Genomic DNA, 56,459 nt, shown 5'->3' on the forward strand with positions numbered 1-56,459 from the left:
GCGTCGTCACTCCTCCGCTCATCATCGGCCAGGCCGTCGGCCTCGACATCGAGGGCCGCACCCGGCTGATCGCGGCGAGCCTGCTCATCGCGGGCATCGCCACCCTGATCCAGACCATCGGCGTCAAGGGCTTCGTCGGCAACCGCCTGCCCTTCGTCAACGCCGCCTCCTCGGCCGGCATCGCGCCCATCCTCGCGATCGCCGAGACCAACAGCCCGGGCAGCCAACTCCCCGCCATCTACGGCGCGGTGATGGTCGCCGGTGTCTTCTGCCTCGCCGTCGGCCCGTTCTTCGGGCGGCTGCTGCGCTTCTTCCCGCCCCTGGTCACCGGTGTGGTCATCACCCTCATCGGCGTCACGCTGATGCCGGTCCCGGTCGGCTGGGCCCAGGGCGGCGACAAGGCCGCCGCCGACTTCGGCTCGATGCGCAACCTCGCGCTCGCCGCCTTCACCCTCGGCGTCATCCTCGTCATCCAACGCTTCGGCAAGGGCTTCCTCAAGCAAGTCGCCCTGCTCCTCGGGCTGTTGGTCGGCACCCTGGCCGCCATCCCCTTCGGCATGGCCGACTTCAGCGGCATCGAGTCCGCGCCGGTCGCCGCGCTGCCCACGCCCTTCGCCTTCGGCGCCCCCGAGTTCCAGCCCGCCGCCATCCTGTCGCTGTGCATCGTGATGCTGGTCCTGATGACCGAGTCGTCCGCCGGCATGCTCGCCCTCGGCGAGATCTGCGACCGCCGCGCCGACTCCAAGGTCATCACCCGCGGCCTGCGCACCGACGGCCTCGCCACCCTGGTCGGCCCCGTCTTCGGCGGCTTCCCGACCTCCGCCTTCGCGCAGAACGTCGGCGTCGTCTCCCTCACCCGGGTCCGCAGCCGCTACGTCGTCGCCGTCGCCGGCGCCACCCTGCTGGTCCTCGGCGCCTTCCCCGTCCTCGGCGCCGTGGTCTCCCTGGTGCCGATGCCGGTCCTGGGTGGCGCGGGCATCGTCCTCTTCGGCTCGATCGCGGTCAGCGGCATCCGTACGCTGTCCGAGGCCGGGCTCGACGACAGCTCCAACATCATCCTGGTCGCCGTGGCGCTCGGCGCGGGCATCATCCCGCTGGCCGCCCCGACCTTCTACGCCGAGTTCCCCGCCTGGGCGCAGACCGTGCTCGGCTCCGGCATCAGCGCCGGCGCGCTCGTCGCGGTCACGCTCAACCTGTTCTTCCACCATCTCGGCACCCGCGGCCGCCCCACGGCCGCGGCACTCAAATCCTCCTAGGGTCCTGCCGTGCCCTCCCCGTGGGTACTCGACTCCCCGCCCACGGGCCGCACCGAAAGAGAAGGAAGCAGCATGGCAGCATCAGCGGCAGCCGATCGCGTCGCCGCCACCACGGCACCCGATCGCATCGTCATCGAGAACTGCGCCATCGCGACCGTCGACGCGGACGACACCGAGTACGCCTCGGGCCACGTCGTCCTCGCCGGCAACCGGATCGAGGCGGTCGGCGCGGGGCGGGCACCCGAGGACCTGGAGAACGTCGTACGCCGGATCGACGCGACCGGACACCTGGTCACGCCCGGCCTGGTCAACACCCACCACCACTTCTACCAGTGGCTCACGCGAGGCCTGGCGACCGACCACAACCTGTTCGACTGGCTGGTCGCGCTCTACCCGACCTGGGCGCGCATCGACGAGCCGATGGCGTACGCGGCGGCCCAGGGGTCGCTCGCGATGATGGCCCGGGGCGGTGTCACCACGGCCGCGGACCACCACTACATCCACCCCCGGGGCGCCGGTGACCTGTCCGGCGCGATCATCCGCGCCGCCCGCGAGACGGGCGTCCGCTTCACCCTCGCCCGGGGCTCCATGGACCGCGGCGAGTCCGACGGCGGGCTGCCGCCGGACTTCGCGGTGGAGAGCCTGGACGACGCGCTCGCCGCCACCGAGGCCACGGTCCGGGAGCACCACGACGCCTCCTTCGACGCGATGACGCAGATCGCCGTGGCGCCCTGCTCGCCGTTCTCCGTCTCCACCGAACTGATGCGCCAGGGGGCCGAGTTGGCGCGTCGGCTGGGCGTGCGGCTGCACACCCACGGGTCGGAGACCGTGGAGGAGGAGAAGTTCTGCCACGAGCTGTTCGGCATGGGCCCGACCGACTACTTCGAGTCCACCGGCTGGCTCGGCGAGGACGTGTGGATGGCGCACTGCGTCCACATGACCGACTCCGACATCGCCGCCTTCGCCCGCACGAGGACCGGCGTCGCCCACTGCCCGTCCTCCAACGCCCGCCTGGCCGCGGGCATCGCCCGGGTCCCCGACATGCTCGCCGCCGGCGTCCCGGTCGGCCTCGGCGTCGACGGCACCGCCTCCAACGAGTCGGGCGAACTCCACACCGAACTGCGAGGCGCCCTGCTGGTCAACCGCCTCGGCGCCCACCGCGAGGCCGCGCTGAACGCCCGCAAGGCGCTGCGGCTGGGCACGTACGGCGGGGCCCAGGTGCTGGGCCGCGCCGCCGAGACCGGCTCGCTGGAGGCCGGCAAGCTCGCGGACCTGGTGCTGTGGCGGATGGACACGCTCGCCCACTCCTCGATCGCCGACCCGGTGACCGCCCTGGTCTTCGGCGCTCCGGCGCCGGTCACCGCCTCGTTCGTCAACGGCCGCCGGATCGTCGAGGACGGCCGGCTGCTCACGGTCGACGAGGACGCCGTGGCCCGCTCCACCCGGGACGAGGCGCGACGGCTGGCGACGATCGCCGCACAGACCTGAGCACCGCAGACCTGAGCACCGCAGACCTGAAGACCTGAAGACCTGAACACCAGAACACCGAAGAACCGAACACCACTTGATCTCCGGCCGGGAGGGACGGCTCCCGGCCGGTAGCCATGGACCCGAGCGGGGCCCATGGCGGCCGTCTCCGGGGCGTGCGTCCCATACGCACGCCCCCGGAGCGGTTCCCGTTTCCCCGAACGGGGTCCGTCCCGGTCCCGCACGACCGCCCGCACCACCTCCCTGACACCCGCGTCAATGCCGACGTGTAACCGACCGGAGGAACGCCGCCGTGGCCGACCACCCTGTTGACGAGAAACTCCCGCCACTGAAAATGGCGACGACCGGCCTGCAGCACGTGGCCGCCATGTACGCCGGAGTCGTCGCTCCACCCCTGATCGTCGGTGCGGCCATCGGCCTGACCGCGACCGAACTGACCTTCCTCACCGGCGCCTGCCTGTTCACCGCGGGCCTCGCCACCTTCCTGCAGACGCTCGGCATCTGGAAGATCGGTGCCCGGCTGCCCTTCGTCAACGGCGTCACCTTCGCCGGTGTCGCCCCCATGACCGCGATCGTCGCCTCCACCGAGGACAAGTCCGACGCGCTGCCGATCATCTTCGGCGCCGTCATCGTCGCCGGACTCCTAGGCTTCTTCGCGGCGCCCTTCTTCAGCAAGGCGATCCGCTTCTTCCCGCCGGTCGTCACCGGCACCGTCATCACCCTCATAGGCGTGTCCCTGCTGCCCGTCGCCTTCGGCTGGGCACAGGGACCGAGCCCCGAGGCCGACGACTTCGGCTCCTCGACCAACCTGGGCCTGGCCGCCATCACCCTGGTCATCGTCCTCGTCCTGCGCCGCTTCACCCGGGGCTTCGTCAAGCAGATCGCCGTGCTGCTCGGCCTGGTCGCGGGCACGCTCATCGCGATCCCGTTCGGCGTCACGGACTTCGGGCCGGTCGCGGACGCGAGCGTCGTGGGCTTCCCGACCCCGTTCCACTTCGGCGCCCCGCAGTTCCAGCTCGCCGCGATCCTGTCGATGTGCGTGGTGATGGTGGTCTCGATGACCGAGTCCACCGCCGACATGCTCGCCCTCGGTGAGATCGTGGACCGCAAGGCCGACGAGAAGACCATCGCGGCCGGCCTGCGCGCCGACACCCTCGGCTCGGCGATCAGCCCGCTCTTCAACGGCTTCATGTGCAGCGCCTTCGCCCAGAACATCGGCCTGGTCGCGATGACCAAGATCCGCAGCCGCTACGTCGTCGCCGCGGGCGGCGGGTTCCTGGTGCTGATGGGTCTGTGTCCGATGGCCGCCTCGCTCATCGCCGTGGTACCCCGTCCCGTACTCGGCGGCGCGGGCATCGTCCTCTTCGGCTCCGTCGCGGCCAGCGGCATCCAGACCCTGGTCCGGGCGAGCCTGGACAAGGACAACAACGTCCTGATCGTGGCGGTCTCCCTGGCCGTCGGCATCATCCCGATCGCGGAGCCGGAGTTCTACCACGCGTTCCCGGAGAACGCGAAGATCATCCTGGACTCGGGCATCTCGACCGGCTGCGTCGTCGCCGTCCTGCTCAACCTGGTCTTCAACCACATCGGCGGACGCAAGCGCGAGGCGGAGGACGTGACCCACCCCATGGAGGCGGGCGAGGAGATCACCGAGGCCACCCGGGCCCCGGCCACCCCGTGAGGCGGGCACCGGGCGAACCCCGGGCGTTAACCGGGCCGGCGCCTCGACCAGAGGCGCCGGCCAGCACACGTCCCGGGGACCGGTCCGGAGTCCGCACGAAGGCCGGCTCAGTCCGTCCACATGGCACGCACGTAGGAGTCCAGGTCTTCCAGCAGACCGTCCTCACTCTCGGGGGTCCGGGTGATCGAGCCGTCGCCCTTCTCGAGCATGACGACCGAGGGCAGCAGGAGCCCGCGCAGGAGATCGTGCAGGACGAAGTTGTTCGTGGAGCAGTATCTGTCGTACAGCCCCTGGGTGAACTGCTGGAACACCGGGAGGTCCACGACACTCCCACCGAGTCGCTCGCTCTCGGTCAAGCCCGTGGAAATGCCGTGCAGTTCACCGGCTTCCCGGGCGAGGGCCACGTAGGCCTGCCCCACCTTGAGCGCCGGATCCCAGAGCAACCTCGACCCGTCGGCAGCTTGGAACGGATAACCCATCAGAACCTCTCCGTCGCGAGTCGCACCGTCCGGGATCAGAGCTCGAACAGCCCTGGATCCGTCGCCAAGTCCTTGAACCGGCGCCCCGGTTCCGGCAGCAGTCTGCGCTCCCGCAGGTCCATCAGCCCGCCGACCCCCTCGACCTCGGCGGCCACCGTGCCGTCCGTCTTGCGGATGACCTGGACGATCCGGAACGTCTTGCCCTCGCCCCACTCGAAGGCGCAGGTCACCTCGACCTCGTCACCCGCGAGCAACTCCCGCCGGAAGCGGATCGTCGTCTCCAGGGCCACCGGGCCCACGCCCCGGGCCACGAGGTCGGCCTGGCGGATTCCCGCGGCCTGGAGCAGCGACCAGCGGGCGTGCTCCGCGTAGTTCAGGTACACGGACTGGTTCAGATGGCCCTGTGTGTCGGTCTCGTACCCGCGGACGGTCACGGGCACGGAGAACGGTTCGCTCACGGCTGCTGCCTCTCCTCACACACGAACTGCACGAACTGACCGGCCGATCCTGACACGCGGGCCTCACACCTTTCGCGGGGAGGCCAGCAGGTAACGGGCCCTCGTGCGCGGCTCGGTGTGCTCCCCGACCTGCCAGCCCGCCCGCTCCAGCGTCGCCGCGCAGGCCCGCAGCGCGGTGCCGTCGGGCTCGTACACGGCGACGGCCTCGGGCTGCGGCGTCGCGCGCACCCGGTAACCGTCACCGCCGTCGGGCCCGGCCGGACGACACCCGGCGGCCTCCAGGGCGAGCGCGGCGGCCGGCACGAGATGCGTACGCTCCCACCCGCACGGCCGGTCCGTCGCCCCGTCGGAATGCGTCATCCGGCGCAGCTCCAGCAGCCCCTGCCAGGCGCTGAGCACCTCCCGCAGCCGCGCCGGACCGCCCGCCGGAGCGGGGTCCTCGCCGCCGACCCGCGCGGCGAACACCCCGCCGGCGTCCGACGAGGGCGGCTCGTCGCCCGAAGGCGCCTCTTCCCTGGCCGGGTCCTCCCGTATCCGGTGCCCCGCCGGGGTGAGGAAGTGATCGTGCGGCGGACGCGGATGCCGGAAGGCCAGCCCCCGCTTGACCAGCGCCGCGAGCTGCGCCTCCGTGCCCTTCAGCCGCCCGGTCACGGGGTCGGCGGCGGCGATGACACGCCGCTGCGCGGCGGTCGGCGACAGTGCCACGGCGTCCTCCTCCCCTGGGGCCCACACCTCAGAAGGCTACGACGGGGGTCTGACATTCCAGGCGGCGATCACCGGACGCGCGTGCTCCGTGCCCAGCCGGCACAGCGTCCCCGTGCCCAGCTGGAACAGGGCGCCGTCGGACGGCGGCAGCCCCAGGTACCGCGCGGTCAGCACCCGCAGGAAGTGCCCGTGCGCCACGAGCACCACGCACCCCTCGGTGTTGGCGAACGCGGCCTCCGCCCTGGCCAGCACCCGGTCGGCCCGCTCGCCGACCTGCTCGGGTGTCTCCCCTGGATGCTCCGGCGGCCCGGGGGCGACCCCGTCCGTGAACAGGAACCAGTCCGGCCGGCTCCGGTGGATCTCGACCGTCGTGATCCCCTCGTACCCGCCGTAGTCCCACTCGTGCAGGTCCGGATCGACACGCACCTCGCCCCGCAGCCCGATCAGCTCGGCGGTCTCCCGGGCCCGCTGGAAGGGGCTGACGAACGCGGCCCCGACGCGGTGCGACCGGATCAACGGCACCAGACTCCGCGCCTGCTCCCGCCCGTGCTCGGTCAGCGGGACGTCCGTCAGCCCGGTGTGCCGCCCGGACCGCGACCACTCGGTCTCACCGTGCCGGACCAGAAAGAGATCACCCATGGCCCCAGGCTACGGCGGGGGTCGCTCCTCCTACTGCCGGTACCCGCCCAGGAACCGCCCGATCCGCCCGATGGCCGCCTCCAGGTCCTCCGCGTGGGGCAGCGTCAGGATGCGGAAGTGGTCGGGGCTCGGCCAGTTGAAGCCCGTGCCCTGGACGACCTGGATCTTCTCGCGCAGCAGCAGGTCCAGGACGAAGCGCTCGTCGTCGTGGATCGCGTGCACCTTCGGGTCGATGCGCGGGAAGGCGTACAGCGCGCCCTTCGGCTTCACGCAGGACACGCCCGGGATCTCGTTCAGCTTCTCCCAGGCGACGTCCCGCTGTTCGCGCAGGCGCCCGCCAGGCGCGGTCAGTTCGCGGATGGACTGCCGGCCGCCGAGTGCCGCCTGGATGGCGTACTGGGCGGGCGCGTTGGCGCACAGCCGCATGGAGGCCAGCATGGTCAGGCCCTCCAGGTAGTCCTTCGCGTGCTGCTTCGGGCCCGTGACCACCAGCCAGCCGGAGCGGAAGCCCGCCACCCGGTACGTCTTGGACAGGCCGCAGAAGGTGAGGACCACCAGGTCGGGGGCGAGGGCGGCGGCCGAGTGGTGGACGGCGTCGTCGTAGAGGATCTGGTCGTAGATCTCGTCGGCGAAGACCATCAGACCGTGCCGGCGGGCGAGGTCGAGGATGCCCTCGACGATCTCCTTGGGGTAGACCGCGCCGGTGGGGTTGTTGGGGTTGATGATGACGACCGCCTTGGTGCGGTCGGTGATCTTCGACTCCATGTCGGCCAGGTCCGGGTACCACTCCGCCTGCTCGTCGCACAGGTAGTGGACCGCCTTGCCGCCCGCGAGGGTGGTCACCGCCGTCCAGAGGGGGAAGTCGGGGGCGGGGATCAGTACCTCGTCGCCGTCCTCCAGCAGCGCCTGTACGGCCATGGAGACCAGCTCGGACACGCCGTTGCCGAGGAAGACGTCGTCCACGTCCACCTCCAGGCCGAGCGCCTGGTAGCGCTGGGCGACGGCCCGGCGGGCGGAGAGGATGCCCCGGGAGTCGGTGTAGCCGTGCGCTTGCGGCAGCATCCGGATCATGTCCTGGAGGATCTCCTCCGGCGCCTCGAAGCCGAAGACCGCCGGGTTGCCGGTGTTCAGGCGCAGCACGCTGTGTCCGGCCTCCTCCAGCGCGTCGGCGTGCTCGATGACCGGGCCGCGGATCTCGTAACAGACCTCGCTGAGCTTGTTCGACTGCCGGAACTCCATGCGCCGCTACCCCTCCGGAATCTGGTGTTGCTTGGTTTTACCAAGTAGGAGCTTGGAAAGTCCAACAACTTGTCTACACTGCGTCGCATGTCACCTCGTCCTCGCCGAAGCTACGACCAGTACTGTTCCGCCGCCCGCGCCCTCGACGCCGTCGGCGACCGCTGGACCCTGCTGATCGTCCGCGAGCTGCTGGCCGGTCCGCGGCGCTACACCGACCTGCACGCCGACCTGCCCGGCGTCAGCACGGACGTACTCGCCTCACGGCTGAAGGACATGGAGCGCGAGGGTCTGACGACCCGGCGCCGGCTGCCCCCGCCGGGAGCCGCCTACGTCTACGAACTCACCGAGCGCGGCAGCGAGTTGCTGCCGGTGCTGGAGGCCCTCGGCGCTTGGGGCGCTCGTGAACTGGGGGAGCGGCGGCCCACGGACGCCGTACGGGCGCACTGGTCCGCGCTGCCCCTGCGGCGGGCGCTGCGGGAGGCCGGGGCGGGGGAGGGGGTCGTCGAAGTCCGGCTGGAGGAGGGGACCTTCCACCTCTGCGCCGGGGACGGGGCGGACGGGCCCGTGTACGGCGACGGTCCCGCGCCCGGGGAGCCCGACGCACGGCTCGTCATGGACGCCGGAACCTGCGCGTCCGTGTGTCGCGGGGAGTTGAGCCTGCGGGACGCGGTGCACGAGGGCCGTGTCGATGTGGCCGGTGAGGGAACGGCGGCGAAGGCGCTCAGGGAGGCGTGAGACGGCGGAAGGCCCGCTTTCCGGCGGGCCTTCCGTATCGTTCAGGGGTCGTTCAGGCCCCCGGCGGCACCCGCGACGGCCGCCCCGACCCGCGGGTCAGCGCGTACCCGCCGACGCCCGCGAGCGCGGCCAGCACACCACCGATCCCGGTCCACACCCACCGGTCGGACCACCAGCCGGAGGACCAGCCGTCCTCGGGCTCGATCGCGGACAGCACCGCGCCGCGGTCCTCCTCGCCCTCGTCCGCACCGGACTTCATCGCGACGCCCGGCACCAGCGGCTCGGACAGCGAACCGTCCACCGCCGCCGCGCCGCCCATGTCCTTCGAGCCGACCTCGATCTCGGCGCCCACCCGGGCACCGAGGTCGGCGGTGGGCAGGTCCACGGCCGTCAGCCGGACGTAGTACGTGCCCGGCAGCGGGTCGTTCGCCCACGGCTCGGACCAGGCGCGGACGGTGCGCAGCACGCAGGCCAGCTCCACGGAGGAGGCGTCCGCCGCCGCGGTGCGGGTCTGGGCGCCCCACTGGCAGGCCTGGCGCCGGCGCAGACCGTCGTACACGTCGACCCGCCAGGTCTGGGCCGCGTGCGTCTCCGGCAGCTTCACCGTGGCCCGCACCGTGGGACGCTGGCCGGCGTCGGCCGGGAACGACCAGTACAGGTAGTCACCGGCGGCACCGTTCGCGGTCGCCCGCTGCCCCTGCTCGATCTCGGTCGCCGTCCGGAAGGAGGTGCCCGCCGTCGTCGGCGCGTCACCGTCCCCGGAGGGGCTCGCGGAGGGCGAGGAGTCGGCCGCCGCCGGCGACGCGGCGAGGCCCAGCAGCAGGACCGCGGCACTCAAAGTTCGTACAGCACTCATCAGTTGGCCCTCCAGACCGCGAACCGCCAGCGCGACAGCCAGCCCCACAGCAGACCGGCGAGGAAGCCGACGAGCACCAGCACGCCGAGCAGCCACCAGCCGCGCCCGAGACCGAAAGAGGCCACGTCGTCGGCGTCGCCCGGACCGTCCACGACGTCGACGGTCAGCTCCAGCGGCAGCCCCGGCGTCGTCTTCACACCGGAGGCGACGGAGAAGGAGTTGGTGACCTGGAGGCACACGGCCTCGGCCGCCGGCTTGTCCCCGTCCGCCTCGTCGCTCTCCGCCTTCGGATACCGCAGACCGGTCGAGATCACGTCCGTACGGCCGTTGCCCGCCGCCTCACCGCGCACGATCTCCCGGCCGTGCACCGTCACCGCCCGCAGCAGCACGCCGTGGGACGGATTGACGGCACGGTCCGCGCCGACGCTCACCGAGGCGCGCAGCTCCTGTCCGGGCAGCACGTCCACCCGGTACCAGCGCTGCTGACCGAACTCCTCGCGGTCGGTGTACAGCCCCGACACCAGCGTCGGCGCCTTCGCGCACGAGTCGCCGCCCTCGGTGGCCACCGGCGTCACCACGGGGTCGGCCGCCCGGTCCACCAACTGGTTGACCCGGTCGGTGAGTTCGTCGGTGTGCTCGACGGAGGTGTACGTCCCGCCGGTCGCCTCCGCGATGCAGCTGAGCTGCTGCCGCATCTTGGCGTTGGGGACCAGACCGAGCGTGTCGATGGTCAGCCCGATGCCCTTGGCGGCGATCTCGCGCGCCACCTCGCACGGGTCGAGCGGGGCGCAGGTGTCCTCGCCGTCACTGATCAGCACGATCCGCTTGGAACCGTCGCCGCCCTCGAGATCGTCGGCCGCCGCGAGCAGCGCGGGACCGATCGGCGTCCAGCCGGTGGGCGACAGGGTCGCGACCGCCGTCTTGGCCTCGGTGCGGTCCAGCGGGCCCACCGGGTAGAGCTGCGCGGTGTCCTTGCAGCCCCGCTTGCGGTCGTCGCCCGGGTAGTCGGCGCCCAGCGTCCGGATGCCCAGTTGCACCTCCTCGGGCGTGGCGTCGAGCACCTCGTTGAACGCCTGCTTGGCCGCGGCCATCCGCGTCCCGCCGTCGATGTCCCGGGTCCGCATCGAACCACTGACGTCGAGCACCAGATTTACCTTCGGCGCGTCCTCGCCCGTGGGTTCACCGGCGGCCGCGCCGGACGGGAACGCGAGCCCCGCCGTCAGCGCGGCGAGCAGGGCACAGGCACCCGCCGCCAGCCGTGTTCTTGTGATCATCGGCGGATCTTATTGATCAGTGGTGCCGGGTTCCAAAACGAGACCGCTCGGACGCCCCGACTTCACCCCCAGTGCAGCGGATTGGGCAGCCGGGCCCAGCGGTCCCCGCCGTTCTCCGGCGAAGTGCGCATCAGCGTCAGCGCCTTGACCGGCAGCGGCTCCTCGCACAGCGCCACGACGTCCGGTGTGCGCGGCAGTTCGCGCACGGCCCCCGCCAGCGCCTCCCGCAGCGCCGGACCCGAGCCCACGGTCGCCGCCAGCGCACCACCCACCAGCGAACCGAACAGCTTGCGGCGCAGCACCACCGGGTCGTCCGTGACCATGCGCGGCGGCAGTTCGGGGACCGGGACGCCGTGCCGGGCCAGGCGTGCCGGACTCACCCTGATGTCGGCGAGGTCGCGATAGACCAGCCGCAGGGGCTCGCCCGCCCGGTCCAGCACCACCAGCAGATTCTGGCCGTGAGCCTCCAGGGCCACGCCCAGCTCCAGGGCGCGCAGTCCGACGGTGAGCGCGAGCCGGGCGAAGGCGGCCGGCCAGCCGGGGCGGCGGGGCAGCCCGGTGGTGGCGAGGGCGGCCACCGGAACGACGCGCTCGCCACCGCTCGCGTACACCTCCGGCGACTCACGCAGTACGGCGGCCAGGTCGGGGGAGTGGGCGGTGGCCGCCCCCAGGGTGCGGGTCATGTGGAGCAGGCCGTCCGTACGCGCCGCCAGATCCTCCCCGAAGGCCGACAGGGTCGCCGACGCGGCGATCGATGCGACCGAGATGTCCCGCACGGAGGAGGTGAGCCGGGCACTGAGCGCCGTCTTGACGTGGGGCCCGCCGGGCACGGCGAGCGTACGCAGGGACATCAGCGGATGCGCGGCGATCCGTTCCTCGCACGGCCGCTTCAGCACGTGCGCCGCCTGCCACGGATGCACCGGGATCAGCACCTCCGCCCCGTCCCGCAGGTGCGCCGGCCACATCCCCGTCACCAGGCACGCGGAGGCCGGCACGGGCACCAGACCCAGCCCCACCACCGGCCGGTGCTCGGGCCCGTACGCGAGCTGGTCCGCCACCGAGAAACCCGGACGGGAACGGCAGTTGGGGTGATAGGGATGCCCGTCCACCACTCGCTGCTCCCAGGACCAGTCACACTCCGGCCACTCGTCCGGGTGATTCTCCGGGGCCGTCCGCGACAGCGCCAACGACGCCACACTGTGCCCGAGTTCCGCCGCGAACCCCGCCGAGTGCGGCACGGCGAGGTTCGTCGTCAGCCGCGCCGGATCGTCGTAGGGCACGTCGTCGAGGTGTACGCCGCGGACGTACGCGTCGGTCCGGTACGGGTCGGCGGCCGGACCGGCCAGCCGGCGGCCGTCCCGCAGGCGCAGGACGAGCCCGTCGCGCACGGCGTCCCGGCCCGCGACCCACGGCAGCGGTTCATGGGCGAACGCGCGCCACAGCCGGGTCAGCACGGCCGCGCGGGCGCCGGGCAGCCCGGCCGTGAACTCGGGCAGGAGACCGGGACGGACGACGGCCAGCTCGTCGGCGACCTCGGTCTCCGCGGTGGGGGGACGATGCACGGGCGGGCTCCTCGGGTACGAACCGGGTACGAGTCGGGCACGAGTAGGAGGTCACGGCACAGGGACGACGACGGACATCACGACAGACATACTGATCGTCTCCGCCTCTCCGCCATGGACAGACCGTAGGGAACGAGTGGAACGCGTGGATTTCCTGCCCCCGCCCACCGGCGTCGACGCCGCCGCCCGCCCGGGCGTTGCCGAATCGGCCGACGCCTACGCGATGGTGCCGCTGCTCAACTGCCTGCTGCGCGAGGTGGCCGAACCCCTGCCGAACCCCGGCCCCCGGCCGGTGTACCGGCTGCCCGGCGGCCGACTGCTGCGGGTGCGCGCGGGCCGCCGCCCCGCCGAGCCGGAGGTCGGCACGGCGGCGGGCGGCTGGCAACGGCTCGGCCATCCCGAACTGGTCAAACTCGTCGCCGAGGAACTGCGCCACCACACCGGCCTGCCCAACCACGAACTGCCCACCGAGATCACCGACAGCCGCGACACGGTGGCCGCCCTGCTCACGGCCCGCGCCCGCGCCACCCCGCCCCAGGACCCCTACCTCCGCTCCGAACAGGCCCTTCTCACCGGCCACACCCACCACCCGGCCCCCAAGGCGCGCGGCGGGGGCCCGCGCGCCGGCTGGCTGCCGTACGCGCCCGAGGCGCACGCCCGCTTCCCGCTGACCCTGCTCGCCGTGCGCGAGGACACGGTCGTCGAGGAGGGCGACACCGCCGCCCTCGATGCCCTGGCCGAGGCCCCGCCCGGCTACCGGCTGCTCCCGGCCCACCCCTGGCAACTCGACCTGACCGCGGGCACCCTCGCCCCCGCCTTCGCCGACGGCCGCCTGATCCGCCTCGGCACGACCGGCGGCTTCGTCTGGCCGACGGCCGCGATCCGCACGGTGTACGCCCCCGACCCAGACCTCTTCCTCAAGTTCAGCCTCGACGTACGCATCACCAACGACATCCGCCGCCTGTGGCGCCACGACCTGCTGAAACTGCGCCGCACCGACACCGCCGTCACCGAGGCCTTCGACGCCATCGGCCCACCGGCCGTCTGGCTCGCCGACCGCGGCTACCGCACGGCGGGCTTCGCCTTCGAGGAACTGGCCGTCGTCGTCCGCGACGGACTGCGGGGCCGCGTCCTGCCGGGCGCCACCCCGTTGCTCGCCGCCGCGCTCGTGGAGGGCTTCGAGGGCAGCCCCCTGGCGGCCGCCGGCGACCCGGCGGCCTGGTGGGAGGCGTACCTCGCGGCCGTCGTCCCGCCCGTCCTGACGGCCTTCGCCGAGGACGGCGTCGTCCTGGAGGCGCACCTGCAGAACACCCTGGTCGCCGTGGACGACGCCACGGGCACACCGGTGCAGGCCCTCTTCCGCGACGCCGAGGGCGTCAAGCTGCGGCCGGACACCTCGCGGGCGGCCGGCTGGGAACGGCTGGTGTACTGCCTCGTCGTCAACCACCTCGTGGAGATCGCCGCCGCCCTGGCCGAGCACCACCCCGGCCTCGACCCCTGGCCCGCCGCCCGCCGGGCCCTGGCCCGCCACACCGACCTGCCGGAGATCCCGGCCCTCCTCACCTCGCCCACCCTCCCGGCGAAGACGAACCTCCTGCTCCGTTGGACGGGCGCGGACGGGGCCGACGCGCGGTACCGGCCGCTGGCCAACCCGCTGCGGGGGGCGTGAGCGCTGGGCCCCTCACTACTTGGTGGCTCCTTGTGCGAAGCCGTTGTAGATGTACCGCTGGAGGAACAGGAAGATCACCAAGGTCGGCACGATGACGAGCACGGCACCGGCGGAGATGTACTCCCAGTGCGCCCCGAACGGCCCCTTGAACCGGAACAGGGCCGTTGACATGGTCCCGAGATCCTCCTTGGGCATGTAGAGGAACGGGATGTAGAAGTCGTTGTACGTGGTGATGCCCTTGATGATGACCACCGTGGCGATGGCCGGCTTCAGCAAAGGGAAGATGATCTTCCGGTAGATGGTGAAGGAGTTGGCGCCGTCGAGCCGCGCGGCCTCGTCGAGGGACCTGGGGATTCCGCGGATGAACTGCAGGAAGATGTAGATGGCCACGATGTCGGTGCCCATGTACAGGAGGATCGGCGCCCACCGGGTGTTGAACAGCCCGAAGCTGTTGACGACCTGGAAGGTGGCGACCTGTGTCGTCACGGCCGGCACCAGCGTGGCGATCAGGAACGAGGCCATGACGAGCTTCTTGAAGCGGAAGTCGAAGCGGTCGATGGCGTAGGCGGTCATCGAGCCGATGATCACGGTGCCGGTGATGGAGAACAGCAGGATGAAGGCCGTGTTGCCGAAGGCCTGCAGCATGTGGCCGTCGTTGAAGGCCGTGGCGTAGTTGGAGAAGTTGAGCCAGTCGTCCGGCAGCGCCAGGGCGCCCTGGCCGTCGGAGATCTCCCCGTAGGACTTCAGCGAGGTCAGGAAGATCACGGCGAGTGGCAGCAGCACCACGAGTGAGGCTACGACCAGCGACAGGTACGTCAGGGCGGTGCTGATGCGCGGCCGGCGGCGGGACCGGCCCCGGGCAGGGGCGGTGATGGTCATACGAGGTCCACCTTCTCGTCGGGCACGAGGCGGCGCTGGATCCAGGTGATCAGCAGAATGATCACCAGCAGCACCACGGCGCAGGCCGATGCCAGGCCGGTCTTGTTGAACTGGAAGGCGAACTTCACCGTCTGGATGACGAACGTCGAGGTCTCCGTCGCACCGCCGGTCATGATGTACGGGATTTCGAAGACGGAGAGGGAGCCGGAGATCGCCAGGATGACGCTCAGGCCCAGCACCGGCCGGATGCTCGGCGCGATGATGTGCCGGAACTGCTTCCAGCGGCCGGCGCCGTCCAGTTGGGCGGCCTCGTAGAGCTCGCCGGGGATCGACTGGATCGCGCCGAGGAACAGCACGAAGTTCAGGCCGGTGAAGCGCCACACGGACACGCCGGCCATGGAGGTGTTGGCCGACTCGGGACTGCCCAGCCAGGCGTGGTCGGTGCCGACGCCGAACCAGGACAGGACCGAGTCGAGCGTGCCGCCGTCCTGGAAGAAGTACAGGAAGACGAAGCCGATCGCGACGCCGTTGATCAGGTACGGGAAGAACAGGATGCCCTTGAACAGGTTCCTGAAGCGCAGGTCGAAGCTGAGGACGGCGGCGAAGTACAGGGCGATGACGATCTGCACGACGGACGCCGCAAGGTAGTAGAGGCTCACCGCGAACACCCGGAACAGCTCGGGGCGGGTGAAGATCTCGGTGTAGTTGTCCGCACCGACGTAGTTGCGGTCGGGGCTGATGCCGTCCCAGTCGGTGAAGCTGTAGTAGATCATGTTGCCCACCGGCACGTACGTGAACGTGATCAGCAGGGCGAGGGGAGCCAGCAGGAACAGCCACGGCGTGATCTTGCGCATCGGCAGGTCGCGCCACGAGGCGCCGGCACCCGCGCGATGCCGGGAACGTTGCTTGCCGGTGGGGCCCGGCCCGGCGGCCGGGGCGGGTGGTGAAGCGGTGGAAGCGGTTCGGGTCATTGCGGAGCCAGGGCCTTTCGTCGTCCGCTGAGGGCACTGGGTGCCGGGTCCCGTTCTCCGGGGAAGCGGGGAGGGGACCCGGCGGGTGCTGGGTTCAGGCGGGGCCGGGGTCAGGAGCCGACGGTCTGCCTGGCCTCGGACCAGCGCTTGTTCAGGTCGTCGAAGTAGCCCTCGAGTGATCCGTCGACGGCGCCGCGGGCGATGTCGATGAGCTTCTTGCGGTAGTCGGGCTTGTTGAGTCCGATCTCGGAGGCGTTGTCTATGGCGTCCACCTCGGCCGTCCGTGCCGCGGAGCGCTCAATCATCTTGACATCGTTGTCAACGTAGTCCTTGAGCGTCTCCGGCATCCCCTGGGACTTCAGGGCGGAGACGGCGCCCTCCTTGGCCGCGTACCCGGACTTCTCGGTGAACCAGTCGATCCACGCCCGTGCGGCTTCCTTGTGGTCGGAGTGGATGTTGACGGCCTGCTGGTAGTCCGAGACCAGGGTGGAGCAGAACGTGCCGTCCTTCTGGAACGGGAGGGGCATGAAGCCGATGTCGTCGGGGTTCTGGCCGGCCTTCTCGGCCGCGTCCCGCATCTGGTTGACGGCCCAGGAACCGAGCACCATGCTGCCCACCTCGCCCTTGGCCAGGAGGGTCTTGGAGCTCTCCCAGTTGGTGGTGGCCGGGTCCTTCTCCGACAGCTTCTCGTGGACGATGTCGTGGAGCAGGGTGTCGAGGGCGTTGAGGTCGTTGCCCTCGGCCCACGGCTTGTCCATGTCGGCGAGCTTGTTGTGGCCCTGGGTGTCGCAGCTGACGGAGCCGACACTGTTGGTCCAGGGGCTCTCGAGCGGCCAGCCGTCCTTGAAGTTCGTGTAGTACGGGGTCGCCCCGGTCTTGTCCTTGATCGCCTCGAGGTCGTCGAGGAACTGCTCGGGGGTCGTCGGCCAGTCGGTGACCCCGGCCTTCTTCCACAGTGCCTTGTTGTAGACCAGGCCGTTGGCGGTGCCGAAGGTGGCGATGCCGTACGTCTTGCCGCCGACGTCGGTCTTGTCGGTGAAGCGGTAGGTGGGCTTCATCGCCGAGGTCTCACCGAGCGGTGCGAAGAACTTGGGGTAGTCGCCCTTGGCGACCGCCGACGGGATCAGCAGGACGTCACCGTAGTCCTCCGTGTTCATGCGGATCTTCACCTCCCCCTCGTAGTCGGTGAGGCCCTCGAACTCGACCTTCACGTCGGGGTAGGTCTTGTTGAACTCGGCGGCGTACTTCTTCATCGTCCCGTCCTCGACGAGGTCGGTGCGATTGGTGAGCACGGTGATGTCCCCCGAGACGCCGTCCGGGTTCACCGGCGCGGCGGCGGTCTCGCCGGCGTCCGCGCTTCCCCCTCCGCTGCACCCCGCAACGGTCAGCATCGCGGTGGCAAGCAGTGCGACGCTCAGCGTCCTCTTCCCCATGTGCCCAGCTCCTTTCCAAGGATCACGGCTCGGGCTCCGGTGGTGGTTGACGGCGACTATGTCAGTCACACGTGAACCGGTAAAGCTTCCCAAACGCTCGCGATACTTAATCGTTACCTGAGGTGAGAGGCAGGATCGAGTAATCCTTGTCCCAACTGTGGCGCAGTGAGGGCTCCCGTCAGGGATTGAGGGCTAGACCGGTTCACTTCTGTGGGGTTAGGTTGAACCGCGTTGCATACGACACCGGGCCCGTCCCGCCGAAGGAGCCGTACATGAAGGAAGTCTTCCCGCTCGCCGAGGGCTGGAGCCTGAGCCACAGCGACAACCTGCTGCCCGCCCAGGTCCCCGGCTGCGTCCACACCGATCTGCTCACGGCCGGCCTGATCCCGGACCCCTTCCTCGGCGCCAACGAACTCGACGTGGCCTGGGTCGGACAGCGGGCCTGGACCTACGTCCGCGACCTGTCGGCCACCGACACCACCGGGGAGGAGCACGAGCGGACCGACCTGGTCTTCGACGGGCTCGACACCGCCGCGACCATCACCCTGGCCGGGCGGGAACTGGGCCGCACCAGGAACATGCACCGGCGTTACCGCTTCGACGTCACCGGTCGCCACGGGCGCCTGGAGGTGGACTTCGCCTCCGCCTACGACGAGGCGGCCTCGGTGCGGGCACTGACGGGGGAGCGCCCCAACGTCTACCCGGAGCCGTTCCAGTACATCCGCAAGATGGCCTGCAGCTTCGGCTGGGACTGGGGTCCGACCCTGGTGACCGCCGGCATGTGGCGCCCGGCCCGGCTGGAGCGCTGGTCGACGGCCCGGCTGGCCGAGGTGCGCCCTTTGGTGTCCGTGCACGACGGCACGGGCCGCGTCGAGGTACGCGTCGATGTCGAGCGGACCGCGCAGGGGACGGCCCGCCCGCTCGCCGTGCGTGCCGCCGTCGGGGACGGCCTCGCCGAGGCGCGCGGCACGGTGGAGGGGACCCACGCCGTGCTGACGCTGGAGGTGCCCGACGCCGCCCTGTGGTGGCCCCGCGGCTACGGCGACCAGCCGCTTCACGACCTGGAAGTCGTACTCGTCGAGGAAGCCACCGGTCCCGGCGCCGAAGAGCGGCCCCTCGACTCCTGGCACCGACGCATCGGCTTCCGGACCGTGGAACTGGACCGCTCCGCGGACGAGCACGGCACCCGGTTCACCCTCGTCGTCAATGGCGTACGGATATTCGCACGAGGGGTCAACTGGATCCCCGACGACGTCTTCCCCTCCCGCATCACACCCGAGCGCTACCGCACCCGGTTGCGTCAGACGGCCGACGCCGGCGTGGACCTGGTGCGGATCTGGGGCGGCGGAATCTACGAGGACGACGCCTTCTACGACGCCTGCGACGAACTGGGCCTCATGGTCTGGCAGGACTTCCTCTTCGCCTGCGCCGCCTACCCCGAGGAGCAGCCGCTGCGCGGGGAGGTCGAGGCCGAGGCGCGCGACAACGTTGTCCGGCTGATGCCCCACGCCTCGCTCGTGCTGTGGAACGGCAACAACGAGAACCTCTGGGGCTTCCGCGACTGGGACTGGGAGCCCGAGCTGCGCGGCGACTCCTGGGGCGGCGGCTACTACCTGGACCTGCTCCCGCGCATCGTCGCCGAACTCGACCCCACCCGCCCCTACTCCGCCGGCAGCCCCTGGTCGGGCTCCTGGGACCACCACCCCAACGACCCGGCCCACGGCACGTATCACTCCTGGGAGGTCTGGAACCGCCGGGACTACGCCGAGTACCGCGACTCGGTGCCCCGCTTCGTGTCGGAGTTCGGCTGGCAGGCGCCGCCCGCGATGGCGACCCTGCGGCGCGCGCTGCCCGGCGAGCGCCTCGCGCCCGACTCTCCCGGCATGCTGCACCACCAGAAGGCGGAGGACGGCAACGGCAAACTGAACCGGGGAGTGGAACGCCACTTCGGGCTCCCCGAGGACGACTTCGACCGCTGGCACTACCTCACCCAGGTCGTGCAGGCCCGCGCGATCGCCGCCGGCATCGAGCACTGGCGCTCCCACTGGCCCGTGTGCGCCGGCACCGTCGTCTGGCAGATCAACGACTGCTGGCCGGTCAGCTCCTGGGCGGCCATCGACGGCGACGGACGGCTCAAGCCCCTGTACCACGAGCTGCGCCGGGTCTACGCGGACCGCCTCCTCACCCTCCAGCCGGGCGACGGCGACGGCGACGGCGCCCCCGTGCTCGCCGTCGTCAACCAGTCCGCCGAGCCCTGGCAGGCACGCGTGATCCTGCGCCGCCTGCGGGCGGACGGCACCGAGGTGGCCCAGCACGTGCTCGACGTGACCGTCGCCGCCCGCACGGTGCACCGGCACACCGTGCCGCAGGACCTGGTCCCCGACCCGCGGTCGGCCAAGGAATTCCTGGTCGCCGACATCGACGACCTGCGCAGCGTGCACCTGCCCGTCACGGACCGCGAGTTCGCCTACCCGGTCCCGCACTACGACGTGGTCGTGGAGTCCCCGCTGGGTGCCGGGACGGGTAGTGTCGAGGTCGTGGTAACCGCACACACCCTCGTACGCGACCTCCTGTTGCAGGCCGACCGGCTCGGACCGGACGCGGTCTGCGACACCGGACTGCGCACTCTGCTCCCCGGCGAGCAGCTCCGCCTGCGGGTCACGGGTGCGACCGACACCAGGGCCAACGCCGTGCGAGCGGCACTGTTCTGCGTGGAACCGGCGTGAGCGCACCGTCCGTACGCGTCACGATCAAGGACGTCGCCGCGGCCGCCGGCGTGTCCAAGGGAGCCGTGTCCCTGGCGTTCAACGACAAGCCGGGGGTCTCCGACGCCACCCGGGAGCGGATCTTCGCGGCGGCCCGCCGGCTGGGCTGGGCCCCGAACAGCTCGGCCCGCAGCCTGTCGCGCCAGTCCGTCGACACCGTGGGCCTGGCGATCTGCCGGCCCGCCCGGCTGCTCGGCCTGGAGCCGTTCTACATGGAGTTCGTCTCCGGCATCGAGAGCGTGCTGGCCGAGCGCGACTGCTCGTTGCTGCTGCGCCTGGTCGGCTCGCTGGAGGAGGAGATCGGGCTCCAGGAACGCTGGTGGCGGGCGCGGCAGGTAGGAGGCTCGATCCTCGTCGACTTCCATGGCGAGGACCCACGGATCGCCCCGCTGCGGCGCATCGGCCTCCCGGCCGTGGCGGTCGGCCACCCGTCCCTCACCGGCGGGTTCCCGTCGGTGTGGACCGATGACGCCGCCGCCGTCGCCGAGGCGGTGCGCTATCTGGCGGTGCTGGGGCACCGGCGCATCGCGCACGTGGGCGGTCCCCGGGGGCTCGGGCACAGCGCCATCCGTACGACCGCGTTCGAGCAGACCATGACCGAACTCGGCCTGGAGCGCGGGCCGCACGTCGAGACGGGCTTCTCGGGGGAGGACGGCGCGCGCGCCACCCGTTCCCTGCTGCTGTCCGCCGAGCGGCCCACGGCGATCCTCTACGACAACGACATCATGGCGGTCGCCGGACTGGGCGTCGCCGCCGAGATGGGCGTCTCCGTGCCGGACGACGTGTCACTGCTGGCGTGGGACGACTCCCAGCTCTGCCGGCTGACGCATCCGACCCTCTCGGCGATGAGCCACGACGTGCACGGCTTCGGCGCACAGGTCGCACGGGTGCTGTTCGAGGTGCTGGCGGGCCATGACGTGACGTCCCTGCCGGTCGCGACACCGTCACTAGTACCACGGGCGTCCACCGCCCCGCCTCCCGCGTAGAGGTGGCGGGCACGGACGGCTGAGGGGCGCGGCGCCATGCCGCGCCCCTACGGACACGAGGTTGCCTGCCCGTGCCCGTGGTACCGCACCGGAATCGACGTCAGTGGGCGACCGACGAAGCCGCTTCGCCCCATTCGAGGAGTCGCTGCCGGGCGGCCGCCGCGGCACCGATGAGTCCGGCGTCCCGCGCCAGAGCGGCGGGACGCACTTCGAGGTCACGTACGAAGTCGAGCACCGCGAAGGCGCGCAGGTGGCGGCGCAGCGGGGTGAACAGCGTCTCGCCCGCCTGTGCGACACCGCCGCCGATGACCGCGACCTCGATCTCCAGCAGGGTCGCGCTGCCGGCGATCGCGGCGGCCAGCGCTCGGGCCGAACGGTCGTAGGCGGCCAGGGCCCGTTCGTCGCCCTCGCGTGCGGAGGCGGCGACCGCGGCGGCGGTGACTGACGAGTCCGGCCCAGGTGACCAGCCCGTCCGTGCGGCGTAGCGGGCGATGGCCGTCCCGCTGGCGTACCCCTCGACGCAGCCGCGCGCCCCGCAGGCGCAGGGCGGTCCGTCGATGCCGACGGAGATGTGTCCTATGTGCCCGGCGTTCCCCGAGGGGCCGGGGTGGAGCCGGCCGTTCAGGATGTATCCGCCGCCGACGCCGGTGGAGACCACCATGCACAGGGCGTTGGCGACGCCCCGCGCGGCACCGAGCCAGTGCTCGGCGGCGGCCATGGCCACCGCGTCCCCGAGCAGGACCGGCTCGAGGCCGGCGAAGAGCATCGGATGGTCGCGCACGCTCGCGACGAGCGGGAAGTCCCGCCAGGCGGGGATGTTCACCGGGCTCACCGTGCCGGCCGCCGTGTCGACGGGGCCCGCGCTGGCGATCCCCACACCACGCACCGTGCCCCAGGCCGGAGCGGTCGACAGGGCATCGATCACGGCGTCGACGGTCCGTGCCATGCGTGGGGCGGACTCCCGGGCGGGCGTGGGGAGCTCGGCGCGGTGGACGACGGTTCCCCGTTCGTCCACCAGGGCTCCCGCGATCTTGGTCCCTCCGATGTCCAGGGCGGCGTACACCGATACGGTCCTTTCTCCAGTCGCCCCCGTTGAGGCGACCACGGGTGCGACAACGTTGTCAAAGAATGGAAATGGACTGGAGGCCCTAGGCGGCCGCGCCGCGCCTGTTGGCAATCGAGCCCACGGCGGCCACGAACAGGGTGCCGCTGCCCTCGACCCGGACGTCCTCGTCCGAGGCGGAGAGGAAGCAGGAGTCGCCGGGGCCGATGCGCAGCGGCTCGGTGCCGCCCGTCCCGGTGCGCAGCCGGACCGATCCGTCCACGCAGAAGGCGATGCGAGGGCCGGCCGTGGGCGCGACGGGCCCGCCGGAGCCGTCGAGCTCGGTGCGGTAGAGGGCGAACTCCGCCACCGGGCAGTCGTACAGCCAGGTGGGCCCCGGCCCCGGGACGCTTCTCGGGGTGACCACCGGCACCCGCACCGCCGGGTCGGTGACCCGCAGCAGCTCGGGCACGTTCACCTCCTTGGCGGTCAGCCCCGCGCGCAGCACGTTGTCCGAGTTGGCGAGCCCCATGCGTACGGCTTGATGATCGGTTGAAGTAGGTCCACGGTCGTACGTTAACTGCGGCCGAACGGCTTTCGCGGACACTCGGCCTCCTGTTATTGAACCGGTATAGTTGACGCCCCGAAGTTCGCATGTACCGGTTAATCAGAGTGGGACCGTAGAGCCGCCTGGCGCGACTGTCAACCAGTTGCGCGGGACGCTCTTCCGCTCGTTGACAGCCCTGGAGTCAGACCTTGTTGGTGCTGCCCAGCGGGTTTAGCGGTTTAGATTTTTCGGAGTGTTCGGCTCGCTGAAGCGAATCTTGAATCGTCTATTGACATGGATGGAACATTCGGTGCCTCATGGTGGCGCTGAGCGGCGCGGTCCTCTTCCGGCCGCCTCACCGTCAGTCGGCATTACTCGTCCGGTGTGCTCCCTGCAACCCGACGCCCTTCAAGGCGGACTCGCCGCGGGTGGCGTCCGCCGTCGCCCGACATCGTTGTCATTCCGTCTGACCCATCCGAGGAGACACATGCGAAAGCCAAGAAGCACGCTGCTCACCACCGCGGGGGCGGCCTTCGCCGCCGTTCTCGGGCTGCTGCTCTCGCTCGCCGGGCCGTTCGTCGGGCGGGCGGAGGCGGCGGCCGCGGGCATCCACGTCAGCGACGGACGCGTCGTCGAGGGCGACGGCAGCGCGTTCGTCATGCGCGGGGTCAACCACGCCTACACCTGGTACCCCGAGCAGACCGGCTCCATCGCCGACATCGCGGCCAAGGGCGCCAACACCGTCCGCGTCGTGCTGGGCAGCGGCGGCCGCTGGACGAAGACGAGCGCGTCCGAGGTGTCCACGCTCATCGGCCAGTGCAAGGCCAACAAGGTCATCTGCGTCCTGGAGGTGCACGACACCACCGGCTACGGCGAGGACGGCGCCGCGACCAGCCTGGACCAGGCGGCCGACTACTGGATCAGCGTGAAGAGCGCGCTGGAGGGCCAGGAGGACTACGTCGTCGTCAACATCGGCAACGAGCCCTTCGGCAACACGAATTACACGGCGTGGACCGACGCGACCAAGGCGGCCATCGCCAAGCTCCGCGGCGCCGGCATCGGCCACGCCCTGATGGTCGACGCCCCCAACTGGGGCCAGGACTGGTCCGGCACGATGCGGAACAACGCGGCTTCGGTCTTCGCGTCCGATCCTGACCGCAACACCATCTTCTCGATCCACATGTACGGGGTCTACGACACCGCGACCGAGGTGCGGGACTACCTCAACGCCTTTGTCGGCAACGGACTGCCCATCGTCGTCGGCGAGTTCGGCGACCAGCACAGCGACGGCAACCCCGACGAGGACGCCATCATGGCGACGGCCCAGTCCCTCGGCGTCGGCTACATCGGCTGGTCCTGGAGCGGCAACGGCAGCGGGGTCGAGTACCTCGACATGGTCAACGGCTTCGACCCGAACTCGCTGACCAGCTGGGGCGACCGCTTCTTCAACGGGAGCAACGGCATCGTCGAAACGTCCGAGACCGCCACGGTGTACGGCGGCGGTGACGACGGCAGCACGGGCGGTACGGCTCCCAACGGTTACCCGTACTGCGTGAACGGCAGCGCCTCGGACCCGGACGGTGACGGGTGGGGCTGGGAGAACGACCGCTCGTGTGTGGTGCCCGGCGGCGCCGCGGACAGTGGTGGCGACGGCAGCACGGGCGGTACGGCTCCCAACGGTTACCCGTACTGCGTGAACGGCAGCGCCTCCGATCCGGACGGTGACGGGTGGGGCTGGGAGAACAGCAGGTCCTGCGTCGTTCGGGGGAGTGCCGCGGATCGCTGACCGGGCCAGCCTGTACCGTGATGCTCCGCCGAGGGAGGGTTACCTGGGCGGAGCGTTCGGTCGTACGGCGGCGTCAGTGGGCGGTCGTGTACGCGAGGAAGCGGGTCCAGGCCGCCGGGGAGACGGCGAGCTGGTCGCTCTGACGTACCTTCGAGTCGCGGACGTGCACCGTCTCGGGGCAGGAGGCCACCTCGACGCAGTCGCCGTCGCCGCTGCTGCTGTAGCTGGACTTGTGCCAGGCCAGGGCAACCTCGACGCAGTCGCCGTCGCAACCGCTGCTGTACGAGCTTTTGAACCAGGCCAGTTCCGTCGTGCTCATGAGGCTCCTCGCATCTGCTGCAACAGGCCCAGGGAGTCGTCGAGGGAGAGAGCCTGTGACCGCATCCTGGCATACCTCATCTGGAGGACGCTGACCTCCTTCCGATCGGCGACGAACATGCCTCCCCGCTGCCCCTCGTTGTAGGCGAACCAGCGTGCCTCGGGTGTCTCCAGGAGCTGCATCGGGCCGGCCAGCCCTGCATGGGCGTTCCGCACCAAGGGCATCACTTGAACCTCCACGTTCCGCAGCTCGGCCAGTCCCAGCACGTGGTCGATCAGCTCCCGCGTCACCTGCGGCCCACCTGTGCGCCGCAGGAACACATGCTCCTCCAGAATAAAGCTGAACGCCGTGTTCGGCCGCTCCCTCAGCAGCCGCTGGCGTTCCGCCCGTGCCACCCACTGAGCCTCGATCTGGTCGTCGCCCAGTGGTGGCAGTTGGTTCGTGAACAGCGTGCGCGCGTACGCCTCGGTCTGCAACAGCCCCGGAAGCAACCGGCATTCATACGTGTACAGACTCACCGCCTCCGCCTCGAACCGAGCCCACTGCCGGAACCAACTCGCAAGCCCCGGCTGCCGCGACAGATGCCGTGCCGCACCCCGCAGCGCCCCGAACCCGTCGAGGATCTCCTCCGCGCGCTCCACGAAGTCCACCGGCGGAAACCGCCGCCCCTGCTCGATCGACGCCACCGTCGGTACCGAGTACCGCACCTGCGGCGCGAACTCCTCCTGCGTCAGCCCCGCCCGCTTGCGGAACGCCTTGACGACCTCCCCGAAGGTCCTGAGACTGTCCGACCTCTCCGGCTCCCCGCCCCCGCAGAGCGCTTCCGCGCTACCCGCGCTACCCGCGCTACCCGTACCGTCCGACATCCAGGACACCTCCCGCACGTACACTCACCCGGGTCAACCCGCCCAACGGGCCCATGGTCACGGATGGTTACCTCTACCGTCCACCGTCCGTACCCGTACGCTAACCCTGCGTACCGGTCGCCGAGCTGGTGGGAGAACGTAGCCGCAGGTGGGATGGCGGCATGAGACCAGCCTCCACCTCCCGACCTCCGGTCACCGCGCGTGTGTTCGTCCAGCGGTTCAGCTCCACCCCGCGTGGTGCCAGACTGGCCCGCCACCTCGCCCTGCACCGCCTGGACGCGTGGGGTGTCCCGTACGGCTCGGTGTTCTCCGACACGGCCGCGCTGCTCGTCGCGGAGCTGGCGGCGAACGCCGTGACGCACGGCCGGGTGCCGGGGCGGGACATCGAGGTGCTGCTGCGGCTGGACGCATACACGCTGCGGATCGACGTGTCCGACAGCCGGGGGGAGCGCCGCCCGCGCGGGCCGGGAGGCGCTGACGCGGTGGCGCCGGATGATGCCGAGGGCGGCCGGGGCCTGCTGCTCGTGTCCGCGCTCGCCGACCGGTGGGGTGTGCTCGACCGCGTCCCCGTCGGTAAGACGGTCCGCGCGGAGCTGGACCTGCAGCCTCAGTGAGCGACGGCGGCGGCCCGTCCCCGTGTGATTGTCGTGCATGTGCTCGCCCCGTGCTCGGTCGAGCTTGGATGCGCGCCCCAGGTGGGGCATCCACTACGCGGACTTGCTCTGTGCGTGCTCGTCTGCGTGCTGCAGTCCGTCGCGAAGGGGCACGGGGTCCGACTGCGGGCGCCATTGGACGTAGTAGACCCAGCGCCGCCGCAGGTGCCCGAGGCGTATTACTCGTACCACCGTGCCAACGTTGCCCGGTTCACGAAAGTGGGTGACAAGGTCGCCCGTGTTGAACTTGGGTGGACGCATGGTCACGCCTGCGTGCCAGTGAGTTCGGCGGCCGTGCAGGTGGCCCGGCCGTGGCTCCCGGTGGCTGTACGCGTCCGACTACGTCACGACCAACGTGTACGACGAGATCTACCAGCTCGTAGAGGTCGTCAACGCCAAGAACGGCAAGGTCCGATACCTCTACGACGAGGTCGGCAACGTGGCCCGCGTCATCGACCCGAAGAAGAACGCCTCGGCGGACCCGGACGACTGCACAACCAAGACCGACTACGACATGAACCACCGGGTCGTCGCGGTCACGGACGCGGCCGGACGCACGGTCAAGCAGTCCTAAGACAAGGACTCCCTGGCCGTCTCCACGACCGACCAGGAGATCAACACCACTCGCAACCACTACGACGAGCGGGGCAAGCTCGCCGTCATCCAGGTCCCGCACGACAAAGACACCATCCGCGACGAAGTCGTCGTCGGCTCCCGTGTTCACGCCGCGCGCGGTCAGGAGTCGTACAACGCCTACCGCTACAACTCAAAGCGGTGGGACGCGGCCTCCGGCACCTACGACATGGGCTTCCGCGACTACAGTCCCGGCCTCAACCGGTTCACGACTCGGGACATGCGGCAACCCGGTCAGCAACGTAGAGGTTGACGGACACTTCGCAATCCCGCTCATCTCCGTGGCAGTGGCAGGCTTCGCAACGGCGCTCTACGCCGCTACACCTGACGGGCAGGCGGACCTGGCGGAGATGGCGAGGTCCATAGACCAACTGCTTCCTCGCGCCGGAGATCTGCGTTCCACAACTTGGTTGCTCTACATGGTAGGGCAAATGCAAGGATGGCCAGCAAGGTGGAATCCAACGGTTGGAAGGCCCTCAATGCGGGAAACGAGCTGTTTATGTCGGTCGTACCCGTGTACGGAGACCCCCACTCGGCCGTCCCTACGACGATTCAGGTCGGAATGACTGTGTATGGGCCTCAAGGCTCGCGGAGCAGTTTCTCATGTACTGTGATCAACTCCAGGACGGGCAAGGGGTCCACATGCTAGGAGGGGATTGACATTGGCAACGCTCTCAGAGATAAGGGCCCTACTGGGTGAACCGCAATTCCTCTGGTCGGATCCGGCTCCTTGGGTCGAATTGCGACGGGAATTTGGAATACACTTTCCTGCGGATTTTCGCGAGATCGCGGACGCCTACGGTTCTGTCGTGATCAACGGGCAATTGTATCTGAAGCATCCTGCCGGCCATCTTCTGCACAGCCTGAAGGAGAACATCAGAGATGATCTCGAATTCTGGCGCGAGGAGGACATGGCGGAATTTCTTCCCAGCGAGGTGGGTGGGCGTCCAGGTGAGTTGATTCCGGCGCTACCGGCTACGACCGGGGAGATGGTCTTCCTTCGCGTCCCTGGTGAACCCTCATCGCCGTGGCGTGTTCTGGTTCATGAGTTCGACAGTCCGGCCTGGGCTCTCCACGAGATGACGTTCAGCGATTGGTTGCTGGCTTATCTCGGAGGTGAGGATGTGACTGTCTGCTCTCGCAACCTTGCGCCGGACGGTCCGTTCTACGAACCTCTCCCCTGAAGAGGAAGTGAAGGCCTCCCTTGTCTCGGGGCCCATTCCAGAGGTAGAGGCAACGCAGTGGGCAACTGGCTGTCGCCAGGAACTTGGCGAGACGCTCGGCTGGGGCTTCCCAGCCGAGCGTTTCGCATGGGCGGCCGTGAGTTTGGCAGCGACAGTGTCCCTACTGCTCGCGGGTTTGGGCGGCAAGTTTCGCTTCTCTGGAACGTGCTGCCAGGCGCTGGACGGGTCGCAAAAGTAGGCGGGGGCGTCGGCCTGAAGGAACGCGGCCTCGACTATGCGGTGGGCGTCTCGTCCACGACCACCGCGCAACCCGAGGACGCACAGCCTTGCACCCCGCCGACCCTGGCCGGGGCCGACGGCCGGTCCCGGCCTGCCCTGAGTCGGCGCAGACCGTGAAGAGCCTGGTCACCGCGGCCGGGAAACGCGCCGCGCAACCGGTGCAGCGGCGGGAGGGATCGCGGCCCGGCAGAGGCCGCGGCGGACGCAAGGCATGTACTCGCGCTTCGTGAACCTGCGGCTCCGGCCCGCTGGACGTGAGATCCGCGAGGCCACGGCCAGCACCGGGCTTCCGGTCCGCCGGCTGCTGGCCGAATGGCCTGGAGACCAGGACGAGCTCGTCCAATGTTGGCTCTCCAACCTGCCCGAGACCATCCCGCTGCCCGTCCTGGTGCACACCGCGAAACTCTGCCGGCGCATCGAGAACGACTACCGCGAAATGAAACGGGCCCTGGGCCTGACTCACTTCGAAGGCCGAACGAGGTGGACCGTCGCGTGGTCGGCTGTAGGACCACCGTGATCTGCACAGTAACAAGTGGGGGAGCAAGAGTTGTTCTTCTGTTTCTGGTCAAGGGTGGGGAATGATGATTAAGGCGACCAGCGAAGGCCATGAAAGAATCCCGCAGGCCGAGGAAATGCGGGAGGTCGCGGCGAGATGCGTGGCGCGGTTGACGCGCCGCAGACGCCTGCCGCTCGATTACTCTCCGGCTAGCCTGCGAGTGGTGGACTTCATGATCGACGGGCTGCGCAAGGGCGACCATGAGCGCAATAGGCTCGACGACTTGTTATTGGAGATCGGAGCGTACGTCGGCGAGGTACTGGTCCGCCAAGCCGGGGCCGTGTGGATCGACTTCGACGGGGAGCAGACGGTGTTCTTCAAGCAGCCGGTGGGTGTGCTGATGCCGGACGGGCGAGTGTGGAGCCCGCTGGGCAGGGTCGTGAACCGATTCGAAGTCGGTAACGAGGCGTCGTTGCGTGACTTCTTCCTGACGCTACCGGGGCGTCGCAGGCGCGCCCTGTCGGGCCGGCCGCAACGGCCACCGTCAACGGCGTGTACGGAGCGGGGCGAATCCGGCCGGTGGGGAATACCTCGACCAGGCGTGCCTGGATGCGCGCACTGACGGGGCGGACGTCGTTCGGGTGTGCGGCCTTGGAGCCTTGCACCCGACTGTGCTGCTCACTACACGACCAGGCAATGCCGTCGCTGTGAAGACGTGGAACACCTGCACGTGGAGCCCGCACTGGCCGAGGTCGGCATTATCGCGCCGTGCGCTGAGGGATCGTAACCCGGCAGTGGGCGGTGGCTCCGAGGACGGACTTCATGTCCTGCGCCATACGTACGCCTCGATCATGATGGAGGCGGGAGAGTCCGTCGTAACCTTGACGCAATGGCTCGGGCGCTCCTCGCCAATGATCATCCTTGGTTACTATGCTCACTTCGTGCCGGAGGCGGGGAGAATCGCAGGTCAGTCGAAACTCCCCAGATTCTCCCCAGGGCCGTTGACGGGCGAACTGGACCCTGCGGCTCCTCAGAGGCTGATCGTTGACTGCAATGCTGAAGAGATGGATGGCCTGGGAAAATGCACCATGAGGTGACTGTTACCCGCTACATCACGCCCCTGCGTGAGGGTGGCTCGCTGCCGGCGCTCGTAGAGGCCGACGACCTCGGCACCTACGTCCTGAAGTTCACCGGCTCCGCGCAGGGCCGCAAGGCGCTGGTCGCCGAGGTGATCGTGGGGGAGCTGGCGCGGGAGCTGGGGCTGCGGGTGCCGGAGCTGGTGCTCGCGCACTTCGACCCGGCGATCGCCGCCGACGAGCCGCACCAGGAGGTGCGGGACCTGCTGGACGCCAGCGCGGGGCTCAACCTCGGCATGGACTACCTGTCGGGCGGCGCCGACCTCACGCCCGAGCTGGCCGAGGTGTTCCCGGTGGACGCGGAGGAGGCCGGGCGGGTGGTGTGGCTGGACGCCCTCACCGTCAACGTCGACCGCACGGTGCACAGTTCCAACCTGATGGTCTGGCCCACCTCCGGTACGGTGCCCCCGCGGCTGTGGCTGATCGACCACGGCGCGGCGCTGGTCTTCCACCACCGCTGGGGCGCGTCCCCGCCCGAGAAGGCGTACGACTTCCGCCACCACGCCCTCGGCCACCACGCGCCCGACGTCCGGGCCGCCGACGCCGAGCTGGCGCCGAAGGTGACGGAGGAGCTGCTGCGCGATGTGGTGGGCCGGGTGCCGGAGGCCTGGCTGACCTGCGAGGCGGGGCTCGGCACGCCGGACGAGGTACGTGCCGCCTACGTCGAGTATCTGGGCGCCCGCGCCCGTGCCTCCCGGCAGTGGCTGCCGACCGGCTTCCCGACCCGTGAGGAACTCGCCGCCGAGAACGCCGCCCGCGCGGAGCGCACCCGGCGCGGCCGTCCCGACTGGCTCAAGCGCGTCCCCGACCTGCACGGCAAGCCGCCCGCCGAGCAGGACTGGTCAGTGCACCTGGGCTGAACGCACGACCGCGCCCCCGGTGCTGTGCGGTACCGGGGGCGCGGTCGTGCCGTAATGGGGCGTCAGCCCTTCAGCTGCTCGTACGCCGGCAGCGTCAGGAAGTCGGCGTAGTCCTCGTCGAGCGAGACGGTCAGCAGCAGGTCGTGGGCCTGCTGCCAGTTGCCGGCCGTGAAGGCCTCGTCGCCGATCTCGGCGCGGATGTTGGCCAGTTCCTCGGCGGCGACCTTGCGGGCCAGCTCGGCGGTGACCTGCTCGCCGTTGTCGAGGACGACCTCCGCGTTGATCCACTGCCAGATCTGGGAGCGGGAGATCTCGGCGGTGGCCGCGTCCTCCATCAGGTTGAAGATGGCGACCGCGCCGAGGCCGCGCAGCCAGGCCTCGATGTAGCGGATGCCGACCTGGACGGCGTTGACCAGGCCCGCGTACGTCGGCTTGGCGTCGAGGGAGTCGATGGCGATCAGGTCGGCCGCCTTGACGTCGACGTCCTCGCGCAGGCGGTCCTTCTGGTTCGGCTTGTCGCCGAGGACCTTGTCGAAGGACTCCATGGCGATCGGGACCAGGTCGGGGTGGGCGACCCAGGAGCCGTCGAAGCCGTCGCCGGCCTCGCGGTCCTTGTCGGCGCGGACCTTCTCGAAGGCGACCTTGTTGACCTCGGCGTCCCGGCGCGAGGGGATGAACGCCGCCATGCCGCCGATCGCGTGCGCGCCGCGCTTGTGGCAGGTGCGGACGAGGAGTTCGGTGTACGCGCGCATGAACGGGGCGGTCATCGTCACCGCGTTGCGGTCCGGCAGGACGAACTTCTCGCCGCCGTCACGGAAGTTCTTGACGATGGAGAAGAGGTAGTCCCAGCGGCCGGCGTTCAACCCGGCGGCGTGGTCGCGCAGTTCGTAGAGGATCTCCTCCATCTCGTACGCGGCCGTGATCGTCTCGATCAGGACGGTGGCGCGGACGGTGCCCTGCGGGATGCCGACGTAGTCCTGCGCGAAGACGAAGACCTCGTTCCAGAGGCGGGCCTCCAGGTGCGACTCGGTCTTGGGCAGGTAGAAGTACGGGCCCTTGCCGAGGTCCAGCAGGCGCTGGGCGTTGTGGAAGAAGTAGAGGCCGAAGTCGACCAGGGCGCCGGGGACCGGGCGGCCGTCGACCTGGAGGTGGCGCTCGTCGAGGTGCCAGCCGCGGGGGCGCATGACGACCGTCGCCAGCTCCTCGGCCGGGCGCAGGGCGTACGACTTGCCGGTGCGCTCGTCCGTGAAGTCGATGGTGCGGGTGTAGGCGGAGGCCAGGTTGAGCTGGCCGAGGACGACGTTCTCCCAGGTCGGGGCGGAGGCGTCCTCGAAGTCCGCGAGCCAGACCTTCGCGCCCGAGTTGAGGGCGTTGATGGTCATCTTGCGGTCCGTGGGGCCGGTGATCTCGACGCGGCGGTCCTGGAGCGCGTCCGGAGCGGGGGCCACCTTCCAGGAGTCGTCCGCGCGGATCGCGGCGGTCTCCGGGAGGAAGTCGAGCGTGGAGGTGCGGGCGATCTCGGCGCGGCGCTCCGCTCGGCGGGCGAGGAGCTCGTCACGCCGGGGCGTGAACCGCCGGTGCAGCTCGGCCACGAAGGCGAGCGCCGCATCGGTGAGGACCTCCTCCTGCCGGGGCAGGGGCTCGGCGTCGACGATGGCCAGCGTGGACGGCGCTGGTGCGGACATGAGCTGTCACTTCCTTCAGCGGTGGCACCGGGTGCCAGGGGGCGCGTATGGGGCATAGCGCACTCGCTGTGCGGTCGAGTGCTTCTGGACAGTGGATAGTAGTTTCCTCATCGTGGAACTTCAATGGTTTGTTGATGTCGAGATTCTCTGAGTCGAGGGACAGTGGCGCCCAGTGCCACACTCCTCACTCAAGGTGGCGCAGGTCGGCCTCGGTGTCGATGTCGTACGGCCGCGCCACGTCCCCGCACTCGACGAGCGTGATCTCCGCCATGTGTTCCCTCAGATAGACGCGTGCCCCCCGGTCCCCGGTGGCAGTCGCCATGACGCCCGCCCAGTGGTCGGCGCCGAGGAGGACGGGGTGGCCGCGCACGCCCGCGTACGCCGCCGACACGAGGGAGGTTTCGTCCCGGAATCCGCCGCGCACCCGCGCCATCGCCTCGGCGCCGATGCCGGGCTGGTCCACCAGCGAGATCAGGGCGGCTCCTGCTCCCGTCCCGGTGAGCGAGGCGAGTCCGGCGCGCAGCGACGACCCCATGCCCTGTTCCCAGTCGAGGTTCTCCACGACCACGCAGCCGTCAAGCGCCGCCCGAGCGCGTACGGCGTCGGCGCGCGCCCCCAGAACCACGTGCACGCGGGCGCATCCGGCCGCGCGCAACGAGGCGATCGCGTGTTCGGCGAGTGGATGTCCGAGGTGTTCGAGCAGGGCCTTCGGCCGTCCGCCGAGCCGCCGTCCGCCCCCGGCGGCGAGCAGCAGCCCCGCCACCTGCTCTTCGGTCTCCGTCATGCGTCCTGCATACCTGACGGGCCGCCAAACCCCGGCGTGCGGACAGGGATTTCGGAGGCTGAATTTCGGCCCGCGCGGTGGCGCGTCCGGCAGGGGGTGGCGTTTACTGGCCCGCGTCCCCGGCGCCCGGCCAGTGTCAGGGGCGCTCGGCACGTTCACCACGTAGGGGCGCACAACGGGGTGCGAGGGGGAGGGCTGTGTTGCGGAGCTTGGGGCAGGGGCAGGTGACCGTCGGCGACGAGGACGTGCGCGTGGTCGCGCTGCGCACCGCGGTGGCGCGGCTGCGCCGCCAACTCGCATTGCTGCCAGCCGACTTCCCGGACCGGGCGATCGCCGAGGACGAACTCGCCGACCTCGCCGCGATGGCGGCGCACGGTGTGCCGGAGGTGCCGCGGCTGCACCGCTCCCTGTTGCTGATAGCGGGCGCGATCGGCTCCGTCAGCGCCCTGTCGCGGGGGCTGACGGAGGTCCGTCACGCCGTGGAACTCTTCGGCGACCCGCCGCGCCGCTGAGCGGCGGGTCGCGGACTACGCCGCGGGGTTGCCGTTCGAGGTCAGCAGGGCCTCGGACAGCTCCGCCGCCACCTGCTGGAGCAGTGGCACCATCCGGTCCGTCGCGGTCTCGGTGACCCGGCCGGCCGGACCCGAGATGGAGATCGCGGCGGCGGTGGGGGAGTCCGGCACGGAGACGGCCAGGCAGCGGACGCCGATCTCCTGCTCGTTGTCGTCGATCGCGTAGCCCTGGCGCCGCACCTCCTCCAGCGCCGCGATGAATCCGTCCGCAGTGGTGATCGTCTTGTCGGTCGCGGCCGGCATGCCGGTGCGGCCGAGCAGGGCCCGCACCTCGTCCGCCGGGAAGTCCGCGAGCAGCGCCTTGCCGACGCCGGTGGAGTGCGGCAGGACGCGCCGGCCGACCTCGGTGAACATGCGCATCGAGTGCTTGGACGGCACCTGCGCGACGTACACGATCTCGTCGCCGTCGAGCAGCGCCATGTTCGCCGTCTCGCCGGTCTCCTCGACCAGGCGGGCCAGGTGCGGGCGGGCCCAGGTGCCGAGCAGCCGGGAGGCGGACTCGCCGAGCCGGATCAGGCGCGGGCCGAGCGCGTACCGGCGGTTGGGCTGCTGGCGTACGTAGCCGCAGGCCACGAGGGTGCGCATCAGGCGGTGGATGGTGGGCAGCGGCAGTCCGCTGCTCGCGGAGAGCTCGCTGAGGCCGACCTCGCCGCCCGCGTCCGCCATCCGTTCGAGCAGGTCGAAGGCGCGTTCCAGGGACTGGACGCCACCTGTGGCGGACCTGGCGGAGTCGGTGGTGCTGGCGCTGGACGTCGGCACGGCACGTTCCTTTCGGGGCTGGCGGGAGGAAAGAAGCGTACCCGGCAGCCGGTTGACTACCGGCTTGTACGTAGCTACGTTCTGCTTGCTGGAATTCTAATTCCGCTTTGTGGAAACGTCCAGGGTTGAGCCGTGGGCATGCCCGCACAAAGGGTGCCTCTTGACGGCACGGAGGCGGGAATGAAGACTCCTTCAGCAGGAGGCTTCAACAGAACGTTGAAAATCTCGGCGGCAGAAAGAGGGGTTTCGGGTGTCCGGAGCTGAACTGGTGCTGCGCTCGACGCGCGTCATCACCCCCGAGGGGACACGCGCCGCGTCGATCGCGGTGTCCGAGGAGAAGATCACGGCGGTCCTGCCGTACGACGCCCCCGTACCGGACGGCGCCCGGCTGGAGGACGTGGGCGACCACGTCGTGCTGCCCGGCCTGGTCGACACCCACGTGCACGTGAACGACCCCGGCCGTACCGAGTGGGAGGGCTTCTGGACCGCCACCCGCGCCGCGGCGGCCGGTGGCATCACCACCCTCGTCGACATGCCGCTGAACTCGATCCCGCCGACCACCACGGTCGACAACCTGCGCACCAAGCGCGAGGTCGCCGCCGACAAGGCGCACATCGACGTCGGCTTCTGGGGCGGCGCGCTGCCCGACAACGTCAAGGACCTGCGTCCGCTGCACGAGGCCGGGGTCTTCGGTTTCAAGGCGTTCCTGTCCCCGTCGGGCGTGGACGAGTTCCCGCACCTCGACCAGGAGCAGCTCGCCCGGTCGCTGGCGGAGATCGCCGCCTTCGACGGCCTGCTGATCGTGCACGCCGAGGACCCGCACCACCTGGCCGCGGCCCCGCAGCAGGGCGGTCCGAAGTACTCCCACTTCCTCGCCAGCCGCCCGCGCGACGCCGAGGACACCGCGATCGCGACCCTCCTCGCGCAGGCCAAGCGGTTCAACGCCCGCGTGCACATCCTGCATCTCTCCTCCAGCGACGCCCTGCCGCTGATAGCCGAGGCCCGCGCGGACGGCGTGCAGGTGACGGTCGAGACCTGCCCGCACTACCTCACCCTCACCGCCGAGGAAGTGCCGGACGGCGCCAGCGAGTTCAAGTGCTGCCCGCCCATCCGCGAGGCCGCCAACCAGGACCTGCTGTGGCAGGCGCTCGTCGACGGCACCATCGACTGCGTGGTCACCGACCACTCGCCGTCCACCGCCGACCTGAAGACCGACGACTTCGCCACCGCCTGGGGCGGCATCGCCGGCCTCCAGCTCAGCCTGCCGGCGATGTGGACCAAGGCCCGCGAGCGGGGCCTCGGCCTGGAGGACGTCGTGCGCTGGATGTCCCTGAACACGGCCCGCCAGGTCGGCCTCGACGGGCGCAAGGGCGCCATCGCCGCCGGCCACGACGCCGACTTCGCCGTGCTCGCCCCCGACGAGACCTTCACCGTCGACCCGGCCGCCCTCCAGCACCGCAACCGCGTCACCGCGTACGCGGGCAAGACCTTGTACGGCGTCGTGAAGTCCACCTGGCTGCGCGGAGCGCGCGTCGTGGCGGACGGCGCGTTCACCGACCCGAAGGGACAGCTCCTCACCCGGACCCCGTGACACACGTCCGGACCTGCCCCAACTCACACATCGAACGAACCCGAGAGGAACACCTGATCACCGTGACGGCCCAGCAGAACACCTCGTTGGCCAGCTTCACCGGAGACGCGAACCCCTACGGAGGCGGCGACCCGTACGCGGACTACCGCACCGCCGACCTCCCCTTCACCCAGTACGCCAACCTTGCCGACCGGCAGCTCGGCGCGGGTGTCGTCGCCGCCAACGACGAGTTCTTCGCCCAGCGGGAGAACCTGCTGGTGCCCGAGCGCGCCGAGTTCGACCCCGAGCACTTCGGGCACAAGGGCAAGGTCATGGACGGCTGGGAGACCCGCCGTCGGCGCGGCGTCTCCGCCGAGCACCCCTGGCCCACCGAGGACGACCACGACTGGGCGCTCATCCGCCTCGGCGCCCCCGGCGTGATCCGCGGCATCGTCGTCGACACCGCCCACTTCCGCGGCAACTACCCGCAGGCCGTCTCCGTCGAGGGCACCTCGGTCGCCGGCTCCCCGTCGCCCGAGGAACTGCTCGCGGACGACGTGAAGTGGACGACCCTCGTCCCGCGCACCGCGGTCGGCGGCCACGCGGCCAACGGCTTCGCCGTCTCGGCCGAGCAGCGCTTCACCCACCTGCGCCTCAAGCAGCACCCCGACGGCGGCATCGCCCGCCTGCGCGTCTACGGCGAGGTCGTGCCCGACCCGGCGTGGCTCGCCGCCCTCGGCACCTTCGACGTCGTCGCCCTGGAGAACGGCGGCCAGGTCGAGGACGCCTCCAACCTCTTCTACTCGCCGGCCACCAACACCATCCAGCCGGGCCGCTCCCGCAAGATGGACGACGGCTGGGAGACCCGCCGCCGCCGCGACCAGGGCAACGACTGGATCAGCTACCGCCTGGTGGACCGCGTCCAGATCCGCGCGATCGAGATCGACACGGCGTACCTGAAGGGCAACTCGGCCGGCTGGGCCTCGGTGTCCGTGAAGGACGGCGAGTCCGGCGAGTGGCGCGAGGTCCTGCCGCGCACCCGCATGCAGCCCGACACCAACCACCGCTTCGTCCTGCCCGAGGCGGCCGTCGGCACCCACGCGCGCGTGGACATCTTCCCCGACGGCGGCATCTCCCGCCTGCGCCTGTTCGGCTCCCTGACGGAGGACGGCGCGGCCCACCTCGCCGCCCGCCACCAGGAGCTGGGTGGCTGACCCACCCCCTGAACCCGTGGGGCGCGCCCGGCCTGGACAGCACCGGCGCGCCCCACGCGCATGCCCGCACAACGAACGCCGCCGGCCTGGCTGACCGCCGCGCGCATCAGCGGGCCTGTCCGGTGGTTGACCGCGCTGGCCGCACCGCGGGGCCGGCCTGGGACCGGGTGACGGTCGCGAGGCTCTTTGGCGTCTGCTGGTGGCTGCCGTGCGTGCGGTGGGTGTCGCACTGGGGCGACTGCCGTCTTCTGTCGGCGCGGGGTCGGGCGGTAGACCGCCCGCGGGGCCGGCCTGGGGCCGGGTGACGGTCGCGAGGCTCTTTGGTGTCTGCTGGTGGCTTTCGTGCGTGCGGTGGGTGTCGCACTGGGGCGACTGCCGTCTTCTGTCGGCGCGGGGTCGGGCGGTAGACCGCCCGCGGGGCCGGCCTGGGACCGGGTGACGGTCGCGCGGGTCTTCGGCGTCGGCCGCCGGCCGGCGTGCGTACGGTCGGTGTCGCGCTGGGCCGCCCGCCGTCCGTACCACCGGTGACCGTAAGGCCCCGGAGAGTCACCCGGACGAGCGGCCGCAGAGTCGGCGCGGGGCCGGGCGACGGCCGACGGCGGCGTCAGCCGGGGGCGGACCCGGCCGACTCCGCCGGTGCCGGGCCGGGCGGCCGTCGCCCCGCACCGTCGGCGTCAGGCGGCGTGGCCGCCGTCCACGGTGAACTCGGCCCCGGTGACGTACGCGGCCGACGCCAGGTGGGCGACGGTCGCCGCCACCTCCTCGGCCCTGCCGAAGCGGCCCAGCGCGGTCAGCGCCGCCTGCCCGTCGGCGTACGGGCCGTCCGCCGGGTTCATGTCGGTGTCGATCGGCCCGGGGTGGACGATGTTCGCGGTGATGCCGCGCCCGCCCAGTTCCCTGGCCAGCGCCTTGGTCAGCCCGACCAGCGCCGCCTTGCTCATCGCGTACAGCGTCCCGCCGGGACCCGGCACCCGCAGGGCCATGCAGCTGCCGACGGTGATGATCCGTCCGCTCTCCGTCATGCGGGCGGCCGCCGCCCGCGCGGTGAGGAAGACGCCCCGCACGTTGACGGCCAGCACCCGGTCCACGTCGGCGACCGTGAAGTCCTCGACGGGGCCGAGCAGCCCGACGCCCGCGTTGTTGACCAGCACGTCGAGCCGGCCCAGCGCGTCGGCGGCACGCTCCACCACCTCCGTCGCCTCGTCCGCGTCGGCACCGTCCGCGCGCAGGGCCACCGCCCGGCGGCCCAGGGCCTCGACGGCCCGGACGACGTCGTCGGCCGCGTCCTTGCGGTTCACATAGGTCAGGGCCAGGTCGGCGCCCTCCCGCGCCAGTCGCAGCGCGGTCGCCGCGCCGATGCCGCGGCTGCCGCCGGTCACCAGGGCGGTACGGCCGGTCAGCGGGGCCGGCACGTGAGTGGAAGAAGTCGTGTTCGTGTTCGCGCTCGTGTTCATGGCTCCATCCCACCGGCCCGGCCCGCCGGACGCTGGCGGCGAACGGACACGGACCTGGTGGGCGGACGCCACTCCCGCGTGAACACCCCGAAAACACATATGACATCCCGGGAAACTCCACTGTCTTGTCATTGACATGCCACTGTCTACGCGCGTCATCATGAGGTCATGCGATTCCCCCCACGCGTCGCTCGGTTCGGCGCAGCAGCCGCAGTCCTGTCCGCCCTCCTCGTGGGCGGCACCGTCTCCGCGACCACGGCCGCCGCCGCCCCCGCCGCGGTCGGCGACATCTGCTACAGCGACCTGCCCTCCCAGGCCCACGACACGCTCGACCTGATCGAGCAGGGCGGCCCCTACCCGTTCGAGCAGGACGGCACCGTCTTCCAGAACCGGGAGGGCATCCTGCCCAGCCAGTCCACCGGCTACTACCACGAGTACACCGTGATCACGCCGGGCTCGGACACGCGGGGCGCCCGCCGCATCGTCACCGGTGAGGACTACCAGGAGGACTACTACACGGCCGACCACTACGCCTCGTTCGACCTCGTCGACCACGGCTGCTGACGTCCGTGGTTCATCGGTCCGGCCCCGGCGGTCACCCGGACTTTCTGCTCTCGGCGGCGGCGAACAGCGCGCCGCCGAGGGCGAGCAGCGCCACACTCGCGTACACCTCGTAGCCGTCGAGGAAACCGATCCGCTGCACCAGGCCCCAGTTCCAGTCGGTGAACTCGTGCACCAGGCCCGCCACACCCTGGATCACGGCCATCAGACCCAGAAACTCCAGCAATTCCTTCATGCCCCGACCCTCGCCCCGCGGTCCCCCCACACGCATCGGCCGCGGGGCGAGTCCTGCCCGCCGGAAGGCGGCGTCCTGCGTGCGGCGGCGCGTCGAAAGTCGCCGGTTCCGCGACTTTGGTCGACGTTCCCCTGCGCCCGGCCGCCCACGCCTCGCCCTCTGCGTAGATTTGTCGACTGTGAACAGTGACAAGCAGGCTACGGCGCCCCCGGCGTTCGCCAAGCGGCGCTGGGTGCTGCCGGCGGCGCTGGTCGAGGACCTGTACCCGCAACCGCGGCGCCCCGGCGGCAGACCCCGGCGCACCGCACGCGACTGGTTCGTCGACTTCGCCTGCTTCTTCCTGGCGGTCACCATCGGTCTGCTCGCCGCCGACGTGCTGGACGAGGAGCCGAACCTGTCGCCGGCCATGGCCGTCGCCGATCAGGTGATCGGTGCCCTGGCCTGCGCCGCCGTCTGGCTCCGGCGCAGGTGGCCGGTGGGACTGGCCGTGGCGATGGTGCCCGTCTCGCTGGTCTCGGCCACCGCGGGCGGCGCCGTCCTCGCCTCCCTGTTCACGCTCGCCGTGCACCGTCCCTTCCAGTACGTGGCCTGGGTCGGCGGCGCGAGCCTCGCCCTGACACCCCTGTACTACTGGATGCGCCCGGAGCCGGGCCTTCCCTACCTGGCGTCACTCGTCATCGCGGTGCTGCTCGGGGTGACGGTCATCGGCTGGGGGCTGCTCGTCCGTTCCAAGCGCCAGCTCCTGCTCAGCCTGCGCGACCGTGCACGGCACGCCGAGGCGGAGGCCGGGTTGCGGGCCGAACAGGCGCAGCGGCTCGCCCGGGAGGCCATCGCGCGGGAGATGCACGACGTGCTCGCGCACCGGCTGACCCTGCTCAGCGTGCACGCGGGCGCCCTGGAGTTCCGGCCCGACGCGTCCCGCGAGGAGGTGGCGCGGGCGGCCGGCGTGATCCGGGAGAGCGCGCACGAGGCCCTCCAGGACCTGCGGGAGATCATCGGTGTCCTGCGCGCGGGGGAGTCCGACGACGCGGGCCGCCCCCAGCCGACGCTCGGCGCACTCGACGCGCTGGTCGCCGAGTGCCACCGGGCCGGCATGAAGGTCACCCTCGCGAGCGGCGTTCCCGACCCCGCCGCCGTCCCGGCCTCCGTCGGCCGCACCGCGTACCGCATCGCCCAGGAGGCCCTGACCAACGCGCGCAAGCACGCGCCCGGCACCGAGGTCACCGTCTCCGTCGCCGGAACACCGGGGGACGGCCTCGCGCTCACCGTGCGCAACACCCCGCCCGAGGGGGACATCCCCCACGTACCCGGCTCCGGGCAGGGACTGATCGGGCTCACCGAGCGTGCCACGCTCGCGGGCGGCGCCCTGGACCACGGTCCGACTGCCGAGGGCGGCTTCGAGGTGCGGGCGCGGCTGCCGTGGGGATGAGCCGGGCGACCGAGGGCGGAGGGCGTTGTCCACAGGAGCACGAGTCGTCCACAGGGCCAAGTCGGCCACCGGCAACCATGATTACGTAGGCGCATGACAGCGATCAGACTGCTCCTCGTCGACGACGACCCGTTGGTGCGGGCCGGGCTCTCCTTCATGCTGGGCGGAGCCGAGGACGTGGAGATCGTCGGCGAGGCCGCCGACGGCGACCAGGTCGCGGAGCTGGTCGACCGCACCCGCCCCGACGTCGTCCTCATGGACATCCGCATGCCGGGGGTGGACGGCCTCACGGCCACCGAGCGGCTGCGGGGCCGTCCGGACGCCCCGCAGGTCGTCGTCCTCACCACCTTCCACGCGGACGAGCAGGTGCTGCGGGCCCTGCGTGCCGGCGCCGCCGGCTTCGTGCTGAAGGACACCCCGCCCGCCGAGATCCTCGACGCGGTGCGCAGGGTCGCGGCGGGCGACCCGGTCCTCTCGCCCGCGGTGACCCGGCGGCTGATGGAGCACGCGGCAGGCGGTTCCGCCGACACCAGACGCACACGCGCGCGTCAACGCCTCGACACCCTCAACGACCGTGAACGCGAGGTCGCCGTCGCGGTCGGCCGGGGCCTGGCCAACGCCGCCATCGCGGCGGAACTGTTCATGAGCGTGGCCACCGTCAAGACCCACGTCTCCCGCATCCTCGCCAAACTCGGCCTCGGCAACCGCGTGCAGATCGCGCTGCTGACGTACGACGCGGGACTCCTGGACGCATACGACGCATACGAGGAGAACGACGAAGGCGGGCACTGAACCGGGCCCCGGACGGCGTACGGGCCGCTCAGCCGGGCACGGAGGACGCGGCCGCCTCGACCTCCGCCGGCCGCACCGGCCGGCGCTCACGCCGGGAGACGTCGCACGCCTCGGCGATGAGCAGTGCCCGCAGCGCCTCGCGCCCGTCGCACGGGTTGACCCGCTCCCCGCGCACCACCTCCACGAACGCGTTGAGCTCCGCCTCGTAGGCGGGTCCGAACCGCTCCACGAAACCGGTCCACGGCTTGTCCGCGGCCGGCGGCCCGGTCGGCTCCGTCGAGGCGATCGGCGTACGGTCGTCCAGCCCGACGACGATCTGGTCCAGCTCCCCGGCCAGCTCCATGCGCACGTCGTACCCCGCGCCGTTCAGCCGTGTCGCGGTCACCGTGGCGAGCGTGCCGTCGTCCAGCGTCAGCAGCGCCGCACCGGTGTCCACGTCGTCGGCCGCCCGGAACATCGGCGGCCCGGCGTCGGACCCGCCGGCGTACACGTCGACGACCTCCCGTCCGGTCACCCAGCGCAGCACGTCGAAGTCGTGGATGAGCGTGTCCCGGTAGAGCCCGCCGGACTGCGGCAGGTACGCGGCCGGCGGCGGCGCCTGGTCGCTGGTCACCGCCCGGACGGTGTGCAGCCGGCCGAGCCGCCCGGACCGCACCGCCTCCCGCGCGCCCGTGTAGCCGGCGTCGAAGCGCCGCTGGAAGCCCATCTGCAGGATCGTCCCGGCGGCCTCCACCTCCGCGATCGCCTGGAGCGTGCCCGGCACGTCGAGCGCGATGGGCTTCTCGCAGAACACCGGCAGCCCCGAGCGCGCCGCCCGGCCGATCAACTCGGCGTGGGCCGGCGTCGCCGTCGTGATCACCACGGCGTCCACGCCCCACCGGAAGATCTCGTCCACCCCGGGCGCCGCCGTCTCGCCGAGCCGGTGGGCCAGATCCTGCGCCCGCGCCAGGTCGGCGTCCGTGAGGATCAGGGACCCGACGTCGCGATGGCGGCTGAGCGTGTTGGCGTGAACGGTGCCGATGCGGCCCGTACCGATGACCCCGATGCGCATGGAATCAAAGTGGGCTCACAGCCCGCACCCTGTCAATGCGTATGTCCGGACAATCGAACTACACAACTTCCCGTCATCAGCGCACGGAGCTACGCTCGGGCCCGTGCCGAAACCAGAAGTGGACCCGACCGTGTCGCTGGACCTCAGCGTGGACCGCAGCAGCCCCGTGCCGCTGTACTTCCAGCTGTCGCAGCAGCTCGAGGCGGCGATCGAGCACGGCGAGCTGACCCCCGGCAGCCTGCTGGGCAACGAGATCGAGCTCGCCGCGCGGCTCGGCCTGTCCCGGCCCACGGTCCGCCAGGCCATCCAGTCGCTGGTCGACAAGGGCCTGCTGGTGCGCCGCCGCGGCGTCGGCACCCAGGTCGTGCACAGCAAGGTCAAGCGTCCGCTGGAACTGAGCAGCCTCTACGACGACCTGGAGGCGGCGGGCCAGCGCCCGGCCACGAAAGTGCTGGTCAACACGGTCGTCCCCGCGACCGCCGAGGTCGCCGCCGCGCTCGGCGTCGCCGAGGAGAGCGACGTGCACCGCGTCGAGCGGCTGCGGCTGGCACACGGGGAGCCGATGGCGTACCTGTGCAACCACCTGCCGCCCGGCCTCGTCGACCTGGACACCGGGCAACTGGAGGCCACCGGCCTGTACCGGCTGATGCGGGCCGCCGGCATCACCCTGCACAGCGCCCGCCAGTCCATCGGCGCCCGCGCCGCGACCGCGGACGAGGCCGAACGGCTCGGCGAGCACGAGGGCGCACCGCTGCTCACCATGGAACGCACCACGTTCGACGACACGGGGCGCGCGGTCGAGTTCGGCACCCACACCTACCGGCCGTCCCGCTACTCCTTCGAGTTCCAGTTGCTCGTACGCTCCTGACCTGCGCCGTCCGGGAGCCCGTCAGTGCCCGCCGGTGCCCGCCGGTGGTCCCGTGGCTCACCGTGCGAGTTCGTCGCAATGTCCGGACAATGTGACCGACGGCCGCTCCCCGGCGCCCGGTGTTCGTTCGCCATGTCGGACAATGGGGCGTTTGTGGTTTCCGGAGCCCGGTCGGGCGCCCGCGGAACCCGGCACGCACAGCACGGCACAGCAAGAAGGGCACGGCCTCGTGGCACGGTTTCGGACATGGGTGGGCATCGCGCTGGCAGGGGCACTGTCGCTGTCCCTGGCCGGCTGCAGCAGCACGGGAGGCAAGCGCGCCGAGGACGCCCGCAAGGCCGCGTCGGCCCAGGGGAAGGCCGCGGTGAACACGCCCCGCTGGACCTTCGCCATGATCACTCACTCGGGTGACGGCGACACCTTCTGGGACATCGTCCAGAGCGGCGCCGAGCAGGCCGCCGTGAAGGACAACATCAACTTCCTGTACTCCCACGACGACGAGGCGCAGCAGCAGGCGCAGCTCGTGAACGCGGCCATCGACAAGAAGGTCGACGGGATCATCGTCACCCTCGCCAAGCCCGCCGCGATGAAGTCCGCCCTGGAGCGCGCGCGGAAGGCGGGCATCCCGGTGATCACCGTGAACTCCGGCTCCGCGGAGTCCAAGAAGTTCGGTGCCCTCACCCACGTCGGCCAGGACGAGACCATCGCCGGTGAGGCGGTCGGCGAGGAGCTGAACGAGCGGGGCCGAGAGCAGGCGATCTGCGTCCTGCACGAGCAGGGCAACGTCGGCCACGAGCAGCGCTGCGACGGAGTGGAGAAGACGTTCGACGGCACGGTCCAGCGGCTCTACGTCAACGGCACCAGCATGCCGGACGTGCAGTCCGCCATCGAGGCCAAGCTCCAGACCGACAAGTCCGTCGACGCCGTCGTCACCCTCGGCGCGCCGTACGCCGCCACCGCCGTGAAGGCCAAGCAGAGCGCCGGCAGCGAGGCCGAGATCGACACCTTCGACCTCAACGCGAAGGTGGTCGCCGGCCTCGAGGACGGCTCCCTCGGCTTCGCCGTCGACCAGCAGCCCTACCTCCAGGGCTACGAGGCGGTCGACCTGCTGTGGCTGTACAAGTACAACGCCGACGTCCTCGGCGGCGGCCGACCGGTGCTCACCGGGCCGCAGATCATCACCAAGGACGACGCCGCCGAGCTGGCCGACTACACCAGGCGGGGCACCCGATGAGCGCCACGCAGACCAAGGAAGCCGACACTGACGAAAGGATTCTGCACGCCTCTCCGCTGCGGAAGCTCCTGGGCCGCCCCGAGCTGGGCTCCGTCGTCGGCGCGATCGCCGTCTTCGTCTTCTTCGCCTTCTTCGCCGACAGCTTCCTGCGCGCCACCAGCCTCAGCACGGTCCTCTACGCCGCCTCGACGATCGGCATCATGGCCGTGCCGGTGGCACTGCTGATGATCGGCGGCGAGTTCGACCTGTCCGCGGGCGTCATGGTCACCTCGTCGGCCCTGGTGTCCTCGATGTTCAGCTACCAGATGACCGCCAACGTCTGGGTCGGCGTCGGCGTGTCCCTGCTGGTCACCCTGGCCATCGGCGCCTTCAACGGCTTCATGCTCACCCGCACCAAGCTGCCCAGCTTCATCATCACGCTGGGCACCTTCCTCATGCTGACCGGCATGAACCTGGGCTTCACCAAGCTCATCGACGGCACCGTCTCCACCAAGACGATCGCCGACATGGAGGGCTTCGACTCCGCCCGCGAGGTCTTCGCCTCCACGATCACCGTCGGCGGCGTGGGCTTCAAGGTCACCATCCTGTGGTGGCTCGCCCTGGTCGCCGTCGCCAGCTGGATCCTGCTGCGCACCCGCGCCGGCAACTGGATCTTCGCGGTCGGCGGCAACAAGGACGCCGCCCGCGCGGTGGGCGTTCCGGTCACCAAGACCAAGATCGGCCTCTACATGGGCGTCGGCCTCGGCGCCTGGATCGCGGGCCAGCACCTGCTGTTCTCCTACGACGTCGTCCAGTCCGGCGAGGGCGTCGGCAACGAACTGATCTACATCATCGCGGCCGTCATCGGCGGCTGCCTGATCACCGGCGGCTACGGCAGCGCCGTCGGTTCGGCGGTCGGCGCGTTCATCTTCGGCATGACCAGCAAGGGCATCGTCTTCGCCGAGTGGAACCCCGACTGGTTCAAGTTCTTCCTCGGAGCGATGCTGCTCCTCGCGACCCTGCTCAACGCCTGGGTCCGCAAGCGCGCGGAGGCCACCAAGTGACGCAGACCGAACACCGCGCGGCGCTCGTCGAGCTGTCCGGCGTCAGCAAGAACTACGGCAACGTCCGCGCCCTCGAAGGCGTGTCCCTGGAGGTCCACGCCGGTGAGATCACCTGCGTGCTGGGCGACAACGGCGCCGGCAAGTCGACCCTCATCAAGATCATCGCCGGCCTGCACCAGCACGACGGCGGCACGCTCGCCCTCGACGGCGAGGAGACCCGCCTCTCCTCCCCGCGCGAGGCACTGGACCGCGGCATCGCCACCGTCTACCAGGACCTCGCCGTCGTCCCGCTCATGCCGGTCTGGCGCAACTTCTTCCTCGGCTCCGAGCCGCGCAAGGGCGTCGCCCCGTTCAAGCGCATGGACGTCGACCACATGCGCCGCACCACCCGCGCGGAACTCCTGCGCATGGGCATCGACCTGCGCGACGTCGACCAGCCCATCGGCACCCTCTCCGGCGGCGAACGCCAGTGCGTGGCGATCGCCCGCGCGGTGTACTTCGGCGCCAAGGTGCTCGTCCTGGACGAGCCGACGGCGGCACTGGGTGTCAAGCAGTCGGGCGTCGTCCTGAAGTACGTGGCGGCGGCCCGCGACCAGGGCCTGGGTGTCGTCCTGATCACCCACAACCCGCACCACGCGTACCTGGTGGGGGACAGGTTCGTGCTGCTGAAGCGGGGCGCGATGGTGGGCAATCACGAACGGGACGACATCACGCTGGATGAGCTGACAAGGCAGATGGCAGGCGGGAACGAGCTCGATGATCTACGCCACGAACTGCAACGCCCTTCTTAGGGGCGCGGGGAACTGCGCGACCAGCCACCACGCACCCGCAGACGGCGAACCCCGGCACCACCCAACCCCTGTCCCATTCGGCACCCAGCGTGAGCGTGCGGCACAATCGCACCCGATGAGCACCTACCGCGACTTCACCGCCCCCATCGGCTCCCGCCGCGCCCCGGTCCTGCGCACCGTGGGCACCAGGGAACGCCGCTCGCACCTGACGGCACCCCGCGTGCCGACGGTCGGCATCGACATCGGCGGCACGAAGGTCATGGCGGGCGTCGTGGACGCCGACGGCAACATCCTGGAGAAGCTCCGCACGGAGACCCCGGACAAGTCCAAGAGCCCGAAGGTCGTCGAGGACACCATCGTCGAACTGGTCCTGGACCTCTCCGACCGGCACGACGTGCACGCCGTCGGCATCGGCGCGGCCGGCTGGGTCGACGCCGACCGCAACCGCGTCCTGTTCGCCCCCCACCTGTCCTGGCGCAACGAACCGCTGCGCGACCGCATCGCCGGCCGCCTCGCCGTCCCCGTCCTGGTGGACAACGACGCCAACACCGCCGCCTGGGCCGAGTGGCGCTTCGGCGCCGGACGCGGCGAGGACCACCTCGTCATGATCACGCTCGGCACCGGCATCGGCGGCGCGATCCTCGAGGACGGCCAGGTCAAGCGCGGCAAGTACGGCGTCGCCGGTGAGTTCGGGCACATGCAGGTCGTCCCCGGCGGCCACCGCTGCCCGTGCGGCAACCGCGGCTGCTGGGAGCAGTACAGCTCCGGCAACGCCCTGGTCAGGGAGGCCCGCGAGCTGGCCGCCGCCGACTCGCCGGTGGCGTACGGGATCATCGAGCACGTCAAGGGCAGCATCGGCGACATCACCGGCCCGATGATCACCGAGCTGGCCCGCGACGGCGACGCCATGTGCATCGAACTGCTCCAGGACATCGGCCAGTGGCTCGGCGTCGGCATCGCGAACCTCGCCGCGGCCCTCGACCCGTCCTGCTTCGTGGTCGGCGGTGGGGTCAGCGCCGCCGACGACCTGCTGATCGGGCCCGCCCGCGACGCCTTCAAGCGCCAGCTCACCGGCCGCGGCTACCGTCCCGAGGCACACATCGTCCGCGCCCAGCTCGGACCCGAGGCGGGCATGGTGGGCGCCGCCGACCTGGCCCGCCTGGTCGCCCGCCGGTTCCGCCGCGCCAAACGGCGCCGGGTGGAGCGCTACGAGCGGTACGAGCGGTACGCGGAGGCCCGCCGCACGGCCCGGGAGTCGCTGTGACGGACTCGCTGCCTCACCAGGCCGGACCCCCGGACGAGCCCGGGCCCGGGGGTGAGGACCGCCGGCACATGATCCGCCGCCGGTCGCTCACCCTGCTCATCATCGTGCTGCTCATCGGCATCCCGGCCGGCTACCTCGTGATCTCCGCCAACCAGAGCCGCGACAGCGGCAGGGAGAAGGAGGCGAAGTACGCGGCGACCGGCATGACCCGGGGCTGGCCGTCCAAGCTCCAGCGCCGCATCTACGAGGTGCCCGTCCCGCTCCCGGCCAAGAAGACGGCGTACTACGAGACGAACAACTGGAAGACCAGCCGCCTCTACGTCCAGTTCGAGACGAGCGAGGCCGGTCTCGACGCCTTCCTGGCGGGACTCGGCGTCGACCGGGACGCACTGAAGAAGGACAAGATCGCCATCAGCGACCGCGCCCAGCGGGTCACCGGCTGGGACTTCGGCCGGTCCGGTCCCTGGTGGGGCCTGGTCAACGAGCAGCAGAACCCGGCGCCCACCCAGGACGTCATGGTGAACATGAAGAACCCCGACTATCCGATGGTGTACGTCGTCTCGCGCACGGTGCCCTGACCGGCCCGAGCGTCCGGGCCCCGGCAGGCCGCCGGGACCGATTGTCAGACCCCGCCCGTAGAGTCGAAGACATCTGATCCGGTGGACGGGCGGGAGGTGACAGGACGTATGAGCGACGTGGCCGTGGCGGGCACGCCGGTCGCCGGGCGAGCCGAGGCGCTCGGGCGGACCGGGCGGCCGGAGGACGCCGCTGCGTTCGTCCCCGTCCGGCTCGCCGCCGTCTTCCTGCCCGCACCGCTCCCGCGCGACGGGCGGATCGCGTTCTGGGACCCCGGCGACGGCTCCGGCATCGAGGACTTCGCGCAGTACGGGGCGGCTTCCGGCGTCTCTCGCGACGGCGGGGCCGCTGCCGAGGCGGCACCCAGGGACGGGGCTGCGGCGGAGGCGCTCACGAGAGAGGGGCCCGGGCCCGTCGCGGCGCCCGGGGAAGCGTCGGCCGTCGACGTGCACACCGGGGACGGGCCTGTCGCCGACGCGGCCCTGCGGCACGGTGCGCCGCCGCCCGCCCGGCTCACGGAGCTCACCGTCGTGCGGCGGCACGGCGCCGGGGCGCGGCGCAGGACGGCGCCCGCGCTCTCGCTCCCGCTCACCGAGGCCCTGCCCCTGCTGGTGCGGGCCCGGCACGACCCGGCCGCCCACCCTGCCACCGCCTGCTGGGGGGCCGCCGCCCTGCACGCCCTGCGGCTCACCGCGCGCGGCCGTCTGCTGCCCGGTCTGACGCCTGCCGGGCACGACGCCTGGCGGGCCGGCCCGCTCGACCCCGACGACGTCGCACACCTGCGGGCGGTGGCCGCGGCCATGCCCCCGGAAGGACACGCGGTCCCGCTGGCAGGCCCGGGCCCGATCAGGCTGCCCGAGCCGGAAGCACTGATCCGCGCCTTCCTGGACGCGGTCGCCGACACACTGCCGCGCACCCCGGCCGCGCCCCACGCCTCCGGCCGGCCCTTCGCCGACCGGGCGGCCCAGCCCATGCCGGGCGCCCACGACTGGGCCGCCGAGGTGGCCGCCGGCATGGACGCGGGTGTGCGGATCTCCCTGCGTCTCGATCTGTCGGCGTACGACCTCTTCGACGGGGACGGTGCGGGCAGCGGCGCGCGCAACGCCGGGGCGGCGGTCGTGCAGGTGCACAGCCTCGCCGACCCCACCCTCGTCGCCGACGCCGCGGACCTGTGGTCGGGAGCGGCGGACGCGGCGTTCGGTCCCCGCGCGCGCGTGGACGCGGCCCTCGCGGTGCGGCGCGCGGCGCGGGTCTGGCCGCCGCTGGACCGGCTCACCGAGCAGGATGTACCCGACGTCCTCGCCCTGTCCGAGGAGGAGGTCACCGACCTGCTGGGCGTGGCGGCCGGCCGTCTCTCCGCCGCCGGGGTCGCCGTGCACTGGCCCCGAGACCTCGCCCAGGACCTCACCGCCACCGCCGTGGTCCGGCCCGCGCCCGGCTCGGCGACGGACGGCACCGGCTTCTTCGAGAGCGAGGACCTCCTCCAGTTCCGCTGGCAGCTGGCCATCGGCGGCGACCCGCTCACCGAGGCCGAGATGGACACCCTCGCCGAGGCCCACCGCCCGGTCGTGCGGCTGCGCGACCGCTGGGTCCTGGTCGACCCCGCCCTCGTCCGCCGCGCCCGGGGGCGCGACCTCGGCCTGCTCGACCCGGTCGACGCGCTGTCCGTCGCCCTGACCGGCAGCGCGGAGGCCGACGGCGAGACGGTCGAGGTCGTACCGGTCGGCGCGCTGGCCGCCCTCCGCGACCGCCTCACGGCCGGGTTGAGCCCCGCGGAGCCACCGCCCGGGCTCCACGCCACCCTCCGTGACTACCAGCTGCGCGGCCTGGCCTGGCTCCGCCTCATGACGTCCCTCGGCCTCGGCGGCTGCCTCGCGGACGACATGGGCCTCGGCAAGACGGTCACCGTCATCGCCCTGCACCTCGAGCGGGCCCACACCGCACCGACGCTGGTGGTCTGCCCGGCCTCCCTGCTGGGCAACTGGCAGCGGGAGATCAACCGCTTCGCGCCCGGCGTCCCCGTCCGCCGCTTCCACGGACCCGACCGCACCCTGGACGACCTGACCGGCGGCTTTGTTCTTACTACGTACGGCACCATGCGGTCGGCGGCGGCGACCCTGGCCGAGCGGCAGTGGGGCATGGTCGTCGCGGACGAGGCGCAGCACGTCAAGAACCCGTACTCCGCGACGGCCAAGGCCCTGCGCACCATCCCGTCCCCCGCCCGCGTGGCGCTCACCGGCACACCGGTGGAGAACAACCTCTCGGAGCTGTGGGCGCTGCTCGACTGGACGACCCCCGGCCTTCTCGGCCCCCTGAAGTCCTTCCGCGCCCGGCACGCCCGCGCGGTGGAGAACGGGGAGGACGAGGAGGCGGTGGACCGCCTCGCCCGCCTGATCCGCCCCTTCCTGCTGCGCCGCAGGAAGTCCGACCCGGGCATCGTCCCGGAGCTGCCGCCGAAGACCGAGACGGACCACCCCGTCCCGCTCACCCGCGAACAGGCCGCGCTGTACGAGGCGGTGGTGCGCGAGTCGATGGCCGCCATCGAAGCGGCCGAGGGCATGGGCCGCCGCGGTCTGGTGCTCAAACTCCTCACCTCGCTCAAGCAGATCTGCGACCATCCCGCGCTGTTCCTGAAGGAGGAACACCCGCCGGGCACCTCTGACCACCACCGGCTGACCGCCCGCTCCGGCAAACTCGCCCTCCTGGACGAGCTGCTGGACACGGTGCTCGCGGAGGACGGCTCGGTACTGGTCTTCACCCAGTACGTCGGCATGGCCCGCCTGATCACCTCCCACCTGCTCGCCCGGGCGGTCCCCGTCGACCTGCTGCACGGCGGTACGCCGGTTCCTGAGCGCGAGCGGATGGTGGACCGCTTCCAGAGCGGGGCGACCCCCGTTCTGGTGCTGTCCCTGAAGGCAGCAGGGACCGGTCTCAACCTCACCCGCGCGGGTCACGTCGTGCACTTCGACCGCTGGTGGAACCCGGCCGTCGAGGAGCAGGCCACCGACCGTGCCTACCGCATCGGCCAGACCCAGCCGGTCCAGGTCCACCGACTCATCACCGAGGGCACCGTCGAGGACCGCATCGCCGACATGCTCCGGTCCAAGCGGGCGCTGGCCGACGCGGTGCTGGGCTCCGGAGAGGCAGCGCTCACCGAACTGACGGCCCGTGAACTGTCCGACCTGGTGTCCCTGCGGAGGCCCTCATGACTCCCCGCCCCGCCGACGAGGCCCGCCGCGCCCTGCGCGAGGCCCGCGAGCGCGGTGAGGAGCCCCAGGCCACCACCGCCGACACGGGCACGGGCACGGGCACGGGCACGGACAGGGACAGGGACAGGGATACGGACACGGACACCCACGCGGTTGCCGGCACCGGTACGGGCGAGCACGCGACAGCCCGCGAGCCGGCCCGGCAGCAGAACAGGAATTCGCAGCCCCACCCCCAGACCCACCTCCAGAGCGGGGCCGCGGGAAGCGGGGAGCGCACCGGGCCGCGCCCCGGGGACATCGCACGGGAGGCACTGCGCAACGCCCGCATCCCGGGCGGGACCGCAGGGCGACCGGACGCTGCCCCGGCCGGCCCGCAGGACCCACCCGGCAGCCGGGGAACAGAAGCGGACCGACCCGAAGAGGCGACTCGCCCCACCCAGCCGTCCATCGCGGAGGCGACGACCGCCATCACCCCGGCGAACCGTACCGACCGCGCGGCGGAAGGCCGGCCGGCGGACGTGGCGCGTGAGGCGCTGCGGGCGGCTCGCCGGCAGCCGAGGCCGGATCCGGCGGCCAAGGGGACGGCGACGTCACGACGGTCGGCCGGCCCGGCCCGTACTCCGCAGCGGACCGGCGGCACGGGCACCGCCGCCGCCCGTGCCCGCGCCGTACGGGACTTCGCCGCGGGCGCCTTCCGACTGCCTCCGGACGCGGACGCCGCGGGGGAGGGCACGTCCCTCGACGAGACAGCGGCCCTGGAGGAACTTCCGCGCGCCGGGGAGCCCACCGGCGGGGCTTCGGAGGGCCTCGCGCAAGCGCAGGCTTCCTCGGCCGGCCCACCGACCCCGCCCCCCTCGTCGTACGCCCCCTCGCCACGACGGCACCCGTCGGCACCGGACCCGGAGCGCACCCCGACGGTGCCGGACGGCCCGGCGCTCCGGCCCGCACACCCGGCCCCGCGCGGGACCCCGCACCGAGAGGCGCACGGCAACGCCCTCCCCACCCCACCCGCCGAGCCACCCGCGCAGACCCGCACGCCGCGCTCCATGGCCGCCCCGGACCGGGACGGCGAGCTGCGCCGCACCTTCCCCGCCCTGCCGCCCCGGTCGTCGGCGGAGGACGGCTTCGCCGCGACCTGGTGGGGCAACGCCTGGGTGACCGCTCTGGAGGAGGGTGCCCTGGACACCGCGCGGCTCGCCAGGGGGCGTGGGTACGCCGAGCGGGGCAACGTCGACGCGATCACCGTGACACCCGGCCTGGTCCTCGCCTACGTGCAAGGCAGCCGCCCCCGCCCGTACCGGGTACAAGTGCGGCTGCGTACGCTCGACGACACCGACTGGGAGCGGTTCCTGGACGCCGCCGTCGAACGGCCCGGGCACATCGCCGCCCTGCTCGACAAGGAGCTGCCGCACTCCCTGGCCGACTGCGGCGTCCCCCTGCTCCCCGGTCCCGGCGATCTCGCCCCGCAGTGCAGCTGCCCCGACTCCGGGCACCCCTGCAAGCACGCCGCGGCGCTCTGCTACCAGACGGCACGCCTGCTCGACGCCGACCCCTTCGTCCTGCTCCTGCTGCGCGGCCGGGGCGAACGCACCCTGCTCGACGACCTGTCCCGGAGAAACGCGGCCCGGACCGCACGCGCCGCCCAGGACCGAGGGCCGGCGCCGCTGCCCGGCGTGCGCGCCACCGAGGCCCTGGCGGCGCGCACGCCGCCGCCCCTCCCGCCGCCGCTGCCTCCGCCCCCGCACCCCGAACAGCCCCCCGCCTACCCGGCGGCCCCGGGCGGCCCGGACTCCTTCGCGCTGGACCAGCTGGCCACCGACGCCGCCGCCCGTGCCCACGCCCTGCTCACCACGGGCCGCGACCCGGTCGGCGGGCTGACGCTGTGGCAGGACGCCGTCCGACTCGCCGCGGCCCGCCCCGGCTCCGGCCTCACCGCCGGCACCCGGGCGCTGTACGCGTCCCTCGCCGGGGCCGCCGGCCGGGACACGGCGGAGCTGGCCCGTGCCGTGGCCGCCTGGCGCCAGGGCGGACTCGACGGCCTGGACGTCCTGGAGGACCCCTGGGACCCGCCGGCCGGCCGCTTCGACCGCGCCCGCCCCCTGCTGCTCGCCGCCGACCTCCCCGCCTTCCGCCCCTGGCGCAACCGCCTCACCCACCCCCAGAGCCACGTCCAGCTCCGGCTCGGCCGCACCGGGCTCTGGTACGCCTACGAGTCGGAGCCGGGCCGCGACGACTGGTGGCCGCGCGGCACCCCGGACCTCGACCCGGTCGGCGCGCTGACCGGCTTGGGCGCGTCCGGCGACCTTTGACCTGTGACCTGCTGCCCGTGGCTCGACCGAGGAAGCGAGAGGTACCCATTGAGCAGGTTGCTGGACGCGTTCGACGCCCGCGCCCGTGAGCCGAGTGAGGAGCCCGCGGGGCCCGACACTCGGCCGGACCCCCGAGCCCGTCAGACCACGGCGCCGATCGAACGGCCCGCCCACTGAGGAGCCGGTTCGGTCAGCTCGGTGAAGCGGCTCCGGACCGCGTCCGGGAGCTCGGCGGCCCGGCCCGCCTGCTGGTCGACGTGGACCGCGAGCAGCTCCGTCGTCGCCACCGGCACCGCGTCGGGCGTCGGCTCCGACTCCGGTCCGGACACCACGTACATCTCGTGCACGAAGCGCGCCTTGCGCGCCGCCGCTCCCAGCACGCGCGTACGGATGGCCAGATGGGCTCCCTCGGGCACGTCCCGGAGGAAGCGGATGTGGGACTCGACGGTGTAGAGGGAGCAGCCCGTGGACTCGCGGTACCCGGAGTCCAGGCCCGCCTCGATCATCAGCGCGTCCGTGGCGTGACCGAAGACGAGGACGTAGAAGGCCTCGCTCATGTGACCGTTGTAGTCGATCCACTCCGGGCGGACCGTGCTGTGGAGCAGAGGGAGCTTCGTCATCGCGAGTCCTCCGCGCGGTCCAGGCGGCCGGTGGCGCGCAGCACTTCGATGACGCCCCGGTCGCGTTCGGCCACGAGGTCCGCGACGGAGCGGCCGTCAGCCGCCTCGTCGCAGCCCGCCACCACGGCGTCGTACAGCTCCTTGTCCAGTTCCGGCGCTTCCAGGCGCGTCCACGGCGACTTCGGGGACGGGCCGAAGTGGTCGAGCATGTGCGCCATGCCGCCTTCGCCGCCCGCGAGCGCGAAGGTCAGCATCGGCCCCATCACCGCCCAGCGCAGCCCGGGCCCCTCGGTGATCGACAGGTCGATGTCCCGGACCGTCGCCTCTCCGTTGGCGACCATGTGCAGCGCCTCGCGCCACAGGGCCTCCTGGAGGCGGTTGGCGATGAAGCCCGGTACCTCGTCGTCCATCGTGATCACGGACTTGCCCGCGACCTCGTAGAAGCGGGAGGCCCAGGCGACCGCGGCCGCGTCGGTGCGCTCGCCGCCGACGACCTCGACGAGCGGGATGAGGTAGGGCGGGTTGAACGGGTGGCCGACGACCAGGCGCGACGGGTCCGCGGCCGCCGTCTGCATGTCGGTCATCGGATAACCGGAGGTGGAGGAGGCGATGACGACGCCGGGCGGTGTCGCCGCGTCCAGGCGGGCCAGCAGGTCGCGCTTGAGGTCGAGTTTCTCGGGCGCGCTCTCCTGGACGAACTCGGCGTCCGACACGGCCTCTTCGAGGGTGTCGGTCACGGTGAGCCGGTCGGTCGACGCGCCCTCGGCCAGGCCGAGCGCGGTGAGCGCCGGCCAGGCCGCGTCGACCAGACGGCGTAGCTTCTGCCCGGCGTCGGGCGCCGGGTCCCAGGCGGTCACGTCGTAGCCGCGCGCCAGGAAGTGGGCGACCCAGCCGCCGCCTATGACTCCCGCGCCGACGCAGGCGACGCGGCGGACGTTCTCGGGCGAGGTCCGCCCCGGCGAGATCGGCTCGGGCGAGGTCGTCTCGGATGAGGTCATGAGTGTGTTGGTCCTTCGTCGTCGCTTCGGGCTACTTGCGCGGCTTGAGGCCGAGAGTGGCGCGAGCCTCGTCCGGTGTCGCGACGCGTGCGCCGATCGACTCGGTGATGGTCACGGCCCGCTCGACGAGCTGGGCGTTGGTCGCCTTGTTGCCCTTGCCGAGGTACAGGTTGTCCTCCAGGCCCACGCGGACGTGCCCGCCGAGCAGGATGGACTGCGCGACCCACGGCATCTGCATCCGGCCGAGCGCGAAGCTCGCCCAACGCGCACCCTCGGGGAGCATGTTGACCATCGACTGGAGCACTCCGGGATCCGCCGGCGCGCCCCACGGGATGCCCATGCACAGCTGGAACACGGTCGGGTCGTCGAGCAGGCCCTCGGCGAGCAGCTGCTTGGCGAACCAGAGCTGACCCGTGTCGAAGATCTCCAGCTCGGGCCGCACACCCAGTTCCTGGATGCGCCGCGCGCCCGCACGCAGCATGTCGGGCGTCGAGACGTAGAGATTCGAGCCGTCGCCGAAGTTGAGCGAGCCGCAGTCCAGCGTGCAGATGTCGGGCAGCAGGTC

The 56,459-nt window shown here is 71.4% G+C and carries 53 protein-coding genes (2 of these 53 only partly in view); 29 read left to right on the top strand and 24 right to left on the bottom strand.

Going from position 1 to position 56,459, the window contains the following annotated elements; all coding sequences use genetic code 11:
- From KUM03_RS01220 to KUM03_RS01230, 3 genes are all read left to right on the top strand, one after another.
- Nucleotides 1-1,256 carry the 3' portion of a nucleobase:cation symporter-2 family protein gene (locus tag KUM03_RS01220; RefSeq protein ID WP_217244968.1) on the top strand. 160 nt of this gene lie to the left of the window's left edge, so only the last 1,256 of its 1,416 coding nucleotides appear in the window; its start codon lies beyond the left edge, outside the window; it ends in the stop codon at nt 1,254-1,256.
- A 72-nt stretch (nt 1,257-1,328) separates the two neighbouring features.
- A complete protein-coding gene (locus tag KUM03_RS01225; RefSeq protein ID WP_217244969.1) occupies nt 1,329-2,744 on the top strand; it encodes an 8-oxoguanine deaminase in 1,416 nt (471 codons plus the stop codon).
- A 292-nt stretch (nt 2,745-3,036) separates the two neighbouring features.
- Entirely contained in the window at nt 3,037-4,425 is a 1,389-nt protein-coding gene (locus KUM03_RS01230) for a nucleobase:cation symporter-2 family protein (RefSeq protein WP_217244971.1), read from the top strand.
- Between the two features lie 107 nt (nt 4,426-4,532).
- Here KUM03_RS01230 and KUM03_RS01235 read toward each other — a convergent pair whose 3' ends face one another.
- The 5 genes from KUM03_RS01235 to KUM03_RS01255 form a co-directional block, all read right to left on the bottom strand.
- Nucleotides 4,533-4,904 (bottom strand): DUF6086 family protein, encoded by a 372-nt coding sequence (locus KUM03_RS01235; RefSeq protein WP_217244972.1) that lies wholly within the window; start codon nt 4,902-4,904, stop codon nt 4,533-4,535.
- Between the two features lie 35 nt (nt 4,905-4,939).
- Nucleotides 4,940-5,362: a thioesterase family protein gene (locus tag KUM03_RS01240; protein ID WP_217244973.1), complete on the bottom strand. Its 423-nt coding sequence runs from the start codon at nt 5,360-5,362 to the stop codon at nt 4,940-4,942.
- A gap of 63 nt (nt 5,363-5,425) precedes the next feature.
- Nucleotides 5,426-6,067, bottom strand: a complete 642-nt coding sequence (locus tag KUM03_RS01245; protein ID WP_217244974.1) for a hypothetical protein — start codon at nt 6,065-6,067, stop codon at nt 5,426-5,428.
- A 36-nt stretch (nt 6,068-6,103) separates the two neighbouring features.
- Complete coding sequence (locus KUM03_RS01250; protein ID WP_217244975.1) at nt 6,104-6,706, bottom strand: histidine phosphatase family protein; 603 nt, start codon at nt 6,704-6,706, stop codon at nt 6,104-6,106.
- Nucleotides 6,707-6,736: 30 nt separating this feature from the next.
- Nucleotides 6,737-7,945 (bottom strand): pyridoxal phosphate-dependent aminotransferase, encoded by a 1,209-nt coding sequence (locus KUM03_RS01255; RefSeq protein ID WP_217244977.1) that lies wholly within the window; start codon nt 7,943-7,945, stop codon nt 6,737-6,739.
- Nucleotides 7,946-8,032: 87 nt separating this feature from the next.
- On the opposite strand from KUM03_RS01255, the gene KUM03_RS01260 reads away from it, so the two are divergent.
- The gene (locus KUM03_RS01260) at nt 8,033-8,680 is read left to right on the top strand and encodes a helix-turn-helix domain-containing protein (protein ID WP_217244978.1); all 648 of its coding nucleotides are present in this window, start codon (nt 8,033-8,035) and stop codon (nt 8,678-8,680) included.
- A 52-nt stretch (nt 8,681-8,732) separates the two neighbouring features.
- On the opposite strand, the gene KUM03_RS01265 is transcribed toward KUM03_RS01260, so the two are convergent.
- The 3 genes from KUM03_RS01265 to KUM03_RS01275 form a co-directional block, all read right to left on the bottom strand.
- Nucleotides 8,733-9,536 (bottom strand): hypothetical protein, encoded by an 804-nt coding sequence (locus tag KUM03_RS01265; protein WP_217244980.1) that lies wholly within the window; start codon nt 9,534-9,536, stop codon nt 8,733-8,735.
- Complete coding sequence (locus tag KUM03_RS01270) at nt 9,536-10,810, bottom strand: VWA domain-containing protein (protein WP_217244982.1); 1,275 nt, start codon at nt 10,808-10,810, stop codon at nt 9,536-9,538. The genes KUM03_RS01265 and KUM03_RS01270 overlap by 1 nt, the downstream gene beginning before the upstream one ends.
- Nucleotides 10,811-10,872: 62 nt before the next feature.
- Nucleotides 10,873-12,372 (bottom strand): IucA/IucC family protein, encoded by a 1,500-nt coding sequence (locus KUM03_RS01275; protein ID WP_217244983.1) that lies wholly within the window; start codon nt 12,370-12,372, stop codon nt 10,873-10,875.
- A gap of 136 nt (nt 12,373-12,508) precedes the next feature.
- Here KUM03_RS01275 and KUM03_RS01280 point away from each other — a divergent pair, with 136 nt between their 5' ends.
- Entirely contained in the window at nt 12,509-14,041 is a 1,533-nt protein-coding gene (locus KUM03_RS01280) for an IucA/IucC family siderophore biosynthesis protein (protein WP_217244985.1), read from the top strand.
- 15 nt (nt 14,042-14,056) lie between these two features.
- On the opposite strand, the gene KUM03_RS01285 is transcribed toward KUM03_RS01280, so the two are convergent.
- The 3 genes from KUM03_RS01285 to KUM03_RS01295 form a co-directional block, all read right to left on the bottom strand.
- Entirely contained in the window at nt 14,057-14,920 is an 864-nt protein-coding gene (locus KUM03_RS01285) for a carbohydrate ABC transporter permease (RefSeq protein ID WP_217244987.1), read from the bottom strand.
- Nucleotides 14,917-15,891: a carbohydrate ABC transporter permease gene (locus tag KUM03_RS01290; RefSeq protein ID WP_217244988.1), complete on the bottom strand. Its 975-nt coding sequence runs from the start codon at nt 15,889-15,891 to the stop codon at nt 14,917-14,919. The genes KUM03_RS01285 and KUM03_RS01290 overlap by 4 nt, the downstream gene beginning before the upstream one ends.
- Nucleotides 15,892-16,001: 110 nt before the next feature.
- The gene (locus tag KUM03_RS01295) at nt 16,002-17,324 is read right to left on the bottom strand and encodes an ABC transporter substrate-binding protein (protein ID WP_217244989.1); all 1,323 of its coding nucleotides are present in this window, start codon (nt 17,322-17,324) and stop codon (nt 16,002-16,004) included.
- A 272-nt stretch (nt 17,325-17,596) separates the two neighbouring features.
- Between KUM03_RS01295 and KUM03_RS01300 the strand changes: the two genes are divergently transcribed.
- Both KUM03_RS01300 and KUM03_RS01305 read left to right on the top strand, forming a co-directional pair.
- The gene (locus KUM03_RS01300) at nt 17,597-20,050 is read left to right on the top strand and encodes a glycoside hydrolase family 2 protein (protein WP_217244990.1); all 2,454 of its coding nucleotides are present in this window, start codon (nt 17,597-17,599) and stop codon (nt 20,048-20,050) included.
- A complete protein-coding gene (locus KUM03_RS01305; RefSeq protein ID WP_217244992.1) occupies nt 20,047-21,075 on the top strand; it encodes a LacI family DNA-binding transcriptional regulator in 1,029 nt (342 codons plus the stop codon). Before KUM03_RS01300 ends, KUM03_RS01305 begins: the two co-directional genes overlap by 4 nt.
- Before the next feature lie 100 nt (nt 21,076-21,175).
- Here the strand turns inward: KUM03_RS01305 and KUM03_RS01310 are convergent, their stop codons facing one another.
- Nucleotides 21,176-22,138 carry an ROK family protein gene (locus KUM03_RS01310; protein WP_217244994.1) on the bottom strand — a complete coding sequence of 321 codons (963 nt, stop codon included), beginning with the start codon at nt 22,136-22,138 and terminating at the stop codon, nt 21,176-21,178.
- Between the two features lie 85 nt (nt 22,139-22,223).
- Nucleotides 22,224-22,649, bottom strand: a complete 426-nt coding sequence (locus KUM03_RS01315) for a hypothetical protein (RefSeq protein WP_217244996.1) — start codon at nt 22,647-22,649, stop codon at nt 22,224-22,226.
- Between the two features lie 502 nt (nt 22,650-23,151).
- Here KUM03_RS01315 and KUM03_RS01320 point away from each other — a divergent pair.
- The gene (locus KUM03_RS01320) at nt 23,152-24,450 is read left to right on the top strand and encodes a cellulase family glycosylhydrolase (RefSeq protein ID WP_217244997.1); all 1,299 of its coding nucleotides are present in this window, start codon (nt 23,152-23,154) and stop codon (nt 24,448-24,450) included.
- Nucleotides 24,451-24,523: 73 nt separating this feature from the next.
- On the opposite strand, the gene KUM03_RS01325 is transcribed toward KUM03_RS01320, so the two are convergent.
- Both KUM03_RS01325 and KUM03_RS01330 read right to left on the bottom strand, forming a co-directional pair.
- Nucleotides 24,524-24,769, bottom strand: a complete 246-nt coding sequence (locus KUM03_RS01325) for a DUF397 domain-containing protein (RefSeq protein ID WP_217244999.1) — start codon at nt 24,767-24,769, stop codon at nt 24,524-24,526.
- The gene (locus KUM03_RS01330; RefSeq protein WP_217245000.1) at nt 24,766-25,635 is read right to left on the bottom strand and encodes a helix-turn-helix transcriptional regulator; all 870 of its coding nucleotides are present in this window, start codon (nt 25,633-25,635) and stop codon (nt 24,766-24,768) included. The genes KUM03_RS01325 and KUM03_RS01330 overlap by 4 nt, the downstream gene beginning before the upstream one ends.
- 161 nt (nt 25,636-25,796) lie before the next feature.
- On the opposite strand from KUM03_RS01330, the gene KUM03_RS01335 reads away from it, so the two are divergent.
- The 7 genes from KUM03_RS01335 (at nt 25,797) to KUM03_RS01360 (ending at nt 30,876) form a co-directional block, all read left to right on the top strand.
- On the top strand, nt 25,797-26,249 hold the full coding sequence (locus KUM03_RS01335; RefSeq protein ID WP_217245001.1) for an ATP-binding protein: 453 nt from the start codon (nt 25,797-25,799) through the stop codon (nt 26,247-26,249).
- Between the two features lie 394 nt (nt 26,250-26,643).
- Nucleotides 26,644-26,862: a hypothetical protein gene (locus tag KUM03_RS01340; RefSeq protein ID WP_308406220.1), complete on the top strand. Its 219-nt coding sequence runs from the start codon at nt 26,644-26,646 to the stop codon at nt 26,860-26,862.
- Nucleotides 26,863-26,976: 114 nt separating this feature from the next.
- Complete coding sequence (locus tag KUM03_RS38055) at nt 26,977-27,174, top strand: RHS repeat-associated core domain-containing protein (RefSeq protein ID WP_308406227.1); 198 nt, start codon at nt 26,977-26,979, stop codon at nt 27,172-27,174.
- 556 nt (nt 27,175-27,730) lie between these two features.
- A complete protein-coding gene (locus KUM03_RS01345) occupies nt 27,731-28,105 on the top strand; it encodes an SMI1/KNR4 family protein (RefSeq protein WP_308406221.1) in 375 nt (124 codons plus the stop codon).
- 490 nt (nt 28,106-28,595) lie between these two features.
- The gene (locus KUM03_RS38980; RefSeq protein WP_217245002.1) at nt 28,596-28,901 is read left to right on the top strand and encodes a hypothetical protein; all 306 of its coding nucleotides are present in this window, start codon (nt 28,596-28,598) and stop codon (nt 28,899-28,901) included.
- Nucleotides 28,902-29,103: 202 nt separating this feature from the next.
- The gene (locus KUM03_RS01355) at nt 29,104-29,502 is read left to right on the top strand and encodes a hypothetical protein (RefSeq protein WP_374225244.1); all 399 of its coding nucleotides are present in this window, start codon (nt 29,104-29,106) and stop codon (nt 29,500-29,502) included.
- A gap of 459 nt (nt 29,503-29,961) precedes the next feature.
- On the top strand, nt 29,962-30,876 hold the full coding sequence (locus tag KUM03_RS01360) for a HipA family kinase (protein ID WP_217245004.1): 915 nt from the start codon (nt 29,962-29,964) through the stop codon (nt 30,874-30,876).
- A 62-nt stretch (nt 30,877-30,938) separates the two neighbouring features.
- On the opposite strand, the gene aceB is transcribed toward KUM03_RS01360, so the two are convergent.
- Together aceB and KUM03_RS01370 are read right to left on the bottom strand one after the other, a co-directional pair.
- Nucleotides 30,939-32,561 (bottom strand): malate synthase A, encoded by a 1,623-nt coding sequence (aceB, locus tag KUM03_RS01365; protein ID WP_217245005.1) that lies wholly within the window; start codon nt 32,559-32,561, stop codon nt 30,939-30,941.
- A gap of 184 nt (nt 32,562-32,745) precedes the next feature.
- Nucleotides 32,746-33,345 (bottom strand): NTP transferase domain-containing protein, encoded by a 600-nt coding sequence (locus KUM03_RS01370; protein WP_217245006.1) that lies wholly within the window; start codon nt 33,343-33,345, stop codon nt 32,746-32,748.
- A gap of 197 nt (nt 33,346-33,542) precedes the next feature.
- Here KUM03_RS01370 and KUM03_RS01375 point away from each other — a divergent pair, with 197 nt between their 5' ends.
- Nucleotides 33,543-33,857: a DUF5955 family protein gene (locus KUM03_RS01375; RefSeq protein WP_217245008.1), complete on the top strand. Its 315-nt coding sequence runs from the start codon at nt 33,543-33,545 to the stop codon at nt 33,855-33,857.
- Between the two features lie 15 nt (nt 33,858-33,872).
- Here KUM03_RS01375 and allR read toward each other — a convergent pair whose 3' ends face one another.
- Complete coding sequence (gene allR, locus KUM03_RS01380; protein WP_217245010.1) at nt 33,873-34,676, bottom strand: allantoin degradation transcriptional regulator AllR; 804 nt, start codon at nt 34,674-34,676, stop codon at nt 33,873-33,875.
- A 250-nt stretch (nt 34,677-34,926) separates the two neighbouring features.
- On the opposite strand from allR, the gene allB reads away from it, so the two are divergent.
- The gene (allB, locus tag KUM03_RS01385) at nt 34,927-36,267 is read left to right on the top strand and encodes an allantoinase AllB (protein ID WP_217245011.1); all 1,341 of its coding nucleotides are present in this window, start codon (nt 34,927-34,929) and stop codon (nt 36,265-36,267) included.
- Nucleotides 36,268-36,329: 62 nt separating this feature from the next.
- On the top strand, nt 36,330-37,460 hold the full coding sequence (alc, locus tag KUM03_RS01390) for an allantoicase (RefSeq protein WP_046251032.1): 1,131 nt from the start codon (nt 36,330-36,332) through the stop codon (nt 37,458-37,460).
- Between the two features lie 674 nt (nt 37,461-38,134).
- Here the strand turns inward: alc and KUM03_RS01395 are convergent.
- Nucleotides 38,135-38,914 carry an SDR family oxidoreductase gene (locus KUM03_RS01395; RefSeq protein WP_217245012.1) on the bottom strand — a complete coding sequence of 260 codons (780 nt, stop codon included), beginning with the start codon at nt 38,912-38,914 and terminating at the stop codon, nt 38,135-38,137.
- 168 nt (nt 38,915-39,082) lie between these two features.
- Between KUM03_RS01395 and KUM03_RS01400 the strand changes: the two genes are divergently transcribed.
- The gene (locus tag KUM03_RS01400; protein WP_217245013.1) at nt 39,083-39,478 is read left to right on the top strand and encodes a ribonuclease domain-containing protein; all 396 of its coding nucleotides are present in this window, start codon (nt 39,083-39,085) and stop codon (nt 39,476-39,478) included.
- A 31-nt stretch (nt 39,479-39,509) separates the two neighbouring features.
- Here KUM03_RS01400 and KUM03_RS01405 read toward each other — a convergent pair whose 3' ends face one another.
- Nucleotides 39,510-39,710, bottom strand: coding sequence for a hypothetical protein (locus KUM03_RS01405; RefSeq protein ID WP_217245014.1), 201 nt, complete (start codon nt 39,708-39,710; stop codon nt 39,510-39,512).
- A 178-nt stretch (nt 39,711-39,888) separates the two neighbouring features.
- Here KUM03_RS01405 and KUM03_RS01410 point away from each other — a divergent pair, with 178 nt between their 5' ends.
- On the top strand, nt 39,889-41,139 hold the full coding sequence (locus KUM03_RS01410) for a histidine kinase (protein WP_217245016.1): 1,251 nt from the start codon (nt 39,889-39,891) through the stop codon (nt 41,137-41,139).
- A gap of 93 nt (nt 41,140-41,232) precedes the next feature.
- Nucleotides 41,233-41,931 carry a response regulator transcription factor gene (locus KUM03_RS01415; RefSeq protein ID WP_217245018.1) on the top strand — a complete coding sequence of 233 codons (699 nt, stop codon included), beginning with the start codon at nt 41,233-41,235 and terminating at the stop codon, nt 41,929-41,931.
- A 28-nt stretch (nt 41,932-41,959) separates the two neighbouring features.
- Here the strand turns inward: KUM03_RS01415 and KUM03_RS01420 are convergent, their stop codons facing one another.
- Nucleotides 41,960-42,982, bottom strand: coding sequence for a Gfo/Idh/MocA family oxidoreductase (locus KUM03_RS01420; RefSeq protein WP_217245020.1), 1,023 nt, complete (start codon nt 42,980-42,982; stop codon nt 41,960-41,962).
- 130 nt (nt 42,983-43,112) lie between these two features.
- On the opposite strand from KUM03_RS01420, the gene KUM03_RS01425 reads away from it, so the two are divergent.
- The 8 genes from KUM03_RS01425 (at nt 43,113) to KUM03_RS01460 (ending at nt 54,276) form a co-directional block, all read left to right on the top strand.
- The gene (locus tag KUM03_RS01425) at nt 43,113-43,850 is read left to right on the top strand and encodes a myo-inositol degradation transcriptional regulator (protein ID WP_217245131.1); all 738 of its coding nucleotides are present in this window, start codon (nt 43,113-43,115) and stop codon (nt 43,848-43,850) included.
- A gap of 229 nt (nt 43,851-44,079) precedes the next feature.
- Complete coding sequence (locus tag KUM03_RS01430; protein WP_217245022.1) at nt 44,080-45,084, top strand: sugar ABC transporter substrate-binding protein; 1,005 nt, start codon at nt 44,080-44,082, stop codon at nt 45,082-45,084.
- Nucleotides 45,081-46,127, top strand: coding sequence for an ABC transporter permease (locus KUM03_RS01435; protein ID WP_217245024.1), 1,047 nt, complete (start codon nt 45,081-45,083; stop codon nt 46,125-46,127). The genes KUM03_RS01430 and KUM03_RS01435 overlap by 4 nt, the downstream gene beginning before the upstream one ends.
- Nucleotides 46,124-46,918, top strand: coding sequence for an ATP-binding cassette domain-containing protein (locus KUM03_RS01440; RefSeq protein ID WP_217245026.1), 795 nt, complete (start codon nt 46,124-46,126; stop codon nt 46,916-46,918). The genes KUM03_RS01435 and KUM03_RS01440 overlap by 4 nt, the downstream gene beginning before the upstream one ends.
- Before the next feature lie 115 nt (nt 46,919-47,033).
- On the top strand, nt 47,034-48,182 hold the full coding sequence (locus KUM03_RS01445) for an ROK family glucokinase (protein ID WP_217245028.1): 1,149 nt from the start codon (nt 47,034-47,036) through the stop codon (nt 48,180-48,182).
- The gene (locus KUM03_RS01450) at nt 48,179-48,760 is read left to right on the top strand and encodes a sugar kinase (protein WP_073730426.1); all 582 of its coding nucleotides are present in this window, start codon (nt 48,179-48,181) and stop codon (nt 48,758-48,760) included. Before KUM03_RS01445 ends, KUM03_RS01450 begins: the two co-directional genes overlap by 4 nt.
- Before the next feature lie 108 nt (nt 48,761-48,868).
- Nucleotides 48,869-51,967, top strand: coding sequence for a DEAD/DEAH box helicase (locus tag KUM03_RS01455; protein WP_254398647.1), 3,099 nt, complete (start codon nt 48,869-48,871; stop codon nt 51,965-51,967).
- The gene (locus KUM03_RS01460; protein WP_217245030.1) at nt 51,964-54,276 is read left to right on the top strand and encodes an SWIM zinc finger family protein; all 2,313 of its coding nucleotides are present in this window, start codon (nt 51,964-51,966) and stop codon (nt 54,274-54,276) included. Before KUM03_RS01455 ends, KUM03_RS01460 begins: the two co-directional genes overlap by 4 nt.
- A 140-nt stretch (nt 54,277-54,416) precedes the next feature.
- Here the strand turns inward: KUM03_RS01460 and KUM03_RS01465 are convergent, their stop codons facing one another.
- The 3 genes in view from KUM03_RS01465 to KUM03_RS01475 are tightly spaced (at most 31 nt apart) and all read right to left on the bottom strand, a layout consistent with a single transcriptional unit that may run on beyond the window.
- Nucleotides 54,417-54,896 (bottom strand): thioesterase family protein, encoded by a 480-nt coding sequence (locus tag KUM03_RS01465; RefSeq protein WP_217245032.1) that lies wholly within the window; start codon nt 54,894-54,896, stop codon nt 54,417-54,419.
- Nucleotides 54,893-55,894, bottom strand: a complete 1,002-nt coding sequence (locus KUM03_RS01470; RefSeq protein ID WP_217245034.1) for a 3-hydroxyacyl-CoA dehydrogenase NAD-binding domain-containing protein — start codon at nt 55,892-55,894, stop codon at nt 54,893-54,895. The genes KUM03_RS01465 and KUM03_RS01470 overlap by 4 nt, the downstream gene beginning before the upstream one ends.
- 31 nt (nt 55,895-55,925) lie before the next feature.
- A protein-coding gene (locus KUM03_RS01475) for a 3-keto-5-aminohexanoate cleavage protein (protein ID WP_217245036.1) crosses the window boundary here: on the bottom strand, nt 55,926-56,459 show its 3' portion. The gene runs 360 nt beyond the window's last position; only the last 534 of its 894 coding nucleotides appear in the window; the start codon falls outside the window, past its right edge; it ends in the stop codon at nt 55,926-55,928.

The organism is Streptomyces sp. AC602_WCS936, assembly GCF_019049125.1.
GTDB lineage: Bacteria > Actinomycetota > Actinomycetes > Streptomycetales > Streptomycetaceae > Streptomyces.

What these genes read in the sequence shown, in the direction of transcription:
- KUM03_RS01285 (WP_217244987.1), bottom strand. Translation starts at nt 14,920, where the DNA reads ATGACCATCACCGCCCCTGCCCGGGGCCGGTCCCGCCGCCGGCCGCGC.
- KUM03_RS01250 (WP_217244975.1), bottom strand. Translation starts at nt 6,706, where the DNA reads ATGGGTGATCTCTTTCTGGTCCGGCACGGTGAGACCGAGTGGTCGCGG.
- KUM03_RS01260 (WP_217244978.1), top strand. Translation starts at nt 8,033, where the DNA reads ATGTCACCTCGTCCTCGCCGAAGCTACGACCAGTACTGTTCCGCCGCC.
- KUM03_RS01270 (WP_217244982.1), bottom strand. Translation starts at nt 10,810, where the DNA reads ATGATCACAAGAACACGGCTGGCGGCGGGTGCCTGTGCCCTGCTCGCC.
- KUM03_RS01415 (WP_217245018.1), top strand. Translation starts at nt 41,233, where the DNA reads ATGACAGCGATCAGACTGCTCCTCGTCGACGACGACCCGTTGGTGCGG.
- KUM03_RS01225 (WP_217244969.1), top strand. Translation starts at nt 1,329, where the DNA reads ATGGCAGCATCAGCGGCAGCCGATCGCGTCGCCGCCACCACGGCACCC.
- KUM03_RS01460 (WP_217245030.1), top strand. Translation starts at nt 51,964, where the DNA reads ATGACTCCCCGCCCCGCCGACGAGGCCCGCCGCGCCCTGCGCGAGGCC.
- KUM03_RS01445 (WP_217245028.1), top strand. Translation starts at nt 47,034, where the DNA reads ATGAGCACCTACCGCGACTTCACCGCCCCCATCGGCTCCCGCCGCGCC.
- KUM03_RS01235 (WP_217244972.1), bottom strand. Translation starts at nt 4,904, where the DNA reads ATGGGTTATCCGTTCCAAGCTGCCGACGGGTCGAGGTTGCTCTGGGAT.
- KUM03_RS01320 (WP_217244997.1), top strand. Translation starts at nt 23,152, where the DNA reads ATGCGAAAGCCAAGAAGCACGCTGCTCACCACCGCGGGGGCGGCCTTC.
- KUM03_RS01255 (WP_217244977.1), bottom strand. Translation starts at nt 7,945, where the DNA reads ATGGAGTTCCGGCAGTCGAACAAGCTCAGCGAGGTCTGTTACGAGATC.
- aceB (WP_217245005.1), bottom strand. Translation starts at nt 32,561, where the DNA reads ATGTCCGCACCAGCGCCGTCCACGCTGGCCATCGTCGACGCCGAGCCC.
- KUM03_RS01290 (WP_217244988.1), bottom strand. Translation starts at nt 15,891, where the DNA reads ATGACCCGAACCGCTTCCACCGCTTCACCACCCGCCCCGGCCGCCGGG.
- KUM03_RS01405 (WP_217245014.1), bottom strand. Translation starts at nt 39,710, where the DNA reads ATGAAGGAATTGCTGGAGTTTCTGGGTCTGATGGCCGTGATCCAGGGT.
- KUM03_RS01400 (WP_217245013.1), top strand. Translation starts at nt 39,083, where the DNA reads ATGCGATTCCCCCCACGCGTCGCTCGGTTCGGCGCAGCAGCCGCAGTC.
- KUM03_RS01455 (WP_254398647.1), top strand. Translation starts at nt 48,869, where the DNA reads ATGAGCGACGTGGCCGTGGCGGGCACGCCGGTCGCCGGGCGAGCCGAG.
- KUM03_RS01330 (WP_217245000.1), bottom strand. Translation starts at nt 25,635, where the DNA reads ATGTCGGACGGTACGGGTAGCGCGGGTAGCGCGGGTAGCGCGGAAGCG.
- KUM03_RS01435 (WP_217245024.1), top strand. Translation starts at nt 45,081, where the DNA reads ATGAGCGCCACGCAGACCAAGGAAGCCGACACTGACGAAAGGATTCTG.
- KUM03_RS01325 (WP_217244999.1), bottom strand. Translation starts at nt 24,769, where the DNA reads ATGAGCACGACGGAACTGGCCTGGTTCAAAAGCTCGTACAGCAGCGGT.
- KUM03_RS01395 (WP_217245012.1), bottom strand. Translation starts at nt 38,914, where the DNA reads ATGAACACGAGCGCGAACACGAACACGACTTCTTCCACTCACGTGCCG.
- KUM03_RS01295 (WP_217244989.1), bottom strand. Translation starts at nt 17,324, where the DNA reads ATGGGGAAGAGGACGCTGAGCGTCGCACTGCTTGCCACCGCGATGCTG.
- KUM03_RS01470 (WP_217245034.1), bottom strand. Translation starts at nt 55,894, where the DNA reads ATGACCTCATCCGAGACGACCTCGCCCGAGCCGATCTCGCCGGGGCGG.
- KUM03_RS01420 (WP_217245020.1), bottom strand. Translation starts at nt 42,982, where the DNA reads ATGCGCATCGGGGTCATCGGTACGGGCCGCATCGGCACCGTTCACGCC.
- KUM03_RS01370 (WP_217245006.1), bottom strand. Translation starts at nt 33,345, where the DNA reads ATGACGGAGACCGAAGAGCAGGTGGCGGGGCTGCTGCTCGCCGCCGGG.
- KUM03_RS38980 (WP_217245002.1), top strand. Translation starts at nt 28,596, where the DNA reads ATGTACTCGCGCTTCGTGAACCTGCGGCTCCGGCCCGCTGGACGTGAG.
- KUM03_RS01335 (WP_217245001.1), top strand. Translation starts at nt 25,797, where the DNA reads ATGAGACCAGCCTCCACCTCCCGACCTCCGGTCACCGCGCGTGTGTTC.
- KUM03_RS01465 (WP_217245032.1), bottom strand. Translation starts at nt 54,896, where the DNA reads ATGACGAAGCTCCCTCTGCTCCACAGCACGGTCCGCCCGGAGTGGATC.
- KUM03_RS01315 (WP_217244996.1), bottom strand. Translation starts at nt 22,649, where the DNA reads ATGGGGCTCGCCAACTCGGACAACGTGCTGCGCGCGGGGCTGACCGCC.
- KUM03_RS01300 (WP_217244990.1), top strand. Translation starts at nt 17,597, where the DNA reads ATGAAGGAAGTCTTCCCGCTCGCCGAGGGCTGGAGCCTGAGCCACAGC.
- KUM03_RS01265 (WP_217244980.1), bottom strand. Translation starts at nt 9,536, where the DNA reads ATGAGTGCTGTACGAACTTTGAGTGCCGCGGTCCTGCTGCTGGGCCTC.
- KUM03_RS01360 (WP_217245004.1), top strand. Translation starts at nt 29,962, where the DNA reads ATGCACCATGAGGTGACTGTTACCCGCTACATCACGCCCCTGCGTGAG.